This is a genomic window from Paenibacillus sp. p3-SID867, from assembly GCF_025142895.1.
Classification (GTDB): Bacteria; Bacillota; Bacilli; order Paenibacillales; family Paenibacillaceae; genus Paenibacillus_AQ.
Genome location: NZ_JAMBDM010000019.1, coordinates 57,672 through 102,892, shown reverse-complemented (window position 1 = coordinate 102,892; position 45,221 = coordinate 57,672). Strand labels below are relative to the sequence as shown.

The following is a 45,221-nucleotide window of genomic DNA, read 5'->3' as shown; positions in this document are numbered from 1 at the left end:
AACAGACCCTTCAACTACGGATCGTTTAGTAGACGAATTGAGATTTTTCTTCATGGATGGACGCCCCTTCTTTTTTGGCTCAAGGGCTTCTAAACCGCCTGTCTCCATCTTTCTCTGCCAGGAATACAACATGGAGAAGTCCGGGAGTTTAAACAAAGCAGCGGTATCCATGAGAGAAGCGTCTGATTGAGCCATATGATTGAGTACGTCCAGTTTAAAGCTTGCCGGATAATTTGTATAGCCGTTAGTAAAGGCAGTCTCACCATGCATCTCATAGAGCTTCAACCAATATTGGAATTGAGACTTGGTAACGCCCATTTGATTGGCGTATTCTGTCTGAGATAGAAGAACAGAATCATACCCTTGAATTAATGCCAATTTGCTATCCTTAGTAAATTTAGTCATAAAAAAACTGCACCTCCAACTGTTAGATGTGTCTAACAATTAGGGTGCAGTTCAATATTGCGGCTTTTTTTTTGCTTTATAGTGATGTACACGAATCGGCGAGTTATAATAGGCAATAACTAGAGTGATTTTTTTCTGAACTGAAATAGTCGTCTATTTTCAGTGGATGCTGATCAAAATACGAAATTTGATAATTCTACAAGGGTGGATCAGTATGGACATTGGGCTATATTTGGGGAAACTTATTAATATCAAGACAATAGTAAACAATGCAGCGGAGCGGGATTCCGAAATTGAGAAATATCGAAAATATGCGGAGAAGGAAACAATAACCTGTCCGTTCTGTATGGCAAAGTTGCTGTTACGAGCCGGCGATATCCGAGATATTCATTTTTCTCATACTCGAGGGAAAACCTGTCAACTGGCTCGAGCCTATGATTCTTACCAGGATCAAGTAAGCAGGGAGAATAAGAAGCATTCAGTTATTAAAGAGATCATTTACACAGATCTTAAAGGGCAAGAGCGGATCAAATCTGATTTAAAAGTTGAGTATGGATATAAAGAGAAGGGGCGAGAGTCATGGAGGTATTATCCGGACATTTATATCAACAACAACGGCAGGGAGTTCGCAGTTTCAATTATTACTAACGTGCACGAAATTGGTGACGACAAAGTTGTTCAGCTTATCAATAGGCGGACGAAGTACTTTAGAGATCGAGGACTCCAGACAATCTGGTTCGTAGAAGACCGGGAGTTGGCTGAGGATAGTGATCATAATATGCTCCATCTATGGGAAGCTGAGTATGGACTAACGATTAAAACGGCAGAGGATAGCAAATGGGACCAGCTGCTTGAAGATTTATCTGAGGAGTTCCCTGACATGAATATCCCCGCACTGTTTGGCTATCAAGCGCATGCGCCTTTGATCTTTGATGTTCGTAGCTTATACTATGTTCATTCCAAGGAAGACAGCATTACGATTTCAGTGCACCGTTTAATTTTGGATCAGAAGAAAACGCCATATCGTGCCTTTTCTTTGACCAGAGGGTATCAGCTCAGTATTTCACATGCCCTCATCGTCCGAGATGAAATACTCCTTAGCGATGTGGAACAAGAGGATAAGGCACGAACAAAATTCGCTTCCGATCTGATCCTTAAAGTTGAAGAACGCCGGCAGCGTTTAACATCTATTAATGAAGGCTATATGGAACAGCCAAATCCAATAGCTGAGGTTCGGCAACCCATACCGGAACAATCGAGGTTCACCTCTCCAACAACTGATTCTTCAAACGCGGATCCAGACTTTGACCTGACAGGAAGCATTCTAATGCTAAAAAACTGCTCAATTTCGGAAGCAGAAGCGAAGCAACTTTATTATTATGTTCGTTTCAACCGAAGTGATTTAGCCGACTATGGACTAACCTTAAAAGATCTCGATAAAATGATTCAGTTTGCTTTGGGCAGGATTCAAGCACCCCAAATACGTAAATGGCTTGTTGATATTCAATTTTTATAATCCAAAACGAGCTGTAATTTATGCATTTCTACCTCTGGAGAACACCGGTTTTGCGGAAGTACGGCAAACGTCGAGTCCGCCGTGAGAACTGGAGTCCCGTGAGCTGATCCATGAGCTGATACGTAATCGCCGCTGTCGGTGCCCGTTCGATCGTCGCAGATCCCGGAGTGATGCTCCAGGTTGTGACCGATGACTCAACGTTCATCATCATGTTTAACGACGAGCCCCCTCAAATGCAGTGCCCTCCGATGTTTCCACTACCCGCAACTAGGAGGCCGTAAAGTAAGTTCACCCTTCACCGATGGCATGCGTATAGACAATCCCGGTGTTTTGTGGAAGTTAATTATCGGTGATATTGGATAATATATTAATAAGAATGGGGGGATATCAATGTGCGGAAGATTTACCCTAACTATTAACGAAAATGAAATCGTCGATCATTTTAAAGTGAGCAGGGTTGAGCATGAGTTAAAACCGCGTTATAACATAGCGCCTTCTCAAACGATCGCTGTCATAAATGGAAGCACCGGAAGAAGGGTATTGGAAGGATATAGATGGGGGCTTGTTCCATTTTGGGCCAAAGATATTAAAATTGGTTATAAGATGATTAATGCCAGAGCTGAAACGATACAATCTAAGCCGGCCTTTCGACATCTTATTACCACGAAACGTATTATTATCCCGAGTGACGGGTTTTATGAGTGGAAAAGAGAAGGGAAGGACAAAAAGCATCCATATCGATTCCAGATCAAATCAAAGGGCGTGTATGGCTTTGCGGGTTTGTACGACGAATGAAGGATCCGGACGGAGAGACACTGCGCAGCTGTACCATAATTACTACGAAACCAAATGATTTGGTGGCAAATGTTCATGATAGAATGCCGGTTATTTTGGATGATAAAAAAGCAGACATCTGGCTGGATCCGGATGTACAAGATAAAGAAAAGCTTCAGGAATTATTATCTCCTTTCCCTACAGCCAACATGCTATCCTATCCAGTTTCTGCTGCAGTAGGGAACGTTAAGAATACGGGTTCCGAATTAATAGATGAGATTCCGTCAAACTCAAAAAAAGACCTACTTCCACGCTAAGGCGTGGGAGTAGGTCTTTTTTTCAGTAGTCGTCTTCTATGTAAGAGATGATAAGATGAGATATAATGGAAGAAGCGAGCCGAATTCATGGCTGAGAATTCTACTGTACTTCTTTCTGAAAAATCATGGAAGGGACTGCTTAAACTTGGGATGGATTGCAAAACGATATGACAACGTTTCAGATGTTAGCCAAGAAGCTAATAAAGAGGAAGTGCTACAGTTCAGTAATGCGGAGTTACTTCTAATAGAAGATGCATTGAACATCGCACAAAGAGAGTCGGGTCAATACATTAGCATAGGAAAAATACTGTACAAAAAGGTTCGCGGTCACTTAGAGTCCCAGGGCTATAGATTCAATGAAGACGGATCATATTACCACATTTCTCGAGGTTAACCCAATCTCCTAAAGGATAACACTTGTAAGTTGTTTGGAGTTGAATTTTAAGAGTAAATATACGTCAAGTGGCACATAAAATTACTTATATGAACGCCTTGGCTTTTTAGGTGGAAATGATGCCTTATTGGTTTACCGAGTGAATGGAAACCCTAATACAGAAATAAGAAGATGTACAAATAGTTTTGTGAACGATAGTTCATCAAGTATTGCTAATATATCAGTACATTACACCGGGAAATAGGAGTTGTTCATTTTGAAAATTGTCGTAATGCTATTTGTTGTCTTCCTTATTATAGGTGCTTCTGAATTTCTCCCGAAAATTATTGGGGCAGACGGCGATTGGATTGCCTTGTACGTATCAGCAGGGTTAATAGCCTATTTGTCTGGAGAGTTGTATGAGGTGAAAAGAAAAATGAATAAGTAATATGAGAGGAAGGTTTATTTTGGCCAGCTGTCGGCCGCGACCTGTGTGCTTGTTGGAGGAATTAAAACACTAAACAAATCACCGAGGGAGAAGAAGAACTCAATTGAAAATAAGAATGCAGATAACCGAGTTTGTATTTTCTTTATCATTCACTATGGCTATTATCGGGAGTTTTTTTGCTTTTCGAGCTAATATTCTCGGTATTTCCGAATGCGGTGACTACGTGCTGGCTCATGATTACATGCGTGGAACCGAAGGTAATCAGAGCTGGATGTTCGATTCCAACGATATCGTTACTCCGGCGCAGACGGCGGTGATCTTGATATAATTGAAGTCTGGCATGAAGCAATTGGTCGCGCACCGAAGTCGGTCACGTCCGAGAAGAAGCTACCTGAATATCTGTTTCCGGAAGTGTATATCAAACCGGCGCTTGGCAGCAAGATGATGATCGCCGAATTCCGCGCGGACGGCACGCTGTCGGTGGAAGGACAATTCGCGGATCAGGCCAACAAGCAGTTGGAGATTCAGATCGATCAACACCAGAATAACATGCAAAGTGGGAAGATGCTGGAGAAAATTCCAGTGCAGACCGATTCGTCGGGGCGATTCCCTATTTCGTCCACAGGTGCGTATGGCGACGCGATCCTGAATGTGTACCTAAGAACGGAAGAAACGACCTATTACATCGAGGTCAAAAGAGGGACTATTAACGCGTCGGATTATTCAAGCTAAGAAAAAAAATCCCCACGAATGCGTTCGCACAAACCAAAAATCATTAAATCGCTTGGGACTTGAGTATGTAGATCTATTTGTCATTCACCAACCATATAATGACTACTATGGGGCTTGGCGAGCAATGGAAGAGTTATATCGGGAGGGAAAGATACGAGCGATTGGTGTTGATAATTTTCAACAAGACTAAAGCTAAAGACGTGGATGCTTTTTTAGATATAGCGAAAAGCTTTCAAGTATAAATTAGGGAAATCAAAAATACGGTTAAGATTACATCACAGTCAATTAAAAATAAGGCCGCATCGCAGTTCCATAAGAACCCGCGCTAAAGTGGGTACTTTGTATTTCAGGACTAACTCTAGAAACACTGTCAACTAAATCGAAATCATTTGAGTGTTAAGAATGATAGCAACCTAAGGCACTATACTAAGAAGGAAGAAGGGATAAGTATTGTCAGATTCAAAAGAACTTACGGTTGCACAAAGAGCGATCGGAGATTTCCCGCTTTCCTCGCTGGAAGAGCCGTATGTACCTCATCGAATCGTTGGTCACCAGTAATGAGCATTGTGGAACGCTTATGGACAAAGCCGTTTATTCTTTTGACGGCAGGAAACCTTTTTCTATTTGTCGCTTTTTACATGCTGTATCCTACGCTGCCGTCATTCATCAAAGAGATGGGCGGAAACGAATCGCAGGTCGGTTTGGCGATGGGGGCGTTTGCCCTGTCCGCGGTGTTTTTCCGACCGCTCGTGGGCGGGCTGTTGGACCGGTTGGGCAGGCGTCCATTTATCGTATGGGGACTCCTGCTATTCACTTTGGCGATGTATATGTATAACTGGGTCGGCGGAATTATCGTGCTGATCGGGCTAAGAATCCTTCACGGCCTAAGCTGGGCTCTTTCCACCACCGCCATGATTACTTCGGTTACGGATACGATCCCGGCTGCCCGCCGCGGCGAGGGAATGGGGTGGTTTAGCACGTCAATGACTCTGGCTATGGCGGTCGGACCGATGATCGGTATCTGGGTTACACAGAACCATTCGTACAGCGCTTTGTTTTTACTCGCCGTCATCCTCTCTGTAGTAGCACTGTTTCTGACGTTTGGTGCAAGAATGCCTTTCCGGCCGCAAACAGGTGCAAGAAAAATCGAGTTGTACGAAAAATCGGTTTTGCCCATTGCGACATCGGCCTTTTTTCTGTTTATTGCTTATGGTGGCATTACCACCTTTGTTCCGCTGTTCGCAAGCTCGATCCAGGTCAATTCCGGAGTATTCTTTCTGACCTTCGCTGCATCACTTGCGTTGAGCCGTCCCATTTCTGGAAAACTTTCCGACCGATACGGGGAGATGGCTGTCATTGCACCGTCACTTGTGATTACGATCTGTGCCTTAATTGTCTTGAGCTTCTCAAACGGTATAGTCGGCGTACTTGTATCCGCCGTTCTATATGGTATCGGCTTCGGTTCCGCGCAACCGGCTTTCCAATCAGCAACGTTACTTGTCGCCCGTTCGGACCGTAAAGGAGTCGCCAACGCTACGATTACAACTGCAAATGACCTAGGCATAGGGCTGGGTTCGATCATGCTGGGTTGGGTCTCCCAATACACAAGCTACCAGGTATTGTTCGCGGTAAGCGCGGTATCTGTTGGGGTATCCTTGATCCTATTCACTTTATTTGTGAAACGTTTATTGAAAGACAAAGAACAGTCGCTGAATGTGGAAGTTCTCCAATAGAATTGAGTTGACTAAAATCCCTTCACTATACTTAGCTCTCTATTTTACAGAGGATTTGGGAATGAGTGCGGGAGCCTTCGGCGTTTTAACAGCTGTGAGTTCATTAAGCGGCGTGGTAGCCAACTCGTTCATTGGCAAATATTCGGATCGTGGGCTGGACAGGAAATTAATTATTATTTTAGCCACGATTTCATCAGCGCTAGGCTATATTTCATATTTAGTCTTTGATAACTTCTTAATTTTGCTTATTGTTGTCGAGGGACAAGAAGATGGTCCCATTGAAAGTCGCTATTTTGGTCATAACCCTGTCAAGTAGACAGTACAAAAAAGACAAGATTTAAGCTGCGGCCGTTTCCCGGTATTCTACCGGGGAACGGTCGTTTAATTTTTAGCCATAATGAAATCAAAAGCAGACGGCGGTAAAGAAGAGAAGGCAGCTAGAATGTCATTCTATTTATCTTAATTACGCATAACTACAGTTAGACGAAATCATAGTAAAAGGAACTTATGTTTGCTATAATATATGGACAGCTAAACACTAATTAATGCCATTAATGATTACATAGTCATCGGTTTATACGCAATTTTCCATATTTACAACACTCAATTTGGAGGTTATATGTTATTTGAGCCTAAGCATCGCTATCATGTAACTTTTAAAAACGGTAATGACGAATGGGAAACAGTGCTTTTTACTGTTAAAGGTCTACTAGAAAGTCTACTTTCCTTCCTGAATCTAATTGATGCAAGTGAGTGCTATGTGGATGACTTCATTCGAACTGAGAGAATCTTCTTTGCTGTAAAACGCGGCAACAATCTCATCATAAAATTCCCTTCAGCTTTAGAAGACCATTCCCTAACGGAATCTGAGATTTACTTATGTATGCGTTCATAACTTAGAACTTGTGGAGGTCACTATGCACATCGACGAACGTAAACGCTTATTCAAGAAAGCCGACAGCAAAATGAACGAGCTGCCGTGGTACGCTCAGGAATACATAGAGCGCAGCAAGCGCAAGAAGTCGCCAAATACGCTTCTGAATTATATCCTAGATTATATCTCATTCTTCAATTGGCTTATCTCAGAAGGCTTCTACCGGGGCGAGCGCAGTGATCTACCACTTGATGTTTTAGAGAACCTTAGAGCATCAGACGTCGAGAGATACGCTGATTTCCTTGCGATTGATCAGGGTAATTCAAAGGATACTATTGCTCGTAAATTCGCTTCTCTCAAATCTTTATTCCATTTCCTATCACAGATTTCGGAGGATGATCAAGGATTTCCTTACCTAAAGCGGAATGTCATGATTAAGGTTGAAGCTGACAAAGAAAAACTCACAGTGGAGAAAAAAGCGGCACGTATCGAGGAAAAAATCCTGCGAGATGATGAAATTTTTGATTTTCGACTGTTTGTAGCAGAAGGCTTCCAGGGCATATGCGGGCCCAATAAGCGTATCCTTAACTCTCATTTAAAAAACAAGGAGCGGGATTTGGCTCTAGTCAGCCTTATTCTTGGATCCGGACTCCGGATATCAGAAGCCCTCTCGCTCGATCTTGACGATATAGACTGGTTGAAAGCAAAAGTCTCTGTCACTCGAAAAGGTAATAAAAAGGACAGCGTAACGATTAGCGATATTGCGCTTCAGGATCTACAATCGTATGTGGCGATACGAAAAAGCCGTTACGGCGTCGGCGACAATCAGGCTGCCGTGTTCCTTTCCCTCCCCACTGGACCGAGTGGAACGGTTAGCCGCCTGTCCGTGCGTGCCGCACAGAAAATGCTTGAGCGATACGTTGATTCGTTCGGCCGACCGGCTTTGACGATCCATAAACTGCGACATACCTTTGCGACGAAATTTCATCAGGAGAATAATGATCTTGCCATGTTAAAGGAGCAACTCGGCCATTCCGATATGAACACGACTATGATCTATACTCATATTGCACAAGAGGATCGCCGTCATTCGGTAAACAAGGCGGACAGTTGAAATTCTGTTATTAAAGCGGATAGTTACCAAACGGTTGAAGGCAAAAATAAAATGAGTCAGGTACAGTACCGAACTCATTCTGAGAATGCTGCCTAATGAATAACTGTATCTAACTTTTGGGGGTCACTTCAAAATAGCGACTTCAATAGGAATATGTTCTTGTCCCTCGACAAACATACACAATTCCTTGGGTTAGGTGTCTATCTGGAAACTGCCATTACCGCCTGTGTGCGGTGCCTGCAGAATACCGGCCCACTTTGCCCAGAAACGCTGTCTTCATGCCCAGCTTCGCCAGCAGTACGGCCACATTGGCCGGCGCCCCGCCGGGATTCATTCGAACAGCCTCTGCCCCTGCTTGGAGCTTTCGGCCGGAGTAAAATCGAGAGCAGTTCGCCAATCGTCACCGCGGCTAAACAACCGCGTACCGACGCTACCCGAATGCGGAAACAGATTGTGGGTCATGCGATCGGCCGTCATCACCGAAAATCACCACCACGCTGGTATCCATCAAAATATGAAGCCTCAGCTTGTTTTGACCGAACGCTTCCAGTTTGCATTCGCATACGCCTTCGCTTCAGCCGTCGGAGCGGCTGCGTCGAATTTCAGCATCCCTGTCGCCGGAGAATAGGAGAGCACCGTTTCCTCCATTAGGTCCTCAGAAACCCGCAGCTTGAACCCGAACTCCTCGGCGTCGCAACTCTCCAAATCGAATTCGGCGCCGAGATGTGCGAACCCGTCTCGGCTATTTCTATTTCATCTCTGAGTTTTTCTTCATTATGTTGACTTGAAAATACGGATACCAAATAGCGATTCCCAAAAGTTTGAATATTTCATCCCGAAACGTGAATCAGGATATTCCTCGTGAAAACGTTCATCTAGGTGCGGATGATTACGACAAACTGCCTCCACCTTATCGAGAGCTGTTCCTGCTTTGCGCATTTTCGGATGTTCATAATCAGGTTTCCAACCGTTTTCGTAGTAGACCATTCCCTCACTTTCAAGATCAGTTAATTTCGACACTTCATCATTCTCCGGATGAAATCCCTCTTGACTTGACTTATAATTTTGGTATAAAACGCTTTGAGCATAACGCGGCAAGCTCTTCAAAATCATCCGTGCATTGTCCGCTGCAGCCATGAGCTCTTCCCACTCATTCATTTGCTCATAATCCATTTGCTTTATTTCTTCTGCGTCTTTCATGAGGCGCAACTTTTCATTTTCTTCACGTAGCTGATCCAATTCGCTTTCGGATGATTCAAAAGCCTCTTTGTAACGTGCGACATCGTCCCTTAATTGCTTAACTAGCGCAGGCGTCACAACTTCCCGCTGTTCCATATCTTTAATAAACGGCAACAAATCCCGTTCTTGAAACAACTTTGCCCTGCTTAGGAAACGAGTAACATTCCCGCTCCCGATGCCTCGAGAAGTTATCGCATCATACAAACGCGTTAACCCTTCCTCAGAGTCAAGCGAAATTGTTTGATAAACCGACCGGAACGGTGTCGGGTTAAGCGCTCTATAATCAAGCGGCGGAACAATAATCGGAATAAGGTCCGTGGATTTCACCCAGGTTGCTCCTAGCTCGCATAAGCAAAAAGCGCTCTCTAAATAAGTCGGTGTAATAACCGGCAACACCAATGACGAATCGTGCATACCTTGCTTTATTTCCTCAATCCACTGGCCACCAACTTGCAATTGTTCATCCGAAGTATTGAAAAAATTATCTCGTGTTAAGCCAAAATTTGTTTGAATCAAATCCATGAGTGGATTAATCAAACGTTTATCTGCCGTGGCATGACTAATAAAAATCTTCGTCAACGATATTCAACTCCATCACTTAGGTCTTGTAAATCTATTTATATCACAAGTACTGGAAATATTGATAGCCAAAGATGATTACTTAGATCGGTAAATAAAGAGTGCTGCTATTGATAATTGAAAGTCCAGATGGGTCTAACCCATGGATTAAGCTAGATCGGTGATATTTAGGAGAGAGATCAGCAACTACTTACGTTAGAAACGCCAAATCCCCCTTCGGGGGGATTGCTTGGAAATGAGTTTACACAGAAATCTTGACAGACCCGAAAATGAAGCTTCCTAACTTCCTCTACGAACTTCAAAGAAATAAACCAAATCGACTCTTTATTCTGATCTACTAGTTCCTCCTCCACTACCAAGAACTCGAGCCTGGTTGATTCGTATTCAATGATATGAAGCTTATTAAAACGCCCAATTCGATTCATTAGATGCGAATCCTTCTTCATCAATACCTCGACTCGATCACCGGCATTTAACTGAGCTAGAACATTCTCACGACTATTAGACATTGACAACACTCCTATTGAAAATTTATGAATAGAAACAAAACAGGAAGCACCAATAAACAGCCTTCTAGGCTATCTACAGGTGCTTCCTGTTTTCGTTTTATTCGATTACCTTCAACATATCATACTTCTTTACTATTATGCTATCAGAACCGTGGCATGTTGAGCCTTTGCGGCTAACTGTGGTACTGTGCGAAACTCAGGAGCTACCCTGCCTGTCAATATCACGGATCAACTGGCTCACATAACCTTGGGAATAACCGAGTAACATGGCCCACTCGCTTTGTGAAGCATTCGGAAAGGTGCGCATTGTCTCCATAAGCTTCTCCAATGCCTCCGTCCTCTTTCCTCTTCTTTTCGTTTTAATCAGGCTATTACTGCTCTCCAAAGCAGTCAAGCTCTCATTCACAGTGGTTTTGGATTTCATATCTCGTAAAAGAGATTGGCGGATCATTTGGCTGACACGGCCTTGTGAAACGCCGAGCACTTCTGCCCATTTCCTTTGTGGCGCAGACGGGTGTGATTCAATCACTCTAACTAAATCTTCAAAAGTGACTTTTCGTTTTCTTTCACTATGATGATTCGTCTTATAGTCATGCTCTTCCGTCGTTTGATTATGAGGTATTTCAGACGTCTCTAAATTTTCAGATCCATCATATGAGATACGTCCGCAGCGCATCTCCAATCGACACGAAGCACATATGAATTGATTACGATAAAAAGTTAAATCCTCTAGCGATGAGCAAAATATACATTCCTGTGGTCGGTATTTTCGCAGCATCATCCGTTTGCCTTCATCATCGTAAAAGAATTCAACGGTATCACCTTCTGATAAACCAAGAGTACGGCGTAATTCAATAGGAAACACGATCCGCCCGAGCTCATCCAGCGGTCGGTTAATACCTGTGCTTTTCATTATCACACCCTCCATACCACATAGCCATATCACTTCTTTTTATTCCAATTTTACCATAAATATTAATTAATATAGAAAAACTTCTCATAGCTTGCATTTCGGAACTCCATATGCAACATGTCCCAATCTATATTTTCTCCTTTCGATAATTTTAAAATTGACTGAGAGATGCGAAAAAAGCAGGTCTTAATTAACCTGCTTAGTGCTTTATGGATTGCGTTCGAGTTGGCTTTGTGCTCTCAATTGCACTCTCATATGTTTCGTAATCTTACCCGTTGGCAAGTTTGGCCGTTCCGTTTGTAAACTGAGCGACCCGCTTTCAGATGTAAACATCCTTCCACTTTCCTACAACCGTAAGCGGAACAGATCGCTTGCAGACCCAATTACCTCCAGCGTCAAGCGGGACGACAAGTCAACCCACACGGCGAATAAAAGGCAAACAGCCACAACCCCGTCAGGACAGGTATTACATCTAAAAAGCCAGAAGGTTCGACTGACCGCTGAACCAGGTTGCCGATCAGGTCAGATGAGTCCAGAGGCCTTCAATTAGCTCCGTTGTTGGGCGGATTCGGTCCTAGTTTTCATAGAGATAGCTGGCACCTTCAAGAAGAGATATGCCGGAAGGCTTCCTCGTTAATTATGATTATTGGTTTACTCTCTAAACAATTCTAAGAACTCAAGATATTTATCGTCGGGAATTAAAAAGCTATCCGATTCTTCAATACCATAGACAACATCATCTAATTTGGTGCTTATATGATTGATCCACTCGCTGATAATAAATCTATCTCTTCTATAAAATGTTTCTTCTAAGTCAGACTCATGACAGGGAAGCTTAAAGACTGCACACTTTTTATTATACATATTCGTGATGTAATAGGTATCTTTCCAGTGATTGATCCCAAAGATGTTAGAATCATCCTTTTTTCGTTTCGGTAAAATGCCAAGAAGTATCTCATATCTCGTATCCACTTTTGAACCTACTCCGATTTCAATGCTCATTAGTTTGGAAACTCCGTTCCCAAAATATTCTGATCGAATACAATGATCTCTGAAGTACTTAAAATATAAAAATTGATACTCCTGCTCTACCATTTCCTCGCATAGATCATTCCAAAATATTATGAAAACCCGAAAATTATTCTGTTTTATATGCTCATCATCGATACATCTTATGTACTCCTGCAGCTTTTGATCTCTTGAAGCTGTGGTCATAATATAATATTCCGAAAGTCGCGGGTTGAAATGAAGTGCTTTAGTGATTTCTTGCTTACATTCGCCTTTCGTAAGTTTTCCTTCCCTGACCTTACATTGTACCCCTACCCATTCCAACGCTTCATTTCTACCAAAAATATCAACACCATCTTGGCTTTGACCCCGCACAGCATTTCTTTGAGTGCTTGGATCATTGAGTCTTTTCTTCCAATAATCCAAACAAAATCTTTCAAAGGTTTCACCGTCATTTAGTGGTGGGATAACAACATCACGTATTGAGCTTATTGAAGTCACATCCCTTCTACTTTACAGGTAAATCCATCCATAATTATTCATTCATTATATCAAAAATAGTTCTACAGTAAGTAATTGATTCTTGGGAGTTTGGGTACTACGGGACCTGACAGGCATAGAAGAAATCAGAACAAATTTTCGGATTATAGAACACCCTCACCTTTTCCTTAAACAGGGAGGATGAATAAAATACAGAACAACTCCGAGAGTTGTTCTGTTACGAACTGTCGACATATATTTAGAATTTAACGTGTAAAAATTGATACGTCATATAAGGAAACAAAAAAAGAGAGTCTGTCAGCGTAACGAAAAAGGAATAGAGCCACTGCTCCCTTGCTATTTTCAACTAAGCCCGTTATCTTAAAAAACAGCCCGTTAAATGTTCGGCAACTTCTTTGTTTTTATTGTATTATCTCACGTTGGACGGCTTTGTTGAACTATCGTTTCCCGTTAGTTGAATATGGTAAAAAGAGGACTCCTCACATTGGTTGAGTTCCTGCTTCATACCCTCCAAGTGTAATCAACTAAATGAGTGTTCTCCTTCTTTTTATAAATACAAAAGAAGAGACAATAGGCATACAGGTTCCGTATACCTATTATCTCTTAAATATTTATCTGTTTTTTGAGCTGTGGCTCCTCCATTCTTTTGATTAAAGCGACATGTAGAAATTCTAAATACATTAACTTTAAGCAGGTTTTTCTTCTCCTGATGCTGCAACATACTGTGATCCTAGTTCCTCTGTATATATCAAAGCATTCACACTTGCATAAAGATCTTTCAGGTGGTGTTCAGTTAAGTCAAGTATTGGTTCAAACATAAATGAGTTTAAGTGTATATTCTCAGGAGTCATTAAGTTTACCTTTTCTAGTATTTTTATTTGCTCTATCTCACTTGGAAAATCAGTTTTAAATTTTCCAAACAATTTACCTGTCTGGTTACTTCTAATTTCTGAAACAAAGGTAGGATTACTGATTCTTTGAATCATGTAGCGTTCTGCATTAATTCTTGTTGCAATGGATAAAACCACTTTATTCTCCAGATTTAAACCTACCTCACCTTGTTCAGCATAGATCTCCTCAGCAACCTCAAAAATTAAATCAAAGACAAGTTTATCAGAATCATCTATTTCTAATGCGCTCATATCTTTAAAAATTTCTTTATAAGAATTTTCGATATCTCTTAATCGAAGCTGTAGAGAATTATTTTTCCAATGCAACATTGAGGTTAGAACATTGAAATTATTGTCATCTCCTATATGTTCTGCTATGTTTCTTGCGAAAGAGATCGACGCTATTAACTTAGCTTTGTTGGTATTTAAATACCTCTTCCAGTTAGCAAATGGATTGCTAATATATTTATATCCTGGATTTATTAGATCAATTGAATCAACCTTTTTGACAGCCATACAAGAGTGAGTAAACTTATTAGTGTTTATTCTATCCTGTACTGTTCTGTAAAAATCAAAGTTATGAGTTAATATAATGATATTGAAATTATCAGAATCAGATAATTCTTTCAGATATTCTATAATTGCATATTTGTTCTTATAATCAAAAGAATCTGCGATATCGTCAACTACGAGTAATGTTTTTAAATTCTGTATTCTCCGACATTCTAATTCAAATATAATGTTTAATAAGTACAATGCTCTTGTCTCACCTTGACTTAACACTGATAGTAGTAAGTCTTCACTAATGCTTTCGGAAAGTCCGGTTCGATCATTAAATATATATTCAATGCTTGGTGCTTCATCTTTTAAGATACTGTCAGCTTTATTACTCATTTTAAGAGTATATGGTACATGAAATCTTCTATTAAAAATATCAATTACGTTTTCCCATTCTGTTTTTTCTCTATTCGCTTGCTCGATAATTCTTTTCAACTCATCTTGCGACTCTTTGTATTCTTTAGTTAGATTCAGAAATAATACAGAACATTTTTGGAAATAGGATATCCAAACAGATCTTTTCAAATTATGAATGTTCTCCAATTCAACTAACAATTCTTGATTTTCAAATAAGTAATCTCTAAACTCCCTCAATTGAGCGTTTGATATTTTTTTATCAATGTCTTCAAATATTTTTTGGAGTTCAGTATCGGATAATATTTTTAATTTTTCTTCATTAATCAACTTTTCCAGCTCAGCCGGTGAGCCTATTTCTTGTTTGGACCCATTCATGTTTATATTTATCGTATGCTCTGCTTTAAAAAATCCATTATTTGCTAAATTTTGTTGAACAGTGTCTGCATGATAGTGATTAAATTCTTTACGCAAGAACATTGAGTTTTTTATTAAGTCATTATATTTTTCTATGTATTTCCTTATTTGATACTTAAAATCTCCAGTGGCAAGAAACTGGATAACTTTTTGGTCGAATACAATTTTATAGGATACATTCGAAAACTTTTCAACTAAATTTTCACCCAAAACAAGATTTTCAAGATTATGGATGATCTCGATTATATTTGAATTTTGTGTTGCAAAAACACTGAGAATTTCTTCTTCTACTTTGTTTATTTTTGTTACTTTCTTCAACTCTTTCATGAGTGATGCTTTTGCGTCGTTAATCTTTTCGTGAAGGTCCACATATTTCGTTTTTAGATCTTGATTCACCAGTAGATTTGAGACACGGTTAGTTTTGAATTCTTTTTCGTATGGTCTTATTACAAAAACAGACTCTTTATTGATTTCCTCCCCTGTAGCATCAGTAATTTTACGTTGTGACACACGAGTTTTATAAACTAAATCAGTTGAAATCCTATCTTTACTGTAGTCGTCAAACACATTAGCGAAAGATGATTTCATCACACCATTTGGAGCATAAATTACATAAGCCGAATTAGTACTAAAATCAAAATCATGGACTAGCTTATTTATCCCATAACAATTCAGTATCTCGACCTTAAGATTTTCCATTTTTTTAATTTCCTCCATTACCTGATAAATTAATACTTCTAGTAACAGGGGAATATTTCCTCTGATTTTTTTTAATTTTCTTGCATTTTAGCAGCAACAGCAATCAATGTTAAAGCACACTCATTGAAAGGTGCTTAGTTCTTACTTTTTCGTTTATACAAGATATCTAATGCCTTTTTATTCTGCTCAATTTTTTTAAGGGACCAGTCAGGAATTGACGTTTTCGGTTTTAAATTGAACATATGTATGTGCTTTTATTTAGATTTGCATCAAATCGGCAATGGGATTATGTTCTTGTCCATTCCGTCAATCGGTACAAGTTCTTGTACTTTGCAACCTCGCTGGATTTTAAGTCACCAAACTATGCATGGATGATCTTTGTTTTGTCCTGGATACGGACATATCTTATATAATTGGAGTTATCGGGAGACAGTCCTGAACTTTTAAATACTCCTACGAATCTATAGCGGTTTATTCCTAAATTGTCTTTATAGTTCGCAAAGACCGCTCTTACCTTATTTAATCTAAGATCATCATCAATGAGTGCAATTCTTCTTTCCTCAGTTTGATTTTCCTGAGATTCATCGATATAGGACCAGTCATCAGCCAGTATATTCAACCATCCTCTTGCCGGGGACTTAATTACCCCATCTATCTTAACAGCTAGTTTTGGACACCAAACCCAAAGTGTTTCAGTCACTCTAAACCCGCTTCTTTGAAATCCCTTATAGTTTTTTCCGAATATGGTATTGGCTATGTCAGTGATATTTTCAAACGATACACCATCATAAATAGTAAGGTACTCTTGCTGCTTAATTTCACTTAGTTGCTCTTCATAGGTCAACCACTTTAATTGCTTAATAGAAGCTTTCTCCTGGATGATTGATATGACCTCACTAATTCGATAATTTATCGATTCTATAGATTGAGATGCATCTATTCTTAGACACATGAATTCAGAGTTAGACTCTTCATTAACAGCAGCTATAATTTCATCCAATCGGAGGTTATCTTCTTCTTGATTTTTCTGGTGGTATGCTTCATCTACTTCAATTGCTATCTGAAGCTGCGGAAAGTATAGATCCATTAGAGCATATTTACCGTTCTTGCGTTTTACATATTGCTGACTAACAGGCTTCAGTTCCATATTATCAATTTTGTGCCAGATTGAATTGATAATATAGTTTTCATAATCCTTTCTTTTAGTTCGTGATAATGTTTTTACTAAATAATCGCGTTTCTCCATACCCTTCACCCTTTTTATTTATTAAAACCTCTCTAATCTAGTCGATTTCCATTGGCGGTCAAAATGTTCTGTTAATGGCTACATTTGAGCTTAGGAGCGGCGTGGCCGCTCTTCTGTTCATCGCACTGGTCTTGCCAAAAGTATTAGTGAAGAACAAAATCGAAAAATGAATCGACGTTGAATGGCAAGTATTCAGAAGCAGCCAGTCTCTAATTAACTGTTCTTAGAGGACCTTAAATGAATTAATACCAAACTAGCAGTATTTCTTACCCCATGAAAGACGGTATCCTCGTTAATTATCTCGTTATTAAGCCCGCTATAATAATCCGCGATTTCTCTTATGCTCCAACCTTTAATTTGATAATCCACTAACCATTTAAAGTGTTCCATTTTTCTCTTTTCTTTATCTTTCACATACCCACGTTCGCGCAGGAACTGCGAAGATCTCTCCCGATATAGAGTCTTGTATTGCTCGTATTGCTTATCCATTTTCTCTTCGAATTCTTTCCAGGTTTCTATTCGCGGATCCCAACCTATACCACCTTCCCAAGGCTTAGTTAGTACTTCAAACTCAGAATAGTCTCTTGTGTTCGCCTTTCCTAGTAGGTCGCTTCTTGTTTCGTCGAAGAGCCGAAGGGATTCGTAAGTTAATATATTTGGTGATCGTTTACCAATATCACTTAATATTTCTGGGGTGAAAGTGAAAGGAAACACTCTTGAAAAAAAGGAGTTGAAAATTTGTTCGCCTTTACCAATGCTTTTACTTAATTCAATGTCATCTGGCTCGTCCTCAAAATAGAGTGATTCCGATAAGGAAATGCATTCTTCATATGGCCAGGAGTTTTTGTATATTGCCATTGACCGGCACTCTTCTACCGATACTCCGAAAATACGAGCATACTCTTGGATTTCCTTGACTCTCTGTTTCCGAGAGACTTCATTACATTCTTCATAATAATTACCAATAGACCATAATGCCAAAGTTAAATAAAAATCTTCAATGCCATTTAAGTGATACTTATTAGACCATTTGATTAGTTTTTCTTTTAAGTTGTTATATGCAGGAAAATTAACATAACTAGATTCTTTGACAATGTTCCATTCTGATGGCCCCTCTTGTGGCGATAAATTACTTTGCATCGCATACCAATGATCTGCTCTAGCATATGCTTCGAGAACCTCATTTTTTAATTCCTCCATTACTTCTGGGACCATTTGCTCGATCAACCGAACAAATAATGTTATCGCACCGTGTTTCCCAGCATCAATCAGTACCGGTGCTCCATTATGCTTAATCCTGCTAGGATGATAATATAACCCCTTCATCTACTTATCGTACTCCCCTCTTCTCAAGATTTATTTTTATTTTAGGACATCTCTTCCTCAGTGAACATGAATTCAAGCAGATAGACTCTAATTCAATTAGGAGAGGTCAATACAAAGCATCATCAGCCGATGCTTCATCCTCTCCAGCATACCGCATACGCGGGTGGGTCAGATATACTGGTACTCCCCTTTACAACAGCCTTCGCTTCGTGTTGGTTGATCCCATATAACAAAGACAGCCGATCTATGACAGGCTGCCTTTTTCTTTTTTTTGAGTTATTCTTTCGCACATGACCCACCGTTCACCTTTGTCTATCCTCATATTGATCACTTTAATTCTCGGATTAAATGAATTCCAGCAAGGAAATAAATTAATAAATAAATATCGCAACAAAGACAAGATCGTGATAGGTTAAAGTCATTAGGGGAAATTGACCAGGAGGTAATGAATTGAGCACACCAGTAACAAATAATAGCATATTTTTTCTTCGAAGCTTTGCGCTTGAAGGCTGGTACGATGAGAATCCTCACACTCCAAAGCTGAAGGACATTGAAGAAGCGATAAGTGCTATGAATTTCATCGGTAATTATCTTGGTAAGAAATATAGACTACTCAAGGAATTAGACCTGGAGCGAACTGGGGCAAACACACCTAAAAAGCCGGAAGCGAGATTTGAATTCGCTGACAGTAAAAAGAAGAAGAAATCCGTTATCGAGATAAAGCAATTTCCTTTCGAAGTAAATAAGGGAAAAGCCACCTTGCTATTCACGCAGCCGAAGTTGTTCAAATGGTTCCTGGATTTCCACCATTCGCACGCAGATGAGGATCACCGTATCCTCTTCCATCTGAAAGTAAAACAGACCACCTTTAACCCCGGGAAAACACTCCGAGATCTGAAACATAAGGATCCATTTGCCGGCATATCCACCGAGTTCCTAGAACTCAAGGCTGTGAAATGGCATCGCTCTGAGGTCTACCAATTAACTGACAAACGGGCGCTACACTTCGGCGAGTGTGAAGGACGCTTTATAGTCATTGAGGAATCAAATAGTCCCGTTGATGTCAGCGCAGCAATTGATGATAGCACCAATTACGAGCGCTATGTCGATCTGCTCTATGAAACATGGATTAAGGATGAATGGGATAAGAAGTTTCATGACTACAAGAAGGATTCGAAATTCCTGTATCTCAAGATCATCATGAGCCCAACGAGCCAATTAGCCGTATTTCATGACGCCTTTTCGCTCAAAGATTTTGTTGAAACGCTCCTGGCGAAATATGGTAGCTCTAAAAGCCTAAGCCAACTCCAGGGCATCCTCTTTTACGTCGCAGGAACCTACCAGTTGATTGAGTTAACGAAAAAGGGTCCGACCTATCATCCTAAGCTAGTCGCTCCTTTTCCCTGAACGCAAAAAGACCTCTGTCACCATCTAGAGGTCTTCTTTGTAATGAGCCAATAAGCCGCCATTTTTGTATCTCTATCGATGTTTGTTTATCGAGAGAAGTTTAAATGCCGCCCGGCATTAAAAGTCCGCGCGGCATTTAGAATCCGGAAATATTAAATACCAGATGTAGCCTTATACGTAAACAATGCTTTATAGGATCCTTGCAGTACCCCGATCTTTGTACCGTCTTGCTTACTTATAGTTTGTGGCAGCTTCAAGTCATAACGCATTTGAAACTGGTGTGTACCACCACCATAAGATGGTTTTGCTTGTATAATCGCTTGCGATGCGTTTGAAAGTACGAGCTGGGAGGAAAGTGTTCCTTGCCCCCGACTGAAATCTATAGGAGCACCTGTGACCGGTCCTTTATACTGCGCTGTTACCTCAACAGCCGATGCAGGAATGTAAAACTTTTCCAAGGTCCCATTTATGTTTTTCTCGATTTCGAAATCCGTCGAGCTCATACTTAATGTATAGCCAGCATCTGATCCTCTTCCATCAACGAGCGTCACTGTCGTTTCTGCCTTAGAGGTTTGACTTTTCTTGACATCCAACCTGATATCATCGAACTTAATTTGAGTTTGGAACGCACGCAGCCCAGAACCTACAACTTCGACTTTTTGTTCGCTTACATCTGCTGCAAATGTTGAAGTTCCTAGGGACAACAAAAGTGCTGACATCCCCATCGTCCCAAGAAGAAGTTTTCTAAATCCTTTAATCATGTTTTGCCCTCCATCATTTCTTTTGTAGGAATGTTAGTTGGTTGGGAACCATGCATGTATGCTGGTTCCCCCATAGAACATTTAGATCCCTTTGGCCAATGAGAAGGTGAACAAGGATCTGTACACCCCTACTCTCAAACCAACTTTGTCGCCCACTTGATGAGCACTTCCACTGCCCATGGCCACTACCTCAACGGTGCTTGGCACGCGGAACATAAAGTCCATAGGAATGTCGTAGTAACCCATTCCTTCAAATGGATTGGCTTGTGCAAGAGCCTGTTTCTGAGATCCGAGGACGTAATTCCCCACTTTAGCGGTCTGATCCGGAGATCCGGCAAGAACCTTAGCAGATTTAACATCAACGTTCATGGCAGATGCAGGAATTTTAACTACAAGATCCTGGGTACCCAATCCAGTGTCTAACACCGGGTCACTTACAAAATCTGTAACGGACAGTGAGTAAGTCCAACCATCCCCGGAGCCTGAGCTATCTTCAATTAACGTATTAGTGACGGAGTTAATGGTTTGATATTGGTTAACAGTCTGTATCTCAATATTATCCAAAAGCAGTCCATTAAATTTGGAAGATAGCCCTCCGCCGATAACGTTTAAAATGGCTTCCTGATCTGCTGCCGTTACCTCAGTTCCCCAAGACGGATCAACACCAGGATTAGGGTTTGGGTTTGGATTGGTTCCGTTAAGCGCTGGTGTGATGTATTCTTTATCGATAAGAACTTGACTAGATCCAGTATCCGTAACGCGGACCTTGATAGGCAGCGCTGCACCGATATCGATCGGTCCAGTGTACTCATGATATGTAGACCCTTGATCCACCGAGTATTCTTTATACCAGTTCCCCGTCGGAAGATTCGAGAAATCAATCAGTAATTTATCATCGATGTCTCTGAAGAAAGAAGGATCATAAACTTGAGCTGTCACAACTAGAAGTGTTTCCGAGCTAAAGTTAACTCCATCGGTTACTCGGGCTTTGTAAACAGAATCCACAACGTTATCGACAAACAGTGTAAATTTACGCTCTGTAGCGCTTGGATCCTCAGATGTCCCGTTATATTGATTTAAGATTTCAGGTTCGTCCACCCATGGACCGCCATCATGTTGAATTTGCAGCGATCCTTGTGTTGGATTAAAGCCGATTGTTAATGGTCTTTGATTGTTTGCATCCAGATCCCCCACAGCACCGACAGGAGCCGTTAACGTCCCCGGAGCCGGTGGATCGACAGTAATGTTTTCTGTTACTCTTGTGAGTTCTTCATCATTCTGGTTTAGAATGATCGCTGTTGCGACATAGTCACCTTCCTGCAATAAAACGGGAGATGTATAATCGGAAACCTGGCCATCAATATCAACAAGGACTTTTACCCGATTCAAATCAATGGAGCCTGTATCGATCGTAAGTACCCCGTCCTGCTCAAGCAGCTTCGGATACCCCGTAGGGATGATAATAGGGTTATTCATAAAGGAGATATCTAGAATCTCACTGTACAGGCTATCCAATCCAGCACGAGCTTTAACGTTAATCATGCCTTTATTCGTCAAGGTTATTGGAGCCGTGTAATCCAACCAAGTAGCTCCATTGTCTAGGGAGTACTCTTTTTTGTTGGCTACTGCAGGATATTCTAAGGTGATAATCGTATTTTCGAATTTATCCGTTGTACGCATACCCTCAGTCGGCTTATCAATTGTAGTTGGTGCTGGTGTATACCCCGGAGGATAGATACCAGATGCCCCATCCTGAATGATTGTGCTTCCATTTTCATCTATTCTATACAAATTGCCGTCTGAACCAATACCATAAACATTTTGGACATTGAGATCCAATGCGATTTCAAGCAATCCGACAAATTTTACACCTGATGCTGATGTGTTGGTGTACTTTGCATTGCTTGAAAATACATATACATCACCTGTATTTTTCAACAGGTACAGTGATTTTGTATCGAATGCCAGATCAGTGATATCTTTAATGGCTCCGTCCGGTCCAGATAATCTTGTCTGGGTTTCGATTCTACCTGTGATACCAGTTATCCCTTTACCGTAGACGTTACCGTTGTACGATGTATTGCCGTTACTTCCAATCACATACACATTGCCATTAGTACCTAAACCAGCAACGAGAGATACGTCACGGTTCGCGTTTACCGTATACTTTTTCAGATTCGTCATCACAGTCGATTCAGACGTTGTGTAGTCAGTGTAATAGTAATCAGCACCTATTCTGTTGGCAGGAAGACCCCAAGCTTTCAGGTTACCACTGCCATCTAAGTGCATGAACGTATTATTTGTGTTAGTGATACTGCCATCAGTCTTATCCGACAAATTTGAAACTTCCCTACTCATGTTCGTTGGATCGCCGTTAAATGGATATAAAGTCTTAGTACTGATCTCAGTCGTAGCTCCGGGTGTATAACGATCTGTATTTTTCGGATATACTGACGTATCTCTCAATGTATAATAGCTGCCGTTGACATCGAAATATCGCATTCCGATCCGAGTGCTGTCCGAGGTAGACGATATTTGCTTTGTCCCGTAGGACGTTTCATCGATATAGCCCATATCAAACGTAGCTGGACCGGAGAATCCCGGAAACATCGATGTTACTTTTACGGGCTTCGCATTAGTGTAAGAAGTATCACCAAACTCGCGACCGATTTTATATACATCCGAATCTGTAACAAATAGAACAACGTTTCTATCTACTTGTATCATTTTCTTGACACCTGTTAGCGGGGTATCGAATAGATCGGGATCTACAACCTCAACAGGAACAGTCGTATCTGCTTTTATCCCGTTACCTAATTGCCCATAAGTTCCAGCCCCTATTGACTCTACCCTACCATCCGCGGTCAGACCATAAAAGGTATATGCATTATAACCCTCGGAATTGTACACGAAATCTGTCCACCCAGACGCTATCTTTTCAAAAGAACTCGCCGGATTGTAACCTGAGTCTTTCCGGTAGTAAAAATCCCCGTTAGACATCAGGCGCATACCTACACCTTTGTCATCAGGGCTTTGCGCATTATACTTTTTTATATCCGCGCCTATTTCGTCTAGTTTATCTTTATCAGCAGGACCGGAGTATTCTCCCCTATCTCTAAAGAGTATCTTCCTACCATCACTCAAAGTTAGATATGCACGAGTACGTGATTGATGATCTTCGTAATAGTACACAATGTCTTCGATATTTGCATGCCCTGCGCCCTCTACTGTATTCTTACCTGGCATCAATACACTTGGTATCAATAACGCAGCGGCCAGCAATGCGCTTAAATAACGTTTCTTCCCAGGTTTACTCCTATTTTTATGTAACTCTCTTTCTGTAGCAGCCATGTATAAAGACCTCCAAATTACGTTTATTTTCAGCTTGTTTTCGACTTGTTCCTAACGGAACCCAATTGACCTTTCGCTGTTTACGATTAAGCTCCTTTCTCTACATCGCCCTCACCCCCCTTCAGGTTTTCAGGTGATGCAGTTCCTTCCAAAACTTCCGCTTCACTATCGTTATTTGTAGAGGTATTCTCAACCATAGCAATCGCAATACGTCTTGCATGTTTGCACGTATGAATGGTTTTATCCCACTCAGGTTCTTCGCCATCAGGTATATACCCTAGCTTGACGACGTATAAAGTGAATGTCTTTTGGTCAAGTTGTACTTTCTTTCTTGTTTTTTCAAAAGTCAGTCCCTTTGCCAGATACATTTTAATCCGTTCCTCGATGTCACCTTTTTTCCGTTTTGCCAACAACCAAAACAGGAGGATTAGCAGCAGTAGAATGAGGATCCCACCGATGACAAGTACATATTTCAACCAATCTGGAATGCCATCCGTTACTTCCAGTTTGTCGTAATGCGCCATAGCCGCTTGTGCTTCATTTTTAGCTTCTGGTGTTACTGTGAATTTAAATAGCTTCCATTCCTTTTGCCCAGCAAAGTTTGCTTCAAAGTACGCTTCGTAATTGCCTGGCATTAACAACTGGTTTTGCGCGATGCTTACCATATTTGCTGTTGTGCCATAGTAGATCGAGCCGGCCTCATACTCTTCTCGAAAAATAACTTTTTTTGAGCTATCCCGAACCTCGATATAGCCGGTCGGTTGTTCCAAGATAGTGCCGCGATTCTCAAGTGTAACGGTAAACCGGGATTCACCCGATGCGATATAGTCATGCGTAAATGTATTAATCGACATAGCATGTTTGGCATCATCGATCTTGTAATCCATAACGATCCACAAACCATTTGAACTTTCAACGTCCGGAGCAAGAGTTGTGTTTTCGATATTGGTCTCGACTCCTTCTCCCTGGAACTCGTTATATTCAGATACCGCAACAACCCCAATATGCTGACCAGGAGCTAAATCCTTTGGTATGGATGCTCTGTAGGTGTACTCACGCATTTCTTGTGGTCCGAGTGTAATATCTTTTGAACCCTGAGGATAAAGCCATGTCCCTGCATTCGTTACCCCGGCGTTATATGCCCCGAAATCCTTTCCTCCATTCTGCAAGGGCACCGGATCCGTCGCGTAAATCTTCAAATTTAGTTTTTCATTCAGCAAATTTTTAACATAGAATTTGTACTCCCGAGTTTCTCCGGGTTTTACTGTATCACGGTAGTACCCCAGACCATCTCGTGCTTCTTTTTTACTTGGTGCAAACCAAAAGGAAGCTTTTGGCGCTTGATTCGGTTTTACTTCCTGTTTTGCGTAAGAGGGAGTAAGGATAAATAAATTAGAGAGCAGAGCAATTAGCATAGTTAAACCAACTAACATGATTGGTTGTTTTGATTTCATGATTTTCACCTCTAAAGAGAGTCTTGATATGATGTACTTCCATTGGGAATAAGTAGATTTATGAGCGTTACTTATTATTCAAACCATTGAGCCAATCCCTTATTTTAGTTATTTGTTGATTATCGATAATATCTCTCGGTTCATAATTACTAACAAATTCATTCAAATGATTGGCAGTTAGTACAGCTGTATTCGAGTTTTTCTTTAACCTGACATCTAGTTCAACTGTTGGATGAGTAAACACCACGATCCCCTGAACCCACATTCGACAACCAATTTCCGCAAGATTTTTAGCTAGAACGAAGGTATGAATTCTTGTAATCGCCATTGGGTTTCGAAGGGTTTTGGGGTTTACCTTATCACCTGTTTGCTTGTATTGATTCCACACCTCATCATTTTCGGATCCGACGATATAACCAGATCGATTCTTTCTGACGATAATAAAAACTCCGTTATTTTGAACTCGAATTTCTTCGATTTCTACCTTGATGTTTTCGTGAATCAATTCAACATTTTTGTATATGTAATTAGGATCTTCTGTAGACGGCGCGCTAATCGCCATCATACTCGAAGGCCCCCCTTCCTGCTGAAACTTCCTCTCCTGAAGGGTTCGAATTAGTAAGAAGCATACTATTGCTAATGACAAGGGTATTAGCGTTAGTAGTATCACATTTTGAACATCCAATTGTTCCACCTACGCATATAAAATTGAAAAATCTTAGACTTTTAGAGCCAGTAATACAAATAGGAATATGTTGATAACGACGAGAATGGGGATTCCTGCTACAAAAAGGGCGTGCTTTGTCTTATGCCTAAAAAGATTCATGCCTAGCCAAACACCAATAGCTCCTCCAAGGAAGCCGATCAGAAAAATTCGTTTTTCTGGAACCCTTCTCGAACCTACGATTGCTTGAGACTTGTCATACCACATAATGAACATGCCAATTAAATTCATAAGAGCAATGAAACAAGGTATTAGCATCTCTTTCTCCCTTTGAATGATTAATGTTCTTATGTACACGTTACATTTGAAATGATCACCACTCCTTTATATTATATTATTAATTAATATATATATTAATATACAAATATATATGTATACAAATATTATTTCATTTAATCTTTTCTGTATCCTGAAGCATATTCCAAGGAACCTTCGATTCTGATAATACTCGATTATTATTTATTTCATCTTCCACAATAGTGGTTAATGATTGAAGGATGGCTGCATCAAATAAATGAGTATCTCGTTTCATAATATTAATAGCTTCTCTCGCAGATCTAAGGCTTTGATAAGGTCGACCACATATTATAGCTGAGAATGTATCGCTTACGGCTGCTATACGGCCACACAATGGTATGCTGTAGCCCTTTAATCCCTTTATGTACCCGCTGCCATCAAAACGTTCATGGTGGTAACTTACAATGTCATTCACGATTGCAGGCAGTGGTAATCTCTCAAGTATTTTATCTCCACTTTTTACATGTTCCCATAAGCATGTTCGTTCTTCTGCTGAGAGTCTTGTATTTCCTTTTAAAATCCTATCATCCATCGCTATCTTCCCTATATCGTGGATCAGGGAACCTGCATAATATAAAAGTGATTGTTCTTGATCATAAATCTTTGCGAGCTCGTATGAATAATGAGCCATTACGACTGAATGGGTGGCAGTCAGTTTGTCTCGCAACTCGATGCAATAGAATAAAGCGTCAACGATTTCGAGATTCAGCGTTCTTTTTAACGGATGCTTAAATGTCTGCTGAGGCACGTTTATTGTTTCTTTCATTACATGTTCCCCACTTTAGTTAAATTTCTGTCAGATACATTGATCGTGGAAGATTCATATTTGCCGTATTCCACCACTTTGTTTTTCCCTGATTTTTTTGCAGCATACATCGCTTCATCGGCTTGTTTTATGAGTTCATCAGATGATAAACCCTCAAGGTATGAACTGTAACCTATACTCGCGGTTACCGAGTACATTCCTTCTGGCGTGTCAAAGGAAGCCTCGTGCTCAATACGAGAACGGATCGATTCAGTCAACTCCAACATATCAATATGGGGATCTACAATTAAACCTACCATTTCCTCTCCGCCGTATCGTCCTGCAACACCACTACCTTCTAATTCCTCCATCAGAATGATTGCAACTTTCTTGAGGATCTCGTCCCCCTTTTTATGTCCAAAAACATCATTTAGTTGTTTGAAATTATCAATGTCAAGGAAGATAACATGTACATGTATCTTTCTATCAATGCTTTTATTTACGAAAGCAGCAAATTGCTTACGGTTATAAAGCCCTGTTAGTGGGTCCTGAATAGATGATTCGTATGTACCTCGAATTAACTGAATTAAATAATCAACAATGTAAGAAATTATTATTGTATATGCTGAGATAGTTATGAGTGCTATTAAAAGCTCTAATGACGATAGGTCCCAAAAGAATAGTTTTGCCAAAACAACCATCTTAGATAAAATAAAAAGGACAATAGCAATCTTCGCTTTATGATGCATATCTGATGCTAGATAATACCACGCAGCTGCTCCCAGAATAATCGAAAGTATAGGATGAAGCACCGGAAGCGGGATACAAAACCCAACTAAACCTGTAACTAAACAACCTATATAAACTACCCACTGTTCCCATCTTTGGGTACTTTGAAATATCTGATAAAGCGCAAAAAGGATAGCTATAAACAATACATCCCCTAGTATTTCTCCGTTCAATGTTACATTTTCGAATACCCCAAGGATTTGCAGAACATGATATATACCTGTAAACAATACGATAATGCTCAATTGGATATTACTTTCAGAGCCTTTTCGTCTAGGCATTTTATTTGTTAAGTTCCACATGATAAATAACAGAGGTAACATCATAATTGATTGCAATAATTCCAATTGAATCCCCCTTATAAAGAAAGGATCCAGGAAAGGGAATGCCCTCCCCCGGATCCCTTTGGCAATCTAGACCACATGGACAACGGGTCGATGACGAGTTTTCTTCTCCCTAACTCATTAAGTCACATAACCTTTTCCTACATATTTTTGGTCATTTGATAAACAGGGTAGAACTCTCGACTCTTGTAAGGATGCTTTTGGTCTGAATGATTCTTCCGGATAGCCGGTAACCATCTGCCGCTGCTTCAGGGGCCAGGAATTCCAGGAAAGCATAAATCCTCCCCCTGAAACTCTTTTAATTTAATGAGGCACCTGAGAGCTGAAATCATTCCGACTGGACAGATCGGCATGATAGAAAACGACATCTCCATCCTCTAAATTGAACCGGTTGCCGAAGGAGTCAAATACCAATCGTTGATAACCTTCAAGCTGCCATTGATTCATTAAAGGTGCATTAATGTACTGAAGATGAGGATTATTCAGATCACCATTGCGAATGGACTCAATGTTAAAATTCACAATGATATAACCATTCTTGAAAAAGACAGCCGATTTATCATCGAGTCCCCCGTGGGTTCTTGCATACTCTGCCAGATCCGTACCAGCCTCAACGACATATGGCTCTGCCGGCAAGCTGTATTCTCCATACCATTTCTGGATGGCAGCATTTGCTCGTTGAACATTGACAGATGGTGGGATATTGGTTTTTGGCCCGATAAAGGTTCGAATATACTCCGGAAGAAGCATCAGTCCATATCCACCAACCGGTGTCTTTTGTTTTGTATCTTTTGAAATGTAGCGATCGATATACTGCTGTCTTGTGATTGAACCCAGCTGCCCAGGCGCGAAGTAGTTATCATATTTAAAGTTAGCAGTATCGATCATTTCCTCTGCAGGTACATTTCTTAACCTTTCATTCAAGATGACGTATCGCTTTACTTGATCTTCTGGAGATCCTACCTTAACGAAATTTTTTGAATTTGTTTTATAGTACAGATCAACAGGAAAGCGATATTGTCCATCCTTGGAAACAAAGTGGAATGTCGGTGTTATACGTATACCATCCTCTTTTCCAAACATGTTACCCTTGCTCTTGAAATCGAATTTGAAATGATACCCGGTTTTGACGGCCACATTTTTAAATCCTTGGATTGGGTTACTTCCTGGCCGGATTGGTAACGTGAATTGTGGAGTATTTCCTCTTGGTTCTCCATCAATGCCCTTTGTTCCAACCCAATAGGATATTCCCGTTGGATTTGTGCTGCCTGGTCGTGTCCGGAAAACAGATTCCCATTTATAATCCGCAATATCGGTAATATGGAAATCGTAAAGCCGGCCAATGACTTCCACGGATACTTCATCAGCTGCCACGTGATTCACCAGATCAAGATTTGCATCGTATTGATATGGAAGATCTGGTGGTGAATTTTCCGCAATGTTTCGGAAGTATACTTGGTAATTCCCCTCATCAACCCAAACCGGCAAGAAAAATTCGGTGTCCAATTGGTTAACCGGGATATCGATCCATGTGTCTTTCGGATAGAATACCGTGCGGCTGCTGTTATACGTATCAAAAGGGAATCGCACTTGCTTCGTCCGGAAGTATTTAGCGTAATCTCGATTTCCGTAACCAGGATAGTTCGTGTGCTGACCATTTGTCGGCATTCGTACTATAAACGGTCGATCCAAGATGAACGCGGCTCTATTATAATTCGGAGTTGTTTTCTGATTATGTGGCCGATCATCACTAACCGATGAATAGTTCACCACCGGTGTATGTACCGTTACCGTATTGATTTGGTGAATCGAAAATTCTTGGTCGCTGCCGCCGTTAATGTTGCCAGGTAGCAATCTGTAGAATATCGTGCCGGCACTCGTTGTATTGGCTCGATTGACCTTGCTGGAGCTAATGATGTTGTTGGGCTTATACAGCACATTCTCATCGATCTGAGTCGGTGCAGGTATGTTGCCAGGCCTCGGTCCTGTCTCAGGTGTCCGGGCAGGATTCATGATCGTTGCCCCATTAAAGACTAATGCATCATTGGTAACTTCAACCTTCTCCACACCATTCTCGGCAACACTTTGCAGATTCTCACTCGGCGGAGATGGTCTGCTTGTAAATTGACTGCCACCGTAAGATCCTGCCGGTGCCACAATAGGATCTGGTGGTGTTGGCGGGTAGTACGCTCCAGACGCATTTGTTGTAAATTGCGGCGGCTGATACCCTTGCGGACTAATGGTAATTTGCTCTCCCGGTAAGGCATAGTTCCTTAAAATACCTTGGTTGATCTTATACACTTCCAGGTTATCGATCACCCAATACGAATACGGCCGCACCACCGTATATCTCTGAGTAACAACCTCTTCATCCTCTTGCGGATCCGGTACCTCAGTCGGTTTACCGTCTGGTCCATTCGGCCCCGGCTTCTTTGGATCCCATCGAAGAGTCCATGTCTTCTCCACGTTTACTTCAAAGGTACATGTTCCCGACATTTGAACGAAAGTATTCTGGAATAGATAGTTTCGAGCTAAAATGTTTCCGTACAAGCTTTCGGATGTCGGGATTCCCTGCAGAACATCAAACATTTCACTCCCACGTTGATCGGCCAATATCTTGGCGGTGACAACCGGATCCATGTACTTCCCATTAATCTGAGCTCCTGGCGCCGGTGGAGTGCATGAATTTTCCGGCGGAGGAGGTGGATCTTTTTTAGGTTCATAGTAAAAATACAGATAGTAAATAGGGAAAGTGCCATCATAAGTGAATGCACTTGGATCCCCCGACGATGGTGATCCGCCACTCGGAGCTGAAACCGTACTTTTCTTATGCCCTTTATATATGTAGTCTGCAGTCCCCGGTGTGTGTGTAAAAGCATATCGTTGGTCCTTCTCTAACTTTTCTTCCCTATCCGTAAATCCAGGGACACCGTTAAGAGATTGGCCTTTAGTTGTATAGTGTTTAATTATTGCTTTACCTTCTGTTGGCTCGAGTTCGATTTCAAACAGTGTCGGGAAATAGAACCGCCATCCTTGAACAAGAGGCTCAAAATGTTGCCCTTTTTGCTCTTCCTCTTGTCTTCTGTCAACTGGTCTTTGTGCTTGTAAAAGACCTTTTGTTACATATACAGGAACGTTGGCAATATTGGTTCCTTTCCCCGTCCATTGTTTCCCTGTAAATGAGTAACTTGGTGAAGTAGAATCTACATAATAGTTTTTTGGGTTTTGCGCCATTTCAACAGAACGCGATGCGTCAAAAATCTCATTACCATATTGACGGTTATAATCAAACTTACTTACCTTAACGTCCTTTATTTTGCGAGACGAATTAAATTCGAACATATAATCAAATCCGTCTACATCTGTTTCACGTCCTGGTGGAACGGTTGTCCACTGACCAGCGGCATTGCTCCAAGTATCGAAATATACCATTCCTACAAAATAATATTTATTAGGGTTCTGTGGATCTTGAAACATCCTACTGACCCCGATAGCTTCCGCTTTACTGGGGTTGAAAACGAAAACCGTAGTGAGCATCACTATTAAGCAAAGCATCACTTGAATTGCTTTCTTCATTCTCGATCTCAGCATATTGCTACTCCTTACTTAAAGGGATTAACAATCGCCACGATATAATCTTCTGGTTTGTCTGTCCTAAAGGCAATGTAATCTGCCATACTTAAACGGAATTTTGTCCAGTCATAATGTTGATTATAATTTCCATCTTGGAAAACATCGGATGTGCTTGTAACGGGATAATAATTCGTAGCTGTCCCGTCTTTATGGTTTATAAAAGCGTTATCTACACCCGTCCGATACTTTACAAAATCATTTTTTACCATGAAAAAGATCGGCGTGCCTCGAACTGTGCTTCGAATCGCAATATAGTCTATCCCATTCCTTTTTTCGAGTCTAATATCATAAATGATTTCTCCATTTCCAAGCTTGATAGGCAACTGATTTGCTTGAATTATCTTAATGCCCTTAAAAGGTTCCCCTTTTAGATTCTCGAAGAAATATTTTTCTTTTGTGTAAAGTTTGAAATCACTCAGCGGCTTATGCTTAAACTGATCATCGTCTGTATTTCGGAAATTTTTCTCGCCGATCCAGACCCACCGGCCAACTTTATCCCAACTGACCTTTTCACCCAGACCTTCACTCACCAGGCGTAGAGGAACAAATGTCCGGCTATCCTTTAGAATGATCTTCGTACCATAGCTTTTGGACTTCCCGTTCACTAACGCAGTTGTTTGGCCAACTGTCATTTTGACCGTATCCGTGCCTTTCTTTACTTCAACAGTGGTTTTACCACCACTTTTGCTATAGCTGATCTTCCCTCCTAAAGCTTCGGACACAAAACGAATCGGAACCATCACACTACCTTGTTGATCTTGGAACGGCTTGGCATCTGGAAACTTCATCTTTTTCGCGTCCAACAAAACTTCTACTTGAGCTGCACTTTTCGCTTCTGTCGTGTTAGCACTCACTACACCATATGTAACAGTTGTCAACAAAACACCGGCAAGTAAACTTTTAAAAATCACTCTCATGTGATCTCACTCTCCGTCTATATATTTTGAATCCCTTGTTTCATAATCTTCCGATAACAACATAACAACCAGCATCACCCCTTTCAATTATACCTTATGCCCCCCATTTTCCCGAAACTATTAGAATCAGTTGCGGCCGGTATGTTTTGCCGCAACTAGAGGCTTAGCAAAGTGCCAAAGGCGCTGCTGGAGTAGTTGTACTTAATTGTCATGGAGGCGCCCTGATACGCTGTACCGATGCGGCAAGTGACAATTAGGCCGGGTCTTCCTGAATCCAGGAAGTCTACCTATTTGACGCTACGGAGAACCATTAAAACATTCTTTCGGGAAATATCCAGCAGCTGCAGCCTCCTTTTCACTACTAAATGCTTCTTCGATTCGGTACGGGTAGGAACAGCTATCCCGGTAGTAATATTTCAGGCCAGTTTGAGGATCAACAGCTCCATAGATAACCGGATTCTTAATTAGCCGTCCACCACCAAAAGCATAATTATTGTAAAACTGATCTCCGATTGGGATCCCTTGGATGAAGGCCATAATCCCTATATCATCGATGGTATTAACCCAATCCTCTTTTGGTATTAGCGGTAGCTTGAATGTGTAGCTGACACCACTTTTAGTCATATATTCATTGTGTTTGTTTATAAAATAAGCGAGATCGTTCTGTACATTAGTGACGATCCAACTTCTTCTAGCTTCGTCAAACCGAGTGGCATTGTTTAGGACCTGAATACTCGTTTTATTCTGCAATTCCCATTGATACCCTTCTATCCATTTTCGGTTAGTTGCGTCATAAGCATAAACGTAGCTGTCTAACGTAAAATTCATACTATTACCCTGGGGATCTGTATAGGCATAGGGTTTCTTTGGACTCAACATATGCTTCATTTCAGTTGTCCCTTCACGATTGTTATACTCTCTGATCGTGTACAGGTAGTAACCGTCATAATCAAGGATCACGACTGCTGGGATATATGAAGCTAAGGCTCCTTGCCCAATATAATCGTCTTTTACGCCAAAGTTGAGGTAGAGGGTCTTGAAAAAAGTATCTATAGCCAGTTCTTTATTAGCTTTAAAAAATTTGGCAGATTGATAGCCGGCTTCGTATTCCTGCAGCTCGTTCAGATTCAACACAAAACTAGCATCTTGAGCTGCAGTCTTCAAAGCTACATCATATTGGTCTTCCAGCTGCGCGACGAGTTTGAGATCATTCGTTCGAGCATCCAATACATAATAAAAGGGAAAAAATATGAGTACGAAGGCGATAGCAAAATTAATAGAAATAGGTAAGGATTTGATACGATCACCGCCTTTTCCCCTTCTCCGCACCGTGCGTGCGACTTTCATCGCACACGGCGCTCCATCTTTTTAGATTTTTATATCAATAGGTTCCAAGTTACTCATTTTACGGTACTGGTTGATCTTCTGAATTATGGATTCAGAAATTTCAATGGTAGACATGAGTTTAACAATCGTCTCCGGTATTGATGCATGAATTATTTTATGGATATCTTTGTGTAGGATTCGTAGATTTTTGTACATGTCCGTTCCTCCAAGGTGAAGGGGTTGAAGGTGATGACAATGTACTTCCTCAGCGGTAAGGAAGACGCCTGAAATTTCGCATTTCCCCGCCTTCATACTGTATCTACTCAACCTGTTATCCAGATATTCGATGCTCCGATCCGGGATGTTGGACTTCATGAGTTTAATAATCTCAGAATTTATGTCCGGATTTAATTTCTTATGAAGTAGTGTTCTACCTTCAGATGTGAATGGGTTTAGATCTTGTTGAAAACATAAGTTGTTCATCGTTTTCACATCTCTTAAAGGGAATAGGAATACTCCTGCAACTTTAAAAGTTCTGTAGTTATTCTTGTAGAACTTTTTGTAGGTTGGTGGTGGAATATTTGGATGTTGATATTTCCCGATTGCTTTTAGACGATTGTAAGTGAATGCTTTCAGATCATAGGCAAGTCGTGCGAACTCAACACTAACATGTGTTGCTCGTGAGAAGTACCTGTGGATTCCAAGTACAAAGCTATTGAACAAGAGTGCATTTTGTGCAGTGGGCGATTTGTGTATTGTTTTGATTCGATCTTTTGCTTCCTTCTTGAGCTGTTTTTTCTTTTTGTTGTTTATGCCCGTGTATGCTACTCTCTTTTTTCCTTTTTTCTCAGCCCATATAGTGAACCCTAGGAAATCAGATTTTCGTTTTCTAAGGTTCACGATTTGTGATTTTTCGGGTGAGATGTCAAGTTTAAGACGATCCTTGAGATAGAGTCTGACTGCATGGTACCACCTATGGGCTGTCTTCCAATCGCGGCAGAGTATTTTGAAATCATCTGCGTATCGAACAATGTAACCTTCTTTGAGGTTGGTTTTCTTGAGTGCTCTAATTCTGTGAAAGTTCCCCGCATACGCATATTGTGTTTCAAAATTTACCCATTGCCCAGCTACCCATTGGTCCAAGTCGTTTAGTACGATATTGGATAATAGTGGTGATAAAATTCCACCCTGTGGAGTGCCCTTTAATGGGGTACCTTCTCCTTCAATCTCAGCTTTTAGCATTTTGCTGATGATTCTCAGTACTCTTTTATCCCTTATTCCCATGTTCCATAGCTGTTTTAAGAGTAATGTGTGATTAACATTATCGAAAAACCCTTGTATGTCTACGTCTACAACATAGTGGAGGTTCGCCATATTAATTAAATGTTGCACTCTGGCAAGGGCATTATGTGCTGACCGCACTGGTCTGAAGCCGTAGCTATGTTTGTAGAAGTAAGCTTCAGCAATGGGTTCAATAACTTGTTTGAAGCATTGCTGAATGATTCTATCGGTTATACAGGGAATACCCAGTGGCCTTTTTTTCCCGTTAGGCTTGGGGATAAGGACTCGTCTAACTTTCTTTGGTTGATAATTCAGTAGCTTTCTCCTTATTAGGAGTACCATTTCTTCATCTGTTAGTGTTTTTAGGTTTTCAATCGTTTTGCCATCTGTTCCGGGTGTAACCGAGCCTTTATTTGACTTTATGGTGCGGTATGCCAAAAGGATATTCTGTTTCATAGTTATTAGGTCATAGAGATTGTTAAAAGCTATCCTTTTTTGAGCGTTTTCATATAGGTCAGTAAAGGTACTCGTCATGTCATAGTAGTCCCAGTAACGTAGAGTTTGCACTGTGGCATCACCTCTTTCAGGAGATTTCCCACGTTCCTACCTGATCGGTGCAATTCACTTTTTGGAAAATTGATATTAATTTAAAAAGACTTGAGGCTGTTCCTCCAAACCCATTACAGGAATATCATCGGTCGTGCCTCTACTCTCACAAGGATTAGTACATTTCGGCATATGTTTTGCCTTATAGTAGCCGTCTGGGATGGCAGTCCGCTATTACGACGTTCCTTGCTTTCCTTGTTCCCTGTGACCTAGCTATTCGTGCTGAGCCTTAGGTGCATCCTTTGAGCCTGTGGACTGGATATCGCCTTAGTTCGATATAGCGTATTTCCTAGACTACAATCGTACTTTACGCCGTCCACCCTGATCTTTTGTCAGGACGTATGTTTCCATACGTTATGAATATAGACCCGTACATTCGGAGGTTCGTCAGATCTGAAGATCATTCTCACCATAGCTAGCTTTTCAGCCATCCGGCATATCAGTTGACATACCTTCTCAGGATGAGTGGCTCTAGCCTTCCTTCTGCCGACTTTACCTGTGCTTCGAACCTAACACGCTGCCCGTGTTACGCACGCAGGAGATTAATGGGATTGTTTCAGGAAACTTGGTCCCCTCATTCCAATCCTCGGCCGCAGAGTTAGACTTAAGTAATTAAGTCTCTGCTTTTCCCTCTATTAAGCGGTTATAGCAGAACAAGTCACTCGTAATCTTCATTCAGAACCATCCCCCCGTAAGGCATAAAAATCTTTGGGACATCTCCACTGTTTCCGACCAAGATAAAGTCATTCAAGATAGTGGCCATCGTTCTATTTTTGTTTTTAACCTGTACCTTGATAAAATCATTAACAGCCAGCTTGTACTTGCGAGTGTCGCTGTCTTCAGGAATGTTTGCTTCAGGAAAAATAACTTTCATGATTTCCTCGGTATAGTGTCCGTCATAATAGGTATCAAAGCTGTTTTGAAATGACGCAGGATTGGCTGGGTCGGTATAAACCGGATTGTATTTTTTATGTAAGTGCTCAATGCTCACTTCGTAAACATTTCCTGTAGCCCCAAGCCTTTCATTAAATTGAAGATACATTTGTGGTGAAATGTACCCCTTTGTGCGTGCCGCATCAACAAATTCAGTAACTGCCTGGTGAACAACCGTTTGGATTTGGTCATCGTGACGCTCCGCTGCTTGGTACAATGGGTAAACTACTAACAACGCTAAAGCCAGGAATGCAGCCACTAGTTTGGAATTTGCGTCCATGAATTCATCCCCTAGTTAAAAATAATCTTTACTAATTCGCCATCAGTATTTCGTTCATATGTTACATTGAATTTTTTATCCGGATCGATGCTAGAAACATCGGTATTTTCGATCGTTAAATTTTTAGAGTAGATAAGGTTTCCAACTTGAATATCTGCGTTCAAGTTCTTAATTTGAAATATGCTATAAATGACTTGCGCACCTGAATAAACTTCCTTGCCAGCCTCTTGAATCGAATTGAAAAGGCGATGATCTTCATTTGCATGTAATTGTTGTATGCTTTTTACACTTTGTTCCTGAGAAACGAGAGCCCAGAGAGCTAATGTTGCAGCCGCTATAAAGACAAAAATTGTTGCTGTAATCGAAATGCCAGCTTCGGTATTCTCATTCATATATTGAATGCTCCCTTAATTTAATGGAGGATTCCCCATCTCCCCTCATGGATCAGGGGAATCCTCATAAACGTTCCCTATTTACGGTTGACTGAAGATAATGCCTCTTGCTACGTTATTTGCATCGAAAACTACCTGAGATGAGAATTTTCCTGATGGATTGATATAGTTAGGATTAGATTGGTTTTGCGCTACTGTAATATCCGTATTTTTTCCAGTGCCTACAATTTCGCCGTTAGCGTTAAATTCATTACCGTAAGTATTGCTGCCGCCCTTACCAGTAATTACTCTTACTCCAAACTGATCCTGATTCATATATTGACGAACCGCATTCAGCACTTGACTTCCAGACATAATCGAGTTGTCGTAATTGTTGTACTCGGATTGAGATAATGTCTGCTGAATCCCTGTCATTTTCTCTTGGCCGGTCTTAGCACCCGCCTGAAAAACCGCGAAAAGAATAACCACGAGTGTAATCAATCCAATGGTCAGAAAAATGCCACCGGTAATTCGTAATCCTGAGCTAGTTGTTTCTTCCATTTTTTTCTCCCCTTTAAGTAAAATTCATTAAATTACTCATCGTTTTGTCCATTTGCCCAATAGATACATAGAGCATTGGAAACAAAAGGTAAAGCAGGACACACATATAGAATGGTGTCCAGCCGCAGATCCGCCCCCATAACACTTTTTTACTAATGAGTCGATTCATGCGGTCCATTTTTTGCTCCCGATGAAACTCTTGCTCCAGTTCTAAATCATCGAAAGCTTGAATCAATGGTATTTTTTCTAGTGCCAGCTGCAGTCTGTTAATGATTCTTACAAAGGAAATGAATGGTGCATCCTCCTTGAGCTCTACTATCGCCCTTTCAGGACCACTGTCAAAATTAACGATGCATTTCCGTAGTGCCGGTCGAAAAATGATGCTGTATCTTTCCATCCATTCGAGGATTGTTTGCACATTCATACGTTCAAATTGACTCAGAATGGAAATCACTACATGGAATTGGTCAACTTCATTCTGGATCTCTAAAATCCGCATCCTTTTTTGAAATTGCGTTATCCATAATGGGATGAAAAAACCTATACAACTCGTACCAATCGCAATGAGAAGCTCCCACCACTTAAAATATTGATTGTTGAGAATTTCCATTTTCTCCGTAATCCTGGTGACAGTTTTACTCAAAGCAGTATTTTCCGTTGGCGCATCCGGCAGCAACATTACCCTTTCCAAGACCGCATCTCTGGTTAAAGTATCAGCTCCTTTCAAGTCTCGAATTACTACATTATCAAAGTCAGTAAGCTCTTGAGCCCTTAGCTTCTCATCTTCGGTCATGAAGCCCATCATGTGTGGTGTCTCTGTTGTTAAATTGGTTAGGATTTGATGGCTTGTATTCCAATGAAGGAAAATGGATAGAGCGATGACTCCGATAAAACAAGCCAAACTCACAACTATTCGTTGTATATAGAACCACTCAATAGTAAGTGGTGAGTTTGATTCTTTTAGCAAAAGTGTTATCTGATAGTGTTTTCTTGTCCTTTTCGATGGAACTATTCGATCAATGAACCACCGAGCACCTGGCAAATTGTAGACATGCTTCTCCCAATTCTTTCTGCTCCCCACTGCGGTATACCTGGCATCTTCGATTTCACCGATTTTACGAACTAATAAGTAGAAGATGATGCATGCAGAATAAAGAATAATCCGTAAAATATATCCGATATTCCCAGCGTAGAATTGTTTCATAATTGGGAAATAGGTTGTTGCCCAGGTTTCAATTGGAAAGGTGAACAAGATTGGCAATAAAGCGAATAAAGATAAGTTACTGAGCTTGTAGCTTAACCGCCTTCGTCTCAGGACATCATCCCGGATCTCTCGAACCAACTTACTCAAGGCATTCAAGTACATGGAACCTTTTGATACGACCCGATCCCCATGCTCCATGACCAAATACGAAACACCTGCAAAAAGTTTTAAGTACCGGTTTGGAGCTACCGCATAGAACGCCTCTAATTCTTTTTTAGGATCCTTGGATGTCAATATATCGTGGATCCGCTCAGACTGAAGCTTCATATCGTGCGGTGATCGTTGAGCACCTTGATATATCGATTCATCTACCAGTTTCAGCTCCTGGTAGTCATGCCGAACTTCTTCCAAATAGTTCACAAATTGTACGAGAAGTCGGTCTTCAACTCGCTTTACAAAAATACTAATAAGCAGTGTATTCAGTACAACGACGCCCATTATGGTGAACAGAACCATGACAAAGCTTTTACTAAAAATCGCCATAGTTGTGATAACTACAAGGGAAATGGCAAGGACCCTTAAAGTGATTCGCATGGTTTCTTTTCGAAGTGTCAGCTCGTCGTAAGGATTAATGGTCGAAAGCCGAAACCGTACGCGCCTAATCAGTTTGCTAAGAAAAGGGACTTTTGAAAACTCAACATATGATTTTTGATAAAATACCATCAGTCGTTTGTTGGTTATCTTTCTGGCCCCACTGTATCCTACAGGCTTCGCTTTTCGCTGAGAGACAAAATAGGCAGCTCCTGAAATAAACAGCGCGATGAGACATATGATTAATAGAATTTGGGTGTTAATCATAGCTCACATTCCCCCAGTATTTTTTTAAAAACATCCGGAAATTATCTGCATCTTTTGGGGGCATGATGGACAGCATTTGATGAACCTTTTCCTTTGATAAGGGTTCACAAGCAATGTATTTTCCGTCTCGGTACTCAACAATGTTTCGATCCTTCCAAACACGGCCTGTCTTACGTAAGATCTCTTCCTTTTTTATAGCTATAAGGGCATCCATTTTGGATTCAAGACCGTCTCCCGATTGGATGTTCTCGAGCGCCGAGTCATCATGCTCTTGATAGATGCACTCCGTGATACGCTCGATGTATCGGCGACCGGTACTGCTTCTTTCCACATGGACATCAAGCTCAATGACTTTGGCTACCTGTTCTTCTGCTGCTTTTTGATCTGTGGCGGCTTGTGTATTGATCAATGCATTTCTCAAGGACCACATAAGATCTCGAAATGTTTTGGCATGATGGGTGAAGATCGTGAATAAACTCGCGACTTGACCCATTTTTATCATCCAAGCAGCCACTGGATCAGTAGCTACCTCACCCAGCAAATTGACGGTGCCATCTGTTTTCTTTTGAAAATCAAGTCCTTGTTGGCCGGTAATGTAGTCTGTTTCCCGAAAAGCGATCGTATTTCGCTGCGGGTACAATTTCCGAAGGTTGAGCTCGAAAGCCAGTTCCTGGATTCGCAAGTTATACGTTGCCGGAATATACTTAACTGCGGCCATCATAAGAGACGTTTTACCGGCACCTTGGGGCCCTGTAATGGCTGTTATTCGTGCACCTTTCATGAAAAACTTGATAAGTTCTCTCGGGAGTTCAGCATTATCAGCAGATTCATCCGAGATCAGCTTTTCAAGAGACATGTTCGGTAGGTCAAATTTCCGAACCCAGAACGCCCAGCTTTCGGCAAAAGGTGGACGGGCAACAACAACCCGCGAACCATCTTTCAATTCGTTTACTTTGAAACCTGTCTGTTCATTCATCTGGCTCGGATTGTCATATTTGTAGATGTTGTTGACGATTCGCTTTAATTCGAGCTCTGAGCCATAGCTAAGAAAAGATAAGTGAATTGATTTTCCTTTATAGAAGATCCACACACTTTCGTATCCGTGGTGCTTGATCTTTTTCATGGAGTTCATCAGATCCACTTCGTCATCGAGTAGCTGCATTGAGCTAGGTACACCAGATACCCCGCCGGACACACCGTCGATTTTCTGGTTTAAAATGTCATCGATCACTCCATATCCCTTGTACTGCGAGTAAATCCGTTGGACTACAACGCTCAACCGGTCGTGAAAATCGAGTTTGTGTTTGGCGGCCTCCATTTTATATACCTTATTAATTTCTTCGCTTGTAATGATGTAGGACTCGGTGGATCCGTCTTCGATCACTGATTTTAAATCATCCAGATGATACTGGGTAATCAACTGCTCTAGCCCCTTGAATCCGTACTTCTTCTTGTACAAATGTAGAAGAATATCAAATTTGTCCTGATCACTAAGGCTATCAGGTTCATTAAAAGGAATGATCCAGTTCACGTTGTGTTCATCAATGCCGTACTTGCGTTCTAACAGATCATAAATGTACTGTTTGAGGTATACCTTCTCTTGGATATCCCCTGTATTTGCATTCTTCAAGGCTTTTTCCAATTCAACTACCAAGGCTTTTCGACGGCTATATTCTTCTTCAGATAGTGCCAAATCCAATAAATTGGTATTGATAAAATCGCTTATCGTCCGTTTCACGAAACCGAGAATTTCTTCGATCTCGTATCGTTCCCTGTCCAATTCTTCTTTCTTGGAAAAATGCTGGACCGGTTTACGCCGAAGCTTGAAAATCAAAAACAAAATAAGGCCGATTAGAATGAGGACGATAATCATGAAATTTAAAGTCGTCCCCATTAAGACACTCCTCTCTCAATATTTTTGATTTTGGTGTTGATTCCGACTTCTGTCAGAATGAACTCAGCTGCTCTGCGGACCTCCTGTATGAAATGAAAATTCTCGTGGTTTTTGGCTATAAAGCGATTTTTGGTAAAGAATCCTTTTACGTCTCCATCGTTGTAATGATCCTTGAAGTTGGTATTATACGGAACCGTAAGAATGGGAGCTTTGTAGCGATACTTATTGGCAATGTTCTTGATCTTATATTTTGACTCAATATCATACTGGCCGACCAACAAGACATGTGGCTTTGTGTGTAATTCTGCCGGCCAGGAGTCTTTGCTCTCAAAGTATTTCTCCAGCACATTAATGTTCTGGTTAACACATACAACAATCAGATCCGAATCTTGAAGCATGGATTGTCCCACATTACTATTCGATCCACTATGCAGATCCAAAAGCAAAACGTCGTAGTAGGCGCGTGCACTTTCATAAATGATGTTAAGGACATCCGTCGATGCTTCAAACTGTTCTCGATTAAGTTTTCCACTATTCTTCAGAAAATCGAGACGATCCCGTTCGATGAAAAGGGAGTTGTTTTTAACGGAATCATTTTGCAACTTCCCTGCCCGAACAGCTCGTTCTAAAGAGTCAATGCCGGTACCCGTAAAATCGAAAAACTCAGGATTCGACTGATGTAAAGCTCTTCGAAACGCTCGTTCCAATGTTGCATCGGACCATTGTGGCTGCGCACAAAGGGTTCGAATTTGATATTCCAAACCAATCAAAGCTGCAATTGCTGCGGTATTACTCGTAACGCCCAGGCCGTGTTGGTAGCCCCAAAATGCAATTTGCCCCATAGCTATTTACTCCTTTCAGCTTGCTTCCATAAATTCATTGTTTCCTTGGCGCTTAGTTCAAGAATGTGGGATACTACCGTCTTAATGACGTCTTTGTACGGCCCGGACAACCCTTTCAGTATTACCTTACTGGAGAATTGATTATTAATTTTCCGGGTTAAATCACGCTCATCCGGATAATACGTCAAGGTATCCCCCCAATGAATAGGGTGCTTATCTAAGAGATCATTGAGATAAGTTTCATTTTGAGTACCATGGACTTCAAAAATGATTTTGCTAAAAGGGTACAGCTCGGAAGCCGGCTTTTCTTGAAAATAGGATTGTATAAGCTTTTCATTCTTCCGCATTACTGGATTCTCAAAAGAGGAAACGAGATAATACAGATCAGCTGCCGGCCAATTTCTTAAGGCCTCTTCATTTTCCACATCAATCAGTACGATGTCATATTCGTCGTTCTTAAGTATTGCATCGAGATCACTGTAGCTAGACAAACCTTCAGCAATATCAAAATGGTCATACTCCTGCAATAGCGAGGCCATCTCGACTTTCGGATAGGCAAATTCATATCGGCTGGTTACAGTGCAGTCAGCGATCAGTACCTTCTTTTCCTGTGCCTGTGATATCAGCTTCGCAATGTAAAACATTAAATCAGTCTTATCGTAATCACCTATAAAGAGAATCTTCTTCATGCCTGCCTCCTACTCCGTGACCGTAGTATCTGTTAAAGGGACACTTTCATTGTTATCCGTGAAAACTGCATCCGAGCTTGGATTCATGGGTTGCTGCTGATCAAGTAACGAATTCCCGGTGTTTGCTGAGTTGTCTTCTGCTTTTTCAGACTCTTTCTTCGTACCGTTCAGTCCATTGATATAATCCTGCCTTTGTTTTTCAGTCATGGACTGCAGATCGCTCTCAAGCTTCTGGCGATATCTGCGCTCAAGCTCCGTTTTTGCAACCTCAACAATATTCGGATCGGATTCAATAAGATCCAGCACTTTTTCATTTGCAGGGTACGTAACGTAAGCCCCGTCTTGCACATATGGATCCACATAGCTGAGCGCATATATCGATGCATCGTTGATATACGCATCTACGATTGCACTAGACATGGTAAGAATCTCTTTTTCGTTCATTTCATACCAGATTGTTCCATTGGCCAGATCCTTGACTTTCTTTTTAGACAAAACAATATAATCTTGTCCTGTCGGAAATTTCACACGAACGTCTACAAATTCATCCTTGTCGAGTTTGCTTGGCAGCTCGATTAGGCGGAACTCTTGATTTCTTAAATCATGCGGTGTAATGCCTTCCTCAAAAAGCATGGACGCTGTAATTGGGGTATTCTTTTTGAGATTAATTTTCGTATACTTTCCCACAATGTCATTTGCACTCATTACATTGTCTGGAACGGCTCGTTTCGGAATATTAATTGTCACTAGATCAGATTTTTGTAGAAGATCACCAGCCGTATAATCTGCAGCTGCAACTTGAACTGCTATTGTCTCCTCTTCTAATTGTTTTTTAGCATAGTCACGTTCTTGTTCAATCACGAGCTTTTCACTTTCATTCCTTTTTTCTATGTGATTAAAATAGAAAAATCCGAAAGTAAAACAGATCAACAATACCGCTGCTCCGCCGATTGAGGCCGCTAACAGTAATTGTTTTTGGCGAAATCTTATCCTTGACATGTTTCTTCTCCCTTCTGAACTCAAGCCCACCGTTATTTATCTTGAAAGAACGACTGCATCTTTTTCTTAAGAACTGATAACCGTTGATGCTGATGCAGCTTTAACATATCTTCCAATGTCGAATTTACAACCTTGTCCCTTCTATAAGGATCCGGTTGAAAAGGTAAGGCGTGAATTTTTCGCTTTGGCAGTTTTTTTCTTATATCTTCAATCGTCTGCTTTGTGGCCAAAGGAACACACAATTTCCATCTGCTTTGATCCAGGTGTATCTGTTCCTCAAAGAATGTGGAGATATCTTTTTGCTTCCACTCACTTCCTGACCCAATGACGATGGATATATTAGCTCGTAAGAATTCCTCATAGCAGTAACTATTTTGATAAGCGCCCATATCGAGAATGATGAAAGCATAATTCCCAGGATGGTATTGAT

The 45,221-nt window shown here is 41.0% G+C and carries 37 protein-coding genes and 3 pseudogenes (1 of these 40 only partly in view); 10 read left to right on the top strand and 30 right to left on the bottom strand.

The window, feature by feature from the left end:
* On the bottom strand, positions 1–405 hold a 405-nt coding region (locus M4D81_RS28570; protein WP_260068906.1), incomplete at its 3' end, for a transposase.
* Between the two features lie 214 nt (positions 406–619).
* Between M4D81_RS28570 and M4D81_RS28565 the strand changes: the two genes are divergently transcribed.
* Positions 620–1,921, top strand: a complete 1,302-nt coding sequence (locus tag M4D81_RS28565) for a competence protein CoiA family protein (protein WP_260068905.1) — start codon at positions 620–622, stop codon at positions 1,919–1,921.
* A gap of 28 nt (positions 1,922–1,949) precedes the next feature.
* Here M4D81_RS28565 and M4D81_RS28560 read toward each other — a convergent pair whose 3' ends face one another.
* Positions 1,950–2,132 (bottom strand): hypothetical protein, encoded by a 183-nt coding sequence (locus M4D81_RS28560; RefSeq protein WP_260068904.1) that lies wholly within the window; start codon positions 2,130–2,132, stop codon positions 1,950–1,952.
* Between the two features lie 179 nt (positions 2,133–2,311).
* On the opposite strand from M4D81_RS28560, the pseudogene M4D81_RS34890 reads away from it, so the two are divergent.
* The 8 genes and pseudogenes from M4D81_RS34890 to xerS all read left to right on the top strand — a co-directional run bounded on the left by M4D81_RS34890 (position 2,312) and on the right by xerS (position 8,286).
* Positions 2,312–3,012, top strand: a pseudogene (locus M4D81_RS34890) (SOS response-associated peptidase).
* Between the two features lie 650 nt (positions 3,013–3,662).
* Positions 3,663–3,833 (top strand): hypothetical protein, encoded by a 171-nt coding sequence (locus tag M4D81_RS28550; protein WP_176502475.1) that lies wholly within the window; start codon positions 3,663–3,665, stop codon positions 3,831–3,833.
* 103 nt (positions 3,834–3,936) lie between these two features.
* Positions 3,937–4,161 (top strand): hypothetical protein, encoded by a 225-nt coding sequence (locus tag M4D81_RS28545; RefSeq protein WP_260068903.1) that lies wholly within the window; start codon positions 3,937–3,939, stop codon positions 4,159–4,161.
* A gap of 83 nt (positions 4,162–4,244) precedes the next feature.
* Complete coding sequence (locus M4D81_RS28540; RefSeq protein WP_260068902.1) at positions 4,245–4,565, top strand: hypothetical protein; 321 nt, start codon at positions 4,245–4,247, stop codon at positions 4,563–4,565.
* Positions 4,552–4,752 (top strand): annotated as a pseudogene (locus M4D81_RS28535) (aldo/keto reductase); the annotation flags it as partial. The gene M4D81_RS28540 and the pseudogene M4D81_RS28535, both read left to right, overlap by 14 nt.
* A 379-nt stretch (positions 4,753–5,131) precedes the next feature.
* On the top strand, positions 5,132–6,298 hold the full coding sequence (locus M4D81_RS28530) for an MFS transporter (protein WP_260068908.1): 1,167 nt from the start codon (positions 5,132–5,134) through the stop codon (positions 6,296–6,298).
* Positions 6,279–6,614, top strand: a complete 336-nt coding sequence (locus M4D81_RS28525) for an MFS transporter (protein WP_260068901.1) — start codon at positions 6,279–6,281, stop codon at positions 6,612–6,614. The genes M4D81_RS28530 and M4D81_RS28525 overlap by 20 nt, the downstream gene beginning before the upstream one ends.
* A gap of 601 nt (positions 6,615–7,215) precedes the next feature.
* Positions 7,216–8,286, top strand: coding sequence for a tyrosine recombinase XerS (xerS, locus tag M4D81_RS28520; protein ID WP_260068900.1), 1,071 nt, complete (start codon positions 7,216–7,218; stop codon positions 8,284–8,286).
* Positions 8,287–8,503: 217 nt separating this feature from the next.
* Here xerS and M4D81_RS28515 read toward each other — a convergent pair whose 3' ends face one another.
* The 8 genes and pseudogenes from M4D81_RS28515 to M4D81_RS28480 form a co-directional block, all read right to left on the bottom strand.
* Positions 8,504–8,620 (bottom strand): PfkB family carbohydrate kinase, encoded by a 117-nt coding sequence (locus tag M4D81_RS28515; RefSeq protein ID WP_260068899.1) that lies wholly within the window; start codon positions 8,618–8,620, stop codon positions 8,504–8,506.
* Positions 8,621–8,808: 188 nt separating this feature from the next.
* Positions 8,809–9,012, bottom strand: a pseudogene (locus M4D81_RS28510) (GH32 C-terminal domain-containing protein); the annotation flags it as partial.
* Between the two features lie 48 nt (positions 9,013–9,060).
* Positions 9,061–10,104 carry a toll/interleukin-1 receptor domain-containing protein gene (locus M4D81_RS28505; RefSeq protein WP_260068898.1) on the bottom strand — a complete coding sequence of 348 codons (1,044 nt, stop codon included), beginning with the start codon at positions 10,102–10,104 and terminating at the stop codon, positions 9,061–9,063.
* A 705-nt stretch (positions 10,105–10,809) separates the two neighbouring features.
* Positions 10,810–11,526 carry an AbrB/MazE/SpoVT family DNA-binding domain-containing protein gene (locus M4D81_RS34745; protein ID WP_311200713.1) on the bottom strand — a complete coding sequence of 239 codons (717 nt, stop codon included), beginning with the start codon at positions 11,524–11,526 and terminating at the stop codon, positions 10,810–10,812.
* Positions 11,527–12,177: 651 nt separating this feature from the next.
* The gene (locus M4D81_RS28495) at positions 12,178–13,035 is read right to left on the bottom strand and encodes a hypothetical protein (RefSeq protein WP_260068897.1); all 858 of its coding nucleotides are present in this window, start codon (positions 13,033–13,035) and stop codon (positions 12,178–12,180) included.
* 686 nt (positions 13,036–13,721) lie between these two features.
* Positions 13,722–15,953 (bottom strand): ATP-binding protein, encoded by a 2,232-nt coding sequence (locus tag M4D81_RS28490; protein WP_260068896.1) that lies wholly within the window; start codon positions 15,951–15,953, stop codon positions 13,722–13,724.
* Positions 15,954–16,314: 361 nt separating this feature from the next.
* Positions 16,315–17,199 (bottom strand): AbaSI family restriction endonuclease, encoded by an 885-nt coding sequence (locus tag M4D81_RS28485; protein WP_260068895.1) that lies wholly within the window; start codon positions 17,197–17,199, stop codon positions 16,315–16,317.
* Positions 17,200–17,412: 213 nt separating this feature from the next.
* Positions 17,413–18,525 carry a hypothetical protein gene (locus tag M4D81_RS28480; RefSeq protein WP_260068894.1) on the bottom strand — a complete coding sequence of 371 codons (1,113 nt, stop codon included), beginning with the start codon at positions 18,523–18,525 and terminating at the stop codon, positions 17,413–17,415.
* A gap of 450 nt (positions 18,526–18,975) precedes the next feature.
* Here M4D81_RS28480 and M4D81_RS28475 point away from each other — a divergent pair, with 450 nt between their 5' ends.
* On the top strand, positions 18,976–19,932 hold the full coding sequence (locus M4D81_RS28475) for a hypothetical protein (RefSeq protein ID WP_260068893.1): 957 nt from the start codon (positions 18,976–18,978) through the stop codon (positions 19,930–19,932).
* Between the two features lie 152 nt (positions 19,933–20,084).
* On the opposite strand, the gene M4D81_RS28470 is transcribed toward M4D81_RS28475, so the two are convergent.
* The 20 genes from M4D81_RS28470 to M4D81_RS28375 form a co-directional block, all read right to left on the bottom strand.
* Positions 20,085–20,693: a WxL domain-containing protein gene (locus M4D81_RS28470; RefSeq protein ID WP_260068892.1), complete on the bottom strand. Its 609-nt coding sequence runs from the start codon at positions 20,691–20,693 to the stop codon at positions 20,085–20,087.
* 81 nt (positions 20,694–20,774) lie between these two features.
* Complete coding sequence (locus tag M4D81_RS28465) at positions 20,775–24,044, bottom strand: RCC1 domain-containing protein (RefSeq protein ID WP_260068891.1); 3,270 nt, start codon at positions 24,042–24,044, stop codon at positions 20,775–20,777.
* An 86-nt stretch (positions 24,045–24,130) separates the two neighbouring features.
* Positions 24,131–25,498, bottom strand: a complete 1,368-nt coding sequence (locus tag M4D81_RS28460; protein WP_260068890.1) for a COG1470 family protein — start codon at positions 25,496–25,498, stop codon at positions 24,131–24,133.
* A 67-nt stretch (positions 25,499–25,565) separates the two neighbouring features.
* The gene (locus tag M4D81_RS28455; RefSeq protein WP_119851383.1) at positions 25,566–26,063 is read right to left on the bottom strand and encodes a nuclease-related domain-containing protein; all 498 of its coding nucleotides are present in this window, start codon (positions 26,061–26,063) and stop codon (positions 25,566–25,568) included.
* 153 nt (positions 26,064–26,216) lie between these two features.
* Positions 26,217–26,438, bottom strand: a complete 222-nt coding sequence (locus M4D81_RS28450; RefSeq protein ID WP_260068907.1) for a DUF1294 domain-containing protein — start codon at positions 26,436–26,438, stop codon at positions 26,217–26,219.
* Positions 26,439–26,610: 172 nt separating this feature from the next.
* Complete coding sequence (locus M4D81_RS28445) at positions 26,611–27,285, bottom strand: HD-GYP domain-containing protein (RefSeq protein WP_260068889.1); 675 nt, start codon at positions 27,283–27,285, stop codon at positions 26,611–26,613.
* On the bottom strand, positions 27,285–28,400 hold the full coding sequence (locus M4D81_RS28440) for a GGDEF domain-containing protein (protein ID WP_260068888.1): 1,116 nt from the start codon (positions 28,398–28,400) through the stop codon (positions 27,285–27,287). Before M4D81_RS28440 ends, M4D81_RS28445 begins: the two co-directional genes overlap by 1 nt.
* A gap of 300 nt (positions 28,401–28,700) precedes the next feature.
* On the bottom strand, positions 28,701–31,988 hold the full coding sequence (locus M4D81_RS28435; protein ID WP_260068887.1) for a DUF5704 domain-containing protein: 3,288 nt from the start codon (positions 31,986–31,988) through the stop codon (positions 28,701–28,703).
* Positions 31,989–31,999: 11 nt separating this feature from the next.
* Positions 32,000–32,947, bottom strand: coding sequence for a stalk domain-containing protein (locus M4D81_RS28430; protein WP_260068886.1), 948 nt, complete (start codon positions 32,945–32,947; stop codon positions 32,000–32,002).
* A gap of 297 nt (positions 32,948–33,244) precedes the next feature.
* Complete coding sequence (locus M4D81_RS28425) at positions 33,245–34,294, bottom strand: hypothetical protein (RefSeq protein ID WP_260068885.1); 1,050 nt, start codon at positions 34,292–34,294, stop codon at positions 33,245–33,247.
* A gap of 21 nt (positions 34,295–34,315) precedes the next feature.
* Positions 34,316–36,121 carry a group II intron reverse transcriptase/maturase gene (ltrA, locus tag M4D81_RS28420; protein WP_260068884.1) on the bottom strand — a complete coding sequence of 602 codons (1,806 nt, stop codon included), beginning with the start codon at positions 36,119–36,121 and terminating at the stop codon, positions 34,316–34,318.
* 697 nt (positions 36,122–36,818) lie between these two features.
* On the bottom strand, positions 36,819–37,373 hold the full coding sequence (locus M4D81_RS28415) for a hypothetical protein (protein WP_260068883.1): 555 nt from the start codon (positions 37,371–37,373) through the stop codon (positions 36,819–36,821).
* An 11-nt stretch (positions 37,374–37,384) separates the two neighbouring features.
* A complete protein-coding gene (locus tag M4D81_RS28410) occupies positions 37,385–37,765 on the bottom strand; it encodes a hypothetical protein (protein WP_260068882.1) in 381 nt (126 codons plus the stop codon).
* A gap of 81 nt (positions 37,766–37,846) precedes the next feature.
* Complete coding sequence (locus M4D81_RS28405) at positions 37,847–38,305, bottom strand: ABC transporter permease (RefSeq protein WP_260068881.1); 459 nt, start codon at positions 38,303–38,305, stop codon at positions 37,847–37,849.
* A gap of 13 nt (positions 38,306–38,318) precedes the next feature.
* On the bottom strand, positions 38,319–40,367 hold the full coding sequence (locus M4D81_RS28400; protein WP_260068880.1) for a hypothetical protein: 2,049 nt from the start codon (positions 40,365–40,367) through the stop codon (positions 38,319–38,321).
* A complete protein-coding gene (locus M4D81_RS28395) occupies positions 40,360–42,240 on the bottom strand; it encodes an ATPase, T2SS/T4P/T4SS family (protein WP_260068879.1) in 1,881 nt (626 codons plus the stop codon). The genes M4D81_RS28400 and M4D81_RS28395 overlap by 8 nt, the downstream gene beginning before the upstream one ends.
* A 20-nt stretch (positions 42,241–42,260) precedes the next feature.
* A complete protein-coding gene (locus M4D81_RS28390; RefSeq protein WP_260068878.1) occupies positions 42,261–43,103 on the bottom strand; it encodes a P-loop NTPase family protein in 843 nt (280 codons plus the stop codon).
* Positions 43,104–43,105: 2 nt separating this feature from the next.
* Positions 43,106–43,792, bottom strand: a complete 687-nt coding sequence (locus tag M4D81_RS28385; RefSeq protein ID WP_260068877.1) for a hypothetical protein — start codon at positions 43,790–43,792, stop codon at positions 43,106–43,108.
* Positions 43,793–43,801: 9 nt separating this feature from the next.
* Positions 43,802–44,791 (bottom strand): SAF domain-containing protein, encoded by a 990-nt coding sequence (locus M4D81_RS28380; RefSeq protein ID WP_260068876.1) that lies wholly within the window; start codon positions 44,789–44,791, stop codon positions 43,802–43,804.
* 32 nt (positions 44,792–44,823) lie between these two features.
* A protein-coding gene (locus M4D81_RS28375) for a P-loop NTPase family protein (protein WP_260068875.1) crosses the window boundary here: on the bottom strand, positions 44,824–45,221 show its 3' portion. Its footprint extends 994 nt past the window's final position; the window shows 398 of its 1,392 coding nt (coding positions 995–1,392); the start codon falls outside the window, past its right edge; it ends in the stop codon at positions 44,824–44,826.

What these genes read in the sequence shown, in the direction of transcription:
- M4D81_RS28410 (WP_260068882.1), bottom strand. Translation starts at nt 37,765, where the DNA reads ATGAATGAGAATACCGAAGCTGGCATTTCGATTACAGCAACAATTTTT.
- M4D81_RS28465 (WP_260068891.1), bottom strand. Translation starts at nt 24,044, where the DNA reads ATGGCTGCTACAGAAAGAGAGTTACATAAAAATAGGAGTAAACCTGGG.
- M4D81_RS28385 (WP_260068877.1), bottom strand. Translation starts at nt 43,792, where the DNA reads ATGAAGAAGATTCTCTTTATAGGTGATTACGATAAGACTGATTTAATG.
- M4D81_RS28560 (WP_260068904.1), bottom strand. Translation starts at nt 2,132, where the DNA reads ATGATGATGAACGTTGAGTCATCGGTCACAACCTGGAGCATCACTCCG.
- M4D81_RS28390 (WP_260068878.1), bottom strand. Translation starts at nt 43,103, where the DNA reads ATGGGGCAAATTGCATTTTGGGGCTACCAACACGGCCTGGGCGTTACG.
- M4D81_RS28525 (WP_260068901.1), top strand. Translation starts at nt 6,279, where the DNA reads ATGTGGAAGTTCTCCAATAGAATTGAGTTGACTAAAATCCCTTCACTA.
- M4D81_RS28455 (WP_119851383.1), bottom strand. Translation starts at nt 26,063, where the DNA reads ATGATGGCGATTAGCGCGCCGTCTACAGAAGATCCTAATTACATATAC.
- M4D81_RS28430 (WP_260068886.1), bottom strand. Translation starts at nt 32,947, where the DNA reads ATGAGAGTGATTTTTAAAAGTTTACTTGCCGGTGTTTTGTTGACAACT.
- M4D81_RS28450 (WP_260068907.1), bottom strand. Translation starts at nt 26,438, where the DNA reads ATGTTCATTATGTGGTATGACAAGTCTCAAGCAATCGTAGGTTCGAGA.
- M4D81_RS28435 (WP_260068887.1), bottom strand. Translation starts at nt 31,988, where the DNA reads ATGCTGAGATCGAGAATGAAGAAAGCAATTCAAGTGATGCTTTGCTTA.
- M4D81_RS28460 (WP_260068890.1), bottom strand. Translation starts at nt 25,498, where the DNA reads ATGAAATCAAAACAACCAATCATGTTAGTTGGTTTAACTATGCTAATT.
- M4D81_RS34745 (WP_311200713.1), bottom strand. Translation starts at nt 11,526, where the DNA reads ATGAAAAGCACAGGTATTAACCGACCGCTGGATGAGCTCGGGCGGATC.
- M4D81_RS28400 (WP_260068880.1), bottom strand. Translation starts at nt 40,367, where the DNA reads ATGATTAACACCCAAATTCTATTAATCATATGTCTCATCGCGCTGTTT.
- M4D81_RS28480 (WP_260068894.1), bottom strand. Translation starts at nt 18,525, where the DNA reads ATGAAGGGGTTATATTATCATCCTAGCAGGATTAAGCATAATGGAGCA.
- M4D81_RS28470 (WP_260068892.1), bottom strand. Translation starts at nt 20,693, where the DNA reads ATGATTAAAGGATTTAGAAAACTTCTTCTTGGGACGATGGGGATGTCA.
- M4D81_RS28565 (WP_260068905.1), top strand. Translation starts at nt 620, where the DNA reads ATGGACATTGGGCTATATTTGGGGAAACTTATTAATATCAAGACAATA.
- M4D81_RS28425 (WP_260068885.1), bottom strand. Translation starts at nt 34,294, where the DNA reads ATGAAAGTCGCACGCACGGTGCGGAGAAGGGGAAAAGGCGGTGATCGT.
- M4D81_RS28405 (WP_260068881.1), bottom strand. Translation starts at nt 38,305, where the DNA reads ATGGAAGAAACAACTAGCTCAGGATTACGAATTACCGGTGGCATTTTT.
- M4D81_RS28380 (WP_260068876.1), bottom strand. Translation starts at nt 44,791, where the DNA reads ATGTCAAGGATAAGATTTCGCCAAAAACAATTACTGTTAGCGGCCTCA.
- M4D81_RS28485 (WP_260068895.1), bottom strand. Translation starts at nt 17,199, where the DNA reads ATGGAGAAACGCGATTATTTAGTAAAAACATTATCACGAACTAAAAGA.
- xerS (WP_260068900.1), top strand. Translation starts at nt 7,216, where the DNA reads ATGCACATCGACGAACGTAAACGCTTATTCAAGAAAGCCGACAGCAAA.
- M4D81_RS28515 (WP_260068899.1), bottom strand. Translation starts at nt 8,620, where the DNA reads ATGAATCCCGGCGGGGCGCCGGCCAATGTGGCCGTACTGCTGGCGAAG.
- M4D81_RS28395 (WP_260068879.1), bottom strand. Translation starts at nt 42,240, where the DNA reads ATGATTATCGTCCTCATTCTAATCGGCCTTATTTTGTTTTTGATTTTC.
- M4D81_RS28490 (WP_260068896.1), bottom strand. Translation starts at nt 15,953, where the DNA reads ATGGAAAATCTTAAGGTCGAGATACTGAATTGTTATGGGATAAATAAG.
- M4D81_RS28445 (WP_260068889.1), bottom strand. Translation starts at nt 27,285, where the DNA reads ATGAAAGAAACAATAAACGTGCCTCAGCAGACATTTAAGCATCCGTTA.
- M4D81_RS28415 (WP_260068883.1), bottom strand. Translation starts at nt 37,373, where the DNA reads ATGGACGCAAATTCCAAACTAGTGGCTGCATTCCTGGCTTTAGCGTTG.